This window comes from Dysgonomonas sp. 521, from assembly GCF_010501055.1.
GTDB lineage: Bacteria > Bacteroidota > Bacteroidia > Bacteroidales > Dysgonomonadaceae > Dysgonomonas.
Window position 1 is genome coordinate 1 of record NZ_QVMO01000021.1, and the last position, 57,671, is coordinate 57,671.

The 57,671-nt window shown below is 42.9% G+C and carries 29 protein-coding genes (1 of these 29 running past the window's edge); 9 read left to right on the top strand and 20 right to left on the bottom strand.

Annotated elements, in window-relative coordinates; genetic code table 11:
* Positions 1–304: 304 nt before the first annotated feature.
* Both D0T84_RS08110 and D0T84_RS08115 read right to left on the bottom strand, forming a co-directional pair.
* Positions 305–874: an RNA polymerase sigma factor gene (locus D0T84_RS08110; RefSeq protein WP_163307381.1), complete on the bottom strand. Its 570-nt coding sequence runs from the start codon at positions 872–874 to the stop codon at positions 305–307.
* Positions 871–1,281: a hypothetical protein gene (locus tag D0T84_RS08115; protein WP_163307382.1), complete on the bottom strand. Its 411-nt coding sequence runs from the start codon at positions 1,279–1,281 to the stop codon at positions 871–873. Before D0T84_RS08115 ends, D0T84_RS08110 begins: the two co-directional genes overlap by 4 nt.
* Positions 1,282–2,553: 1,272 nt before the next feature.
* Here D0T84_RS08115 and D0T84_RS08120 point away from each other — a divergent pair.
* A complete protein-coding gene (locus D0T84_RS08120) occupies positions 2,554–3,492 on the top strand; it encodes a hypothetical protein (protein ID WP_163307383.1) in 939 nt (312 codons plus the stop codon).
* A gap of 26 nt (positions 3,493–3,518) precedes the next feature.
* On the opposite strand, the gene ygiD is transcribed toward D0T84_RS08120, so the two are convergent.
* A complete protein-coding gene (ygiD, locus tag D0T84_RS08125) occupies positions 3,519–4,343 on the bottom strand; it encodes a 4,5-DOPA dioxygenase extradiol (protein WP_163307384.1) in 825 nt (274 codons plus the stop codon).
* A 47-nt stretch (positions 4,344–4,390) separates the two neighbouring features.
* Here ygiD and D0T84_RS08130 point away from each other — a divergent pair, with 47 nt between their 5' ends.
* Positions 4,391–4,687, top strand: a complete 297-nt coding sequence (locus D0T84_RS08130) for a hypothetical protein (RefSeq protein WP_163307385.1) — start codon at positions 4,391–4,393, stop codon at positions 4,685–4,687.
* 121 nt (positions 4,688–4,808) lie between these two features.
* Here D0T84_RS08130 and D0T84_RS08135 read toward each other — a convergent pair whose 3' ends face one another.
* A complete protein-coding gene (locus D0T84_RS08135) occupies positions 4,809–7,469 on the bottom strand; it encodes an AsmA-like C-terminal region-containing protein (protein WP_163307386.1) in 2,661 nt (886 codons plus the stop codon).
* A 690-nt stretch (positions 7,470–8,159) separates the two neighbouring features.
* On the opposite strand from D0T84_RS08135, the gene D0T84_RS08140 reads away from it, so the two are divergent.
* Positions 8,160–8,987: a carboxypeptidase-like regulatory domain-containing protein gene (locus tag D0T84_RS08140; RefSeq protein WP_163307387.1), complete on the top strand. Its 828-nt coding sequence runs from the start codon at positions 8,160–8,162 to the stop codon at positions 8,985–8,987.
* Between the two features lie 1,213 nt (positions 8,988–10,200).
* A complete protein-coding gene (aspA, locus tag D0T84_RS08145; RefSeq protein ID WP_163307388.1) occupies positions 10,201–11,586 on the top strand; it encodes an aspartate ammonia-lyase in 1,386 nt (461 codons plus the stop codon).
* 72 nt (positions 11,587–11,658) lie between these two features.
* On the opposite strand, the gene D0T84_RS08150 is transcribed toward aspA, so the two are convergent.
* Positions 11,659–13,818: a translation factor GTPase family protein gene (locus D0T84_RS08150; RefSeq protein WP_163307389.1), complete on the bottom strand. Its 2,160-nt coding sequence runs from the start codon at positions 13,816–13,818 to the stop codon at positions 11,659–11,661.
* Between the two features lie 324 nt (positions 13,819–14,142).
* On the opposite strand from D0T84_RS08150, the gene D0T84_RS08155 reads away from it, so the two are divergent.
* Entirely contained in the window at positions 14,143–17,649 is a 3,507-nt protein-coding gene (locus D0T84_RS08155; RefSeq protein ID WP_163307390.1) for a bifunctional proline dehydrogenase/L-glutamate gamma-semialdehyde dehydrogenase, read from the top strand.
* Positions 17,650–18,471: 822 nt separating this feature from the next.
* Here the strand turns inward: D0T84_RS08155 and D0T84_RS08160 are convergent.
* The 15 genes from D0T84_RS08160 to D0T84_RS08230 all read right to left on the bottom strand — a co-directional run bounded on the left by D0T84_RS08160 (position 18,472) and on the right by D0T84_RS08230 (position 46,921).
* Complete coding sequence (locus tag D0T84_RS08160) at positions 18,472–19,881, bottom strand: hypothetical protein (protein WP_163307391.1); 1,410 nt, start codon at positions 19,879–19,881, stop codon at positions 18,472–18,474.
* A gap of 98 nt (positions 19,882–19,979) precedes the next feature.
* Complete coding sequence (locus D0T84_RS08165; protein ID WP_163307392.1) at positions 19,980–21,404, bottom strand: hypothetical protein; 1,425 nt, start codon at positions 21,402–21,404, stop codon at positions 19,980–19,982.
* Positions 21,405–22,541: 1,137 nt separating this feature from the next.
* A complete protein-coding gene (locus D0T84_RS08170) occupies positions 22,542–22,730 on the bottom strand; it encodes a hypothetical protein (RefSeq protein ID WP_163307393.1) in 189 nt (62 codons plus the stop codon).
* Between the two features lie 253 nt (positions 22,731–22,983).
* On the bottom strand, positions 22,984–24,372 hold the full coding sequence (gene xylE / locus D0T84_RS08175; protein WP_163307394.1) for a D-xylose transporter XylE: 1,389 nt from the start codon (positions 24,370–24,372) through the stop codon (positions 22,984–22,986).
* 269 nt (positions 24,373–24,641) lie between these two features.
* Complete coding sequence (xylA, locus tag D0T84_RS08180; protein WP_163307395.1) at positions 24,642–25,970, bottom strand: xylose isomerase; 1,329 nt, start codon at positions 25,968–25,970, stop codon at positions 24,642–24,644.
* A gap of 135 nt (positions 25,971–26,105) precedes the next feature.
* Entirely contained in the window at positions 26,106–27,521 is a 1,416-nt protein-coding gene (locus D0T84_RS08185; protein ID WP_163307396.1) for a glycoside hydrolase family 30 beta sandwich domain-containing protein, read from the bottom strand.
* Between the two features lie 224 nt (positions 27,522–27,745).
* Complete coding sequence (locus D0T84_RS08190) at positions 27,746–29,224, bottom strand: xylulokinase (RefSeq protein WP_163307397.1); 1,479 nt, start codon at positions 29,222–29,224, stop codon at positions 27,746–27,748.
* A gap of 98 nt (positions 29,225–29,322) precedes the next feature.
* Positions 29,323–30,039 carry an NUDIX domain-containing protein gene (locus D0T84_RS08195; RefSeq protein WP_163307398.1) on the bottom strand — a complete coding sequence of 239 codons (717 nt, stop codon included), beginning with the start codon at positions 30,037–30,039 and terminating at the stop codon, positions 29,323–29,325.
* Between the two features lie 596 nt (positions 30,040–30,635).
* Positions 30,636–33,134, bottom strand: coding sequence for a sugar-binding domain-containing protein (locus D0T84_RS08200; RefSeq protein ID WP_163307399.1), 2,499 nt, complete (start codon positions 33,132–33,134; stop codon positions 30,636–30,638).
* A 207-nt stretch (positions 33,135–33,341) separates the two neighbouring features.
* Complete coding sequence (locus D0T84_RS08205; RefSeq protein WP_163307400.1) at positions 33,342–35,048, bottom strand: cellulase family glycosylhydrolase; 1,707 nt, start codon at positions 35,046–35,048, stop codon at positions 33,342–33,344.
* 12 nt (positions 35,049–35,060) lie between these two features.
* On the bottom strand, positions 35,061–37,151 hold the full coding sequence (locus D0T84_RS08210; protein WP_185155714.1) for a hypothetical protein: 2,091 nt from the start codon (positions 37,149–37,151) through the stop codon (positions 35,061–35,063).
* Positions 37,152–37,186: 35 nt separating this feature from the next.
* Entirely contained in the window at positions 37,187–38,953 is a 1,767-nt protein-coding gene (locus D0T84_RS08215; RefSeq protein WP_185155715.1) for a hypothetical protein, read from the bottom strand.
* 113 nt (positions 38,954–39,066) lie between these two features.
* A complete protein-coding gene (locus tag D0T84_RS08220) occupies positions 39,067–40,740 on the bottom strand; it encodes a RagB/SusD family nutrient uptake outer membrane protein (RefSeq protein WP_163307401.1) in 1,674 nt (557 codons plus the stop codon).
* A gap of 20 nt (positions 40,741–40,760) precedes the next feature.
* Positions 40,761–43,874 carry a SusC/RagA family TonB-linked outer membrane protein gene (locus D0T84_RS08225; protein ID WP_370525473.1) on the bottom strand — a complete coding sequence of 1,038 codons (3,114 nt, stop codon included), beginning with the start codon at positions 43,872–43,874 and terminating at the stop codon, positions 40,761–40,763.
* A 212-nt stretch (positions 43,875–44,086) separates the two neighbouring features.
* On the bottom strand, positions 44,087–46,921 hold the full coding sequence (locus tag D0T84_RS08230; protein ID WP_163307403.1) for a TIM-barrel domain-containing protein: 2,835 nt from the start codon (positions 46,919–46,921) through the stop codon (positions 44,087–44,089).
* A 205-nt stretch (positions 46,922–47,126) separates the two neighbouring features.
* Between D0T84_RS08230 and D0T84_RS08235 the strand changes: the two genes are divergently transcribed.
* From D0T84_RS08235 to D0T84_RS08250, 4 genes are all read left to right on the top strand, one after another.
* A complete protein-coding gene (locus D0T84_RS08235) occupies positions 47,127–51,227 on the top strand; it encodes a hybrid sensor histidine kinase/response regulator transcription factor (RefSeq protein ID WP_163307404.1) in 4,101 nt (1,366 codons plus the stop codon).
* 95 nt (positions 51,228–51,322) lie between these two features.
* Positions 51,323–53,506, top strand: a complete 2,184-nt coding sequence (locus D0T84_RS08240) for a glycoside hydrolase family 3 C-terminal domain-containing protein (protein WP_163307405.1) — start codon at positions 51,323–51,325, stop codon at positions 53,504–53,506.
* A gap of 14 nt (positions 53,507–53,520) precedes the next feature.
* On the top strand, positions 53,521–55,875 hold the full coding sequence (locus tag D0T84_RS08245; protein WP_163307406.1) for a TIM-barrel domain-containing protein: 2,355 nt from the start codon (positions 53,521–53,523) through the stop codon (positions 55,873–55,875).
* Positions 55,876–55,878: 3 nt separating this feature from the next.
* A protein-coding gene (locus tag D0T84_RS08250; RefSeq protein WP_163307407.1) for a glycoside hydrolase N-terminal domain-containing protein crosses the window boundary here: on the top strand, positions 55,879–57,671 show its 5' portion. Its footprint extends 574 nt past the window's final position; only the first 1,793 of its 2,367 coding nucleotides appear in the window; it begins with the start codon at positions 55,879–55,881; its stop codon lies off the right edge, out of view.

Below are 57,671 nucleotides of genomic sequence, written 5' to 3' on the forward strand. Positions count from 1 at the left end.
AAGGACACCCTTGCTCAAGGCTAGACACTTCCCGTTGTTAGGGCGTGTGAGGGACTTGCACCCATTAGAATACACCCATGCTGGGCGAACTAAAAAAAGCAGTAAGGTATCCTACTGCTTTAGAAACTGTTTAAATTTTATACGAATATTTTATTATACCTTTTTCTTCGTTCATTTTTAGTCTGTTTTCGGCTGTTTTTTCCTTTCTCTCAACTCAAATAGCCCGCTATTATCGTTTCGAGGAAGAAAAAAGCATCTCTAAAACATCTCTAAAAATTGGAACGAATAAAATTTAAACAGTTTCTTAATCTCCAAGTAATTCTTCGTACAGGCTCTGTAACCGTTCGCGCAAATGAAGTACGGCATAACGTTTTCGCGAAATAAGCGTATTTACCGTAATACCTGTAGCTTCGGCGATCTCCTTAAACGAGAACCCCTCCAGTTCGTTCAGTTCGAAAACCTCACGCTGTTCTTCAGGCAGTTCCGACAGAGCCACTTCCAGTTCATCCCAGATCAAAGTGCGGAGGTATTCTGTTTCGGGAGAAGAGTCTTTATCCAGCATCAGGCTCGACACTTCTTCCAGAAATATATCCTCGCCGTCCTGAGTGGTCACATAGGGCATTTCCACCTCCCTGTGTTTGCGGCTACGGTCTATTATCTGATTATTTGCAACAGAATACAACCAAGCGGAAACCTGCTCGATGGGTTTCTCTATCAGGTCAACTTTAGACAGCTGGTAAAAGACATTCTGCAAAATATCTTCGCTATCTTCTTTCGACAAGACCCGTTTAGTTATATAGTTTTTCAGCTGCGAACGGTATTTATTGAAAATATCGGTTACACTCTGCTGCTCTTTAGCTAAATCTTTAGTCATTTATTTGTGTCGTTATCCTCAGCTGTTCCAAAATCGGGCCTGCTGTTTCTTCTGTCAAAAAAGTTATCCTTAAAGTCCTTACTATCCTTCATGTGCTGGCGGATATACTCACGCCTTTCGCTCAACGGCATATCTTTCATTTTATCCCTTAGCGCATGCCAGTAACGAAAGTCCTTGTCCTGCTTGCGGTGTGAATGCCGCCCGAATTTACCGAACCGCCCAAAGCCGCCCAGCAGCAACCGGCTTAGCACCATCAAACCCGCGGCTTGCCAGTAGTTTATTGTAGTCCATCCTATTATCGATGGTATCAACGCGTTCCAAAGCAACATAACAATGGCTATACATGCCGCGAATACAGCAAGGAATATAAATACGCCTAAGAATTTTTTCGGTCTGAAATTTTTCATTTTATTTAATTTTTTGTTTTTCTTATCACGGGCAGGTAGAGCCTGCCCGTGCATTTTTTTACTTTTTATTTATCTTTTGATAGAAACTGTTCAAATTTAAACAGTTTCATAATATTACACTGAAATACAAGTGCAGTATGCTTACTGCTGCCAATATTAATGACGCGATTATTATTACTACAGGAGTAATTGTTTTACTAACATCTCTCTTTTCCATTTTCTTATTATTTATGCGGATCAGCAGATGGATTTGTTTAATATAGTCGTTCTTTTATTTTTTACATAAAGGCTATCCTAGGCTAAATACTTTAGTCGTAGCTCTCTACTGCCGCGCCCTCCCGGGCTTGCCCCTTCTTTTGGCATTGCCCAAAAGAAGGCAAAAGGCTAGTGCTTTGTCCCTCGGCGACCCACCAACGGCTGGCCGGCTAAACGGGACGAAACTCGCCTGCGGCTCGGACAACATCCCGTTTCACGCCGACTGCGCCGGGTGGGTGCCCCGCCTGCGGAACAGATGCACGGAGTCGCAACGCAACGTCAAGACAGAGGATAGACCCTGCAAATCAGGCGTCAGCCAGCGCCGTTAGCAAGCGTACGGGGCACCCACCCGGTGCAGGCGGCGTAGAATGAAGTGCGGGCGCTTTTAAACATCGTCTGCCAATTATCGCAATGATGAATCTTTCATCACTTCATTCAGCCGGCAAACCGATAGTGGGTCGTACGGCGAAGCGGGGCGCAATGCCTTTTTGCTTACTTTTGGAGCTTCGGCCAAAAGTAAGGTAAGCAATCTGTGATTGCGCGCAGATAGTAAATTAAAGAACGATTATATTAAACAAATTCAATTACTGATTAGTATTATTTATCTCTTTATACCCAGTGAAGTATACTTCTGTTATTTATGACGAATGAGCCGGAATTATATTTTAGAGCCTGTTTAAATTTTAGCGAAAATTTTTATTACAGGTTCGGGTCAATAGTTCTTAGCAATTTTTTTATGCTCTTTTTAGATGTATTTCACCCTTTTTACTCTTGGTTTAGCCCGCTAAACCGGCTAGCAAAAAGGATAAAATACATCTAAAAATAGCTATAAAAAAGATTTGCTATAAAATTTAAACAGACTCTTAAAATAACCTGTAATTTTGAACAAGAATATATACCGGACTGTTAATCAATAAAATAATTAAATAAACAATAAACTTTTGCAATAAGGCATATGTCATCAGTGATATATTCCAACCAATATAATTACTTTTGACGTCCAAAATATAATAAGGAATGAAAAAAATAGTATTAATATTCTCTGTGGTTTTACTCTCGGCCACAACCTTTGCTCAAAAAAAGAACAAACAGAATGTCAATATTTTACCCTACGACAGCCTGACAAATTTCCTGGGTAAAGATGTACAACAATATACAGGGCAGGAATTATTTCTGAAAGGCTTGGACAAGTCGTCCCAAAAATATGGCTACAGTGGGTTTATACTTAAATATAAAAAGGATGATGACATACTGAACGATGAGAAAAACATATACAAGCCGAATGACAATTATAACTCGCGATACGAAGATGTGGCAGGAAAATATTTTCAGGTACTGGAAGTAATCAGGCATCCCAAAGCAAAAACGAATGCCGGGGATTACGGAGATGAGTATTATCTGAAACTTCAGGAGAAAGCAAGCGGTGATATTTTATATTATAAATACAATGCCGATGCCGAATATACATTCCCGTTTATCGTCACAGGCTTTTTCGTGAAACAAAAACAATTGCAGGCTGGTAAAGAATATGTTATCTCTGACGACATACTCAAATTTTCCAGAAATCTGGCTACGGGAAAAGCGCTTACCTTCACAACCGGACAGACATGGAAGTGTACCGACCTGACAATGGATAATACAAACAACGAATTATCCCTGATCTTACAGAACAAAGGCGGTGTAAAAACAGCAATCCCCTACTCCCTGCTGGATAATAACGAAGGGATTAAGAAAATATATACAGCAGCGGAAGCCGCCACGCTGACAAAAAAATATAACGCTAACAACTTCCGCCGTATCCTGCAAAATAAAATCAGGGTAGGAATGACTAAAGATATGACCCTGCTGGCATGGGGAGAGCCTACCGAGAAAAAGCAAAACGGCAACACCGAACAATGGGTATACCCTGCCGGATTGTTAAACTTCAGAGGGGATAAAATAGTAAGTACAAAGTAAGCTTAAGAAGCTGTTTGAATTATATTTTATCCTATCACCAACGAAGTCATACTTAAAGAACCGGCTATGACCTTGTCATTGAAGAATTTTACCTCTTCATCTTTTCCCTGCAAAGCCAAGACATAAAGCAGCGGGATATAATGTTCGGGTGTAGGAATGGCTAAGCGTGCCGAATTGTGGATATGATTATAGTCAATCAAAGCGGAATGCTCCCGGTTCTGTATCCTTTCTTTAAACACATCATTCAGCTCAAAAGCCCAGTCATAACCGTATTCCGCGTTGAAGTCATCATTTTCGACCCGTACCATCCTGAGGTTATGAATCATATTGCCACTACCGATTATCAAAACGCCTTTAGTACGAAGGAAAGACAACTGGCGGGCAAGCTGGTAATGATACCGGGCATCCTTAGAATAGTCGATACTAAGCTGCACCACCGGAATATCGGCATAAGGATAAATATGCTTCAATACACTCCATGTTCCATGATCCAATCCCCAGTCGTAGTCGGGCTTAACATCCTGGACGCGCTCGGCTACCATATCCGACAATCCGGAAGATCCCGGGGCGGGGTATTGCTGGGCATACAGTTCTTTAGGGAATCCGTAAAAGTCATGGATCGTCTTTGGTTTTTCCATCGCGGTAACAAAAGTACCTTTGGTTTCCCAATGCGCCGAAACGCATAAAATAGCTTGTGGCCTTGGCAACCCTGCTCCCAAGGCACTCCATGCACGTACAAACTCATTGTTTTCTATCGCGTTCATGGGCGTACCATGTCCGGCAAATATTACCGGCATCGGAGGCGTATCGCTGAATGCCTTCGCCTGTTTATGTAAATCGTTTAATGTCATCGTTGTAATATATAGATATATTTAAATTTAAACAGACTCTTAAAACGTTGGATTATTTTCTATCTGCGCGCAATCACAGATTGTATGCCTTACTTTTGTCCGAAGCTCCAAAAGTAAGCAAAAAAACAACATATATCTTATTTATGCGAATCAGGGGTTTAAAGCAGTTCAACTCCTGCCTGAAAGGCAGAATCTTCATAACCGTATGCAAGCGTAGCGTAGCTTACGGAGCAAGGGGCAACTACACCCCCTGCCCGAAGCGGCAGGACACACAGTTTGTCCTGTCTTTCAGACAGCTGGTATTGCTCATCCTTTTTCCGCAGGTCGATGACCCGCGCTTATGAAGATTTGGCTTTTCAAGCCTTTTCTCAAATCCTGATTGGCATAATTATTTAAAAATCAAACCAATAACATTCTATTTTATATAATGTATAATATTTATGGCATGGAATACGACACTCTCTTTTATTCGTTACCGGTCCCTTCCAGCTTTTTAGCCTGTTCTTCGGCTTTATCTTTCAGGTTTTGTCCCTGTTTTTTGGCTTCATCCACCAATTTCTTTCCGGCTGCCTCTGCTGCTTTTTTGGCAAGCGGATTGCTTCCCGCTTTTTCAACCAGAGCCTGTGATTGTTTCTCGGCTTCCGCTACCAGTTTTGTTGCGGCAGCATCGGCTTCCGTACGTATTTTCTCTATCTGTTTCGCCTTTTCTTCCGATACTTTTGCAGAAACGTCCGCGCCTTTTTCGCCTCCCAGCAATTCGTTCACAACAGAAGCTGCAGCTCCTGACGCCAGAGCTTTGGTATCCACTCCTATCTTAGGGCTTGCAAATGTACCGCCGATAGTGATAGGTACGGCACTCACATAATTATTTGCCATAGATTTGGGAAGGGTTACAGTTCCTTTATAGTCGATACTTTGGTCTAGTCCGGTAGAGCCTTCCAACTTCATAACGCCACCATCGCCGAAGTTTACATTAAACGGTTTTGTATTCAGCTTACCATTATTGATAGAAAACGGTAAGTTCAGGTCTTTGGTAGAGAAAGACTTTAACGCATCTGTTTTCAGCGCAGAAGACAAAGATGTTAATGCCTCTACTCCTTCTATTTTTACATCGCTGGTCTGTAGTGCCCCGCTACCTGTCAGTCCGGCAAGTGTCTGCATGATCGTTTGGCCTAGCGAAGTATTGAATTTCAGGTTCATAGAGTATGTTCCTGCAAGTTTTTCGAAGATAGGAGCAAATTTTTGTATCGATTCTACAGACTTGAACGTCTCGGCAAAGGAGACTTTCGACAGAGCCAAATCAAAATCGACTTTCGCATGCTGCGGATCAGACGTATTATATGTCCCGCTCACTTTGCAAGAACCGCCCAGAGCGTTAGCCCCTACATTATTGAGGGTAAGTATACCGTTGCGCACGGTCATATTCCCTGCCATATTGGTTATATTCATTTTACCATATACAATCTGGTTAAGGGCTGCATTAAGGGTAAAATCAATGTTCTTCGGTATAATAATATCTTCCGAAGTAGTCGTCTCTGTCTCTTCCGTACCCGCGGTTTCACTACTGATAAAATCATTCGCGTTCAGGTAATTGGATTTTATATTCAACTGCCCTTTCAGGGTCTGGTCTTTCAGTGCGTAAGCAATAAAGTTTTCGAGGCGTCCGGTCGCCGAAAGGTCATTCTTTCCAATTTTTACATCCAATGACGAGAGGTTTACATAACGTGGCGAAAACTCAAGCCCTGCATTGTTGATGAGTACATCCTGCATATCCTGGGACTTGTAAACCATATTATTCAGATTAAGGCTCCCAGAGGCGGAAACATTCTCATACTGCTCTTTTTCGATGGCTGACATACGGGTAGCGATATTCAGATTGGCAGTAACCTTTCCGTTTAGTTCCGTACCTTTTTCCAACGGATATACTTCCTTAATCATACCCAAATCGATCGTTCCATTCGCATGGGCTTTCAGGTTAGGGTCACTCATCGGGCTGGTTACGTTCAGGCTTCCGGCAAAAGGATTTCCTCCCAGGTTGAAGCTGAATTTGCTTATATCTACAATCATATTGTCAAGCGAACCGCCCTTACTGTTGATAGCCATATCCACATTGATATTATTTACCGATTTTGGCAGCGATGGATATTGGAACATAGCGTCATTAACCGTAATCTTAACATCGAATGCCGGATAATTTTCGCCCTGCATCAGTCCTTTCACATAAGCATCGAGTTTGGCTGTACCCGAAGTTTTCACATCTTTAAAGTCGGCCGTGTACATCGCAGGCAGCAGCGATAATATATCTTTGAACTGTGTATCCGGCGCATTCAGTTTCAGGTCGAATTCGAGGTCTTCATAATTGTTGCCTATCATGGCAAAAGAACCGTCAACAGAGGCTTTTAGTTCGTTAAGCTGTAATTTACTTTCTTCAAAAACGAACTGCATCTTATCGAGGTTCGCATTAATAGAAGCATCAGCAATACCCTGTATTTTGGTCAGGTACGGTATACCATCCATTACAAATGTGATTTCACTGATCGTCGATTTCGTTTTCAACGTGGTTTCGCTTGCCGAAAAGTCTCCGGTCAACTCACCGTTCCATTTATTCAGCGTCACTTTCATATTCGTAGAATCGTTCTGGTAAACGATATTACAATCGTTTACAGAAATCTTATTCAGGTTCAGGTTAAATGCCGAACTGCCGCTTTCCGGTTCTGTCGTAGCAGTTGAATCGGCTTTCATTATGTCCCAGTTAGCACGCCCGTCGGCTAATACTTTAGCCAATACGGATGCCCTGTCCAGATTGATTTTTGATATCTCGTATTCACTACCGAAAAGGCTCATCAGGTTGATAGTCACACTGGCGGCTTTTGCCTGTAGAAGGGTATCTTTTTCAAAGTCGCCAACGCCCACTACAGAGGCATCATTGAGTGATAAAGTAGCATTGGGAAAATTGGAGAACAGATTCAATCCGAAGTCTTTGATATCAACAGTAGCATTCAGTTGCTCATTCGCCGCGTTCAGTACGGCAGTCTTAATTTTGTCTTTAAACAGAAACGGGATAGAAATCATAGCTACCAGAATAATAACCAGAATAAGTCCCAGGATAGTTAAAATCTTTTTCATACTTCTTACTTAGATTTTATAATTATGTGATGTAATTTGTGTTTATATAATATATAACAGACTCTTTGTTAATTTATTATAAGTTGTGTTATGATAATCGTGGGAAAGTTACTACTTTTTTCCATGATTTAACAAAAATCATTTAATTTATTAAGAGTCTGTTTAAATTTTATAGCAAATCTTTTTTATAGCTATTTTTAGATGGATTTTATCATTTTTGCTAGCAGGTTTAGCGGGCTAAACCAAGAGTAAAAAGGGGAAAAGACGCTAAAAGAGCATAAAAAAATTGCTAAGAACTATTGACCTGAACCTGTAATAAAAATTTTCGCTAAAATTTAAACAGGCTCTAAGAATCTTTCCGTTGAAAATTATGGGTCTATAACGTTTAGTGTGGGTTCGCCACGAAGTGGCAAGTTAGTTCAGCCCAATGCGAAGCGCTGGATCGTAGATATACAACCACGGAATTAGCGCGCTGAAAGCGCAAGTTAATGAATGAAATATGGTTATTTGAATTTAACCTGCACTTTCAGTACGCCTTTTTAAACGCTTACTTTCTTTTCTCCCAAGGCGACGCTTCGCTTGCCATTGGGCTGAAATAATAAAGGCTTTCAGCCCTTATAATTACCCACTCGAAACGTAATAGAACCAAAAATACCCTATATTTGCATAACACACAAATTATTATAAGACATGAGAATACTGTACACAACTCTTTTCCTCTCTCTTTTTATCCTGCAGTCCTTCGCGCAACAATATACCATTACTGGAAGGATAAGCCGTGAAAGCGATAATAAAGGGCTGAAAGGTGTACATATTGCAGTAAAGGACGACGAAATATATACAACATCCATATCGGATGAAAATGGCTTATACCAAATAGAGGTAAACAAAGGGGACACACTGACCTTCTGGGGGATGGGTTATAAGAAACAGGAAATAAAGGTAAAAAAGAAAAAGTATAATATAAAGCTGGAAGAAGATGAAGACTTTTTCGGAATCTTTGCAGAATTATCAGGCATGGTAACCAAGTTAAGAAAAGAAAACAGTGATATATATAGAAAACCTGTCTGCCCACCTTGCCCGGGCGAAAAAGAAATTGAAAAAAAGCCGGATTCTCTACATTCTCAGGCAAAACAAAAAATAGTTATTACAGGAAACATCACACACCAAGGAAGTGAAAAGAATCTGGCATTTGTGCAGGTAACTGTAAAAAATACTGAAAAGCAATACAATTTCTCACTTAGTAATAAAGATGGGAAGTATGGTATAATGGCAAATATAGGCGATACACTCATTTTCTCCCGGTTTCGTTATCATCCTGCCAGAATAGGAGTAACCGGAAACGAACACAATATATCCCTTATACCCAATAAGAAGAAATATACGCCTGACGAATTACAAGCGATTTTAGATGACCTGAATTTTCAGATAAACAGGCTGAGAGAGGAGAATAGCATACTTAGAAAACCTCGCCCATGTCCGCCATGTCCACCTGTAGAAGAAGATAATAATATATGATAACCGGTTAATATTTACGACTTTCGCGGGAATGTATTTTTTCTGTACAATATTATCTTATATAAGAGATTAAAACAAAAGCGGGTAAGAAAAAGGTAACAAATAGAAACATCTAAAAAAGTCACCTTTGTCACTTTTTTGCAGCAGCCTGTTGTTTCTGTTTTACTGTCAGGCTTCTAAGTCCGCGAAGCGGTCTAATATGCATAACCACGGGTAAAGCCCGTGGCAAAAGCTGAAAGGAATAGACCGTCTCCGTAGGAGGCGAACGGGATTGGTTTTCGTTATTTGCCTCCTACGGAGACATATTTTTCGGCCTGTCCTGCCACGGGTTTCACCCGTGGTTATCCATGTTTAGTCCCTTCGGGACATAAAGAGCTCTTTTGATATAGTGGAGGGAAAAGGTAACAAGTAAAAGTAATGAAAAAAGTGTCACCTTTGTCACTTTTTTGCAACAGCCTCCTATTCCTGCTTTACAGTCAGGCATCTAAGTCCGCGAAGCGGGCTAATACGGATAACCACGGGTAAAGCCCGTGGCAAAAGCAGAAAAGAATAGACCGTCTCCGTAGGAGGCGAACGGGATTGATTTTTGCTATTTGCCTCCTACGGAGACATGTTTTTCGGTCTGTCTAGCCACGGGTTTTACCCGTGGTTATCCATGTTTAGTCCCTTCGGGACATAAAACGTTCTTTGATATAGTTGGAGGAAAAAGGTGACAGGTAAAAGGAATGAAAAAGTGTCACTATTGACTACGCTTCGCTCCGTCGATTTTCAATTGTCACTTTTTTGCAGTAGCCTGCTATTTCTGTTTTTACAGTCAGGCTTCTAAGTCCGCGAAGCGGTCTAATATGGATAACCACGGGTAAAGCCCGTGGCAATAGCCGAAAGGAATAGACCGTCTCCGTAGGAGGCGAATGGGATTGATTTTCGCTATTTGCCTCCTACGGAGACATGTTTTTCAGTCTGTCCCTGCCACGGGTTTTACCCGTGGTTATCTATGTTTAGTCCCTTCGGGACAAGTTGTTTTTTGGGGGGTGGCTGTCACCTTTTGTCATGTACTATGGTATTTTTTTCATTATGCTGTCAAACTTAAAAAATCAAGATGGGTTTAATATATCATTTTAATACAAATATGTTTTTATATTAAAATAAATACCTACATTAGTTACCTGATTATTTTAATTATAACATTAATTAACTTCCAAATTATCACATCATGAGTAGAATAGAAAACGATCTGATTGGCTGCTTACCTGTTCCTGATGAAGCCTATTATGGGATACATACCCAAAGAGCTATTAATAATTTCCATATTTCGGGAATAGTGTTATCTCAATATCCGGAATTCATCAAAGCTCTGGCCTATGTAAAATGGGCTGCGGCAGATGCCAATTGTGAACTTGGGGCTTTAGATAATAGCATTCGTGATGCTATTGTGGCTGCATGCAAAAAAATAATAGGGGGAGAATACGATAGTCAGTTTCCCAGCGACATGTTGCAGGGAGGAGCCGGCACTTCTACAAATATGAACATAAATGAAGTGATAGCGAATATAGCGTTGGAAATAATGGGACATAAAAAAGGAGAATACCAATATTGCTCGCCCTATGACCATGTAAACCTTTCGCAATCGACAAACGATGCGTATCCGACCGGGGTTAAACTGGGTATCCTTTTTTATAATAAGATGGTAGAAAATGCACTTTCCGAACTTGTAGAATCACTGAAACGAAAAGGGCAGGAATTGAAGCATGTAATAACAATGGGGCGGACACATTTGCAGGATGCCATACCTATGACTTTGGGACAGGAGTTTGACGCTTATGCCGCCACATTAGAAAAGGAAATAGACTCATTAAGACAAAGCGCGGATGAATGCCTTGAAATAAATATGGGAGCTACAGCTGTAGGTACCGGATTGAATGCCATCCCCGGTTATGCTGCGTTATGTGCTCAGAATCTTTCGAATCTCACAAAGTTCAATTTCATACCTGCTCAAAACCTGGTAGAAGCAACGTCCAACACGGGGAGCTATGTGGCTTATTCTTCCGTATTAAAGAAACTGGCGACCAAGCTATCTAAGATATGCAACGACCTCAGGCTGCTTACTTCGGGGCCACGATGCGGAATACATGAGATCAATCTGCCTCCGATGCAGGCTGGGTCATCCATCATGCCCGGAAAAGTGAATCCCGTTATAGCCGAGGTTGTCTCGCAAACATGCTTCAAGGTGATAGCAAATGATTTTGCTGTAACAATGGCTTCAGAAGCCGGACAGCTGCAATTGAACGTGATGGAGCCTGTAATTGCATATTCTTTGCTGGAATCGCAGAACCTGATCCATAATGCGATGGTTTGCCTGAAGAAGAACTGCATTGAGGGCATTACAGCAAACGAAGAGCATTGCAAAGAACTTGTTATGAACAGCATAGGTATTGTTACGGCTCTAAATCCGTATATAGGCTACGAAAACAGTACAGCGATAGCAAAAGAAGCTCTGGAAACCGGGGCGAATGTATATGACCTTGTTCTGAAAAAGAATGTACTGTCTAAGGATGAATTGGACAGGATACTGAATCCCGAGAATATGACGGGGATATAATAATTTATCTTGAGTAAAAACGAAGAAAGGAGTGAACATTCACTCCTTTCTTTATTGAGATACAGATTCGTATTAATCTTCGTCCTTTTGGCTTTCTGCATATTCCTTCAACAGCTTATCCTGAACATCGGAAGGAACAAGTTCATAACTGGCAAACTTCATGGTAAACGAAGCGCGCCCTCCAGTCAAAGAACTAAGAGAGATGGAGTAATTCGACATTTCTTTCAAAGGTACTTTTGCATTCAGTATTTCAATTCCCCTGTCACTTTCCATTCCCATAATCATGGCACGGCGGCCTTGCAGGTCACTCATCACATCGCCCATCTTTTCAGAAGGCACAAAAACAGCCACATCATAAACAGGCTCGAGGATCTTTGGCCCTGCATTCCGGAAAGCCTCGCTAAACGCGTTACGTCCGGCAAGCATAAACGAAATTTCATTAGAGTCCACCGGGTGCATCTTTCCATCATATACAACTACACGTACATCACGGGCATAAGAACCTGTTAGAGGCCCCTGCTCGAGGCGTGACATAATCCCTTTCAGAATGGCAGGAAGGAAACGCGCGTCAATAGAACCACCAACAATACTATTTACAAATACCAGTTTTCCGCCCCAATCCAGGTCATACGTTTGCACGTCGCGAGCCTGAACTTTAAACTCCTGGCCATTAAACTTATACGTTTCAGGCATAGGCATACCATCGGTGTAAGGTTCTACGACCAAATGTACCTCTCCGAATTGTCCGGCACCACCTGATTGTTTTTTGTGGCGATAATCGGCACGTGCAGCTTTTGTTATCGTTTCCCTGTATGGAATCTTTGGTTCAGAATAAACAATCGGAATTTTATCATTATTCTCTATACGCCATTTTAATGTTTTCAGATGGAATTCTCCTTGTCCTGATACAATAAGTTGTTTCAGTTCCTTCGAGTTTTCAACTAACCATGTAGGGTCTTCCTCTCGCATACGCTGCAATATCTCATTCATCTTTTCGGTATCTTTCTCATTCTCAGCTTTAATAGCGCGGCGATATTTAGGATCCGGGTATTTTATAAAGTTAAACTTGTTATCAGCGCCTTTCGCGTTCAATGTATTCCCCGTACGCACATCTTTTAGTTTTACGGCAGCACCTATATCTCCGGCAAGCAGTTCCTCTACTTTTGAACGTTGCTGGCCGGCAGGAGCAAATATCTGCCCTATACGTTCTTTCGAACCTCTGTTTGCATTCAACAAGTCGTCCCCTTCGTGTACCTTCCCGCTCATTACTTTGAAGTATGATACTTCGCCAACATGAGGTTCAACAGTGGTCTTAAAGAAGAACAGGCTTGTAGGAGCATCCGATTCGGGTTTGATCTCAACACCTTCGGTATTCACAGGAGCAGGTAAATCGCGCACGTAAGGAACCACATTTCCTAAAAATTCCATTGTACGGCGCACACACATATCTTTTTCGGCCGACACGCAGAAAATCGGGTACAAGTCTCTGTTTACTAACCCCCAACGAATACCCATACGCATTTCATCTTCGGTAAGAGTTCCCTGATCGAAGAATTTCTCCATCAGCGATTCTTCATTTTCTGCGGCAGCTTCTACTAATTTCTGTTTCAATTCTTTTGCTTTTTCCCTTTCTTCATCAGGAATTTCAAGAACCTCAGGAGCACCGCCCTCAGGTTTCCATCTAAGCATCTTATATTTTAAGATATCAATTACAGCGTTAAATCCTTCGCCACAATTAATCGGATATTGTATTAGCACAGCTTTCTCGCCATACTCGGCTTTCAGCTGGGAAACTACATTATCAAAATCAGCTTTCGGATGATCGAGCTGGTTTACTATGAAAATAACTGGTTTTTGAAGTTTCTGAGTATATCTCAATTGGTTTATGGTACCTACCTCTATCCCATACTGGGCATTGAGCACCATAAGGGCAGTATCTGTCACATTCAATGATGTAACTACATTTCCTACAAAATCATCAGACCCCGGACAATCGATAAAATTCAATTTTCGGTTCATCCATTCCACAGAGAAAATGCTGGAAAAAACAGAATATCCATATTCTTTTTCCACAGGGAAATAGTCCGAGACAGTATTTCCATCTTTCACACTTCCTCTGCGTTTTATGACGCCAGCTTCATAGAGCATGGCTTCGGCGAGAGTGGTTTTGCCAGCTCCCGAACTACCAAGAATTGCAATGTTCTTGATTTCTTGTGTTTGGTAAGTTCTCATGGCTTAAAAAATTTTACATGGTTAATAATTGTACCTTTTACCAAATTATCGCTTTTTTTGAGCGATGTTTTCAAAATTAGTGAAATGTTCTGATGAAATAGCAAAAAAATATATGTTATTTAGTTATAAAAATTTAACAAGTAAAGAAAAGCGAAGCCTTTTGCCAAAGTAAGCGCTAAAAAATGCCCGGACTGGGCATTCTATCCCCATGATTCTTCCACTCTGGAATTATGATATTTTTTCGCCCCCATTATATTATTTTTTCAAGCTTTTAATATAACTTTAGCTTCATAAAATGAACCCCGTTAACAATATGTAAAACCTATGGAAAAAATCACGCACTCAGAAGTCCTCGAATGGGCGAAAGAATTCCTAAGAAAAGCGGAAAACGAATTAACGCCGGAGGAAGTAAAAGAACAGAAGAAATTTGCATCCCTGATCCAAACTCCGTCAAACAAAACCGTCTTATCCAAGATGCTGGATGAATCTTCTCAAATCAGAGACAAGGGGCTTGTTGTAAAACGAATGAAAGAACTTATAAATGAGTATGGTATCCCTGATTTTTTCAATTCATTTGATAGATTTCAACTGAAACTCTTTATGCACTTCGGTTTTCTTGCACCCGGTATCGCCGTTCCGCTATTTAACAAGAGATTACGTGAAGAGACGAATAAAATAATAATAGCCGAAGAACGCCCTGCGCTCACAGGCCACCTCCACGGCAGGTGGAATTCCCGCATAGGACAGAACGTTAACCTGCTGGGAGAGGTCGTATTAGGCGATGGGGAAGCCAAAAACCGCTATGAGCATTATCTGGAAGCACTGAAAGAGCCGGATATTAACTATATATCAATCAAACTGTCGGGTATTTATGCCCAGATACATTCCTTAAGCTACGAACAAAATAAGGAGGAGCTTTGCAAACTGGTAGCTTCCGTTTATCAGCAGGCAATCGATTACCCTTATACAGATCAGGATGGGGTAACAAAGCCCAAGTTCGTAAACCTGGATATGGAAGAGTACAAAGATACCGAACTCACCCTCGATGTATTTGAAGAGGTGCTGAGTATGCCTCAGTTCAAAAACTACACGGCAGGCATTGTGGTACAAGCATATCTTCCCGATGCAGGGCTATTTCAGGAACGTCTGTTAAAGTTCGCGAGGAAACGCGTAGCCGAGGGTGGCGCCCCGCTGAAAATGCGTTTGGTAAAAGGTGCAAACCTACAAATGGAAAGCATTATTTCATCCCTCAAAGGATGGGCAAATCCTGTGCTGCCTTCAAAGGTAGAGGTTGACGCCAATTATATGCATATTCTCGATATTGCTTTAGAGCCTGAGAATGCTAAGGCATTGCATGTAGGTGTAGCGTCGCACAACTTCTTCAGCATCGCATACGCTTATCTGCTGAGCGAGAAGAACGGAGTAGGTGAATACGTTACCTTCGAAATGCTCGAAGGGATGGCAAACAACCTTCCACGGGTGGTCAGAAACCTGAACAAGCAGATTATCCTCTATACTCCGGTGGTGAAGAAGGCGCACTTCCTGAATGCTATCTCCTATCTTGTCCGCCGTCTGGACGAAAATACCGGTAAGGACAACTTCCTCAGCTATTCATTCAACCTGAAACTGGACAGCCCGCAATGGAACTTCCTTACAAACCAGTTTCTGGAGGCATACAAGCTCAAAGACAGCGTTGTTCCGCAGTCGTTCCGTAAGCAGAACAGGAAAGAGAAGGCTGTACCCGTGAAAGACATTAACGTATTCGGCAACGAACCGGACACAGATCTCGACCTGCACGATAACCGAGAATGGGCTTTGGAATCACTCCGTAAATGGGGAACACTGGTCAATGATAAGAACTTCGTGATCCCTGTACAAATAGGCGACAAAGAAGTGCTTACCGAAAGCAAAAAGAAATACTACGACCGTAGCCGCAATGACCAGGTGTGCTTCTGCGAAGCGAACCTGTCTTCGCTCGACCAGATAAAGGAAATAATAGCCATTGCCGAAGAAGGCAGATCCGGCTGGAGAAACACAGATATCAACAAGCGGAATGAAATCCTGCATCGGGTAGCCGACAACCTCAGCGCCAAGCGTGGAGACCTTATCGGCTGTATGGCTGCGATTACAGGAAAAACCTTTACCGAAGGGGACGTAGAAGTTTCGGAAGCCATAGACTTCTGCCGCTTCTATCCTATCACTATGAAGCACTTTGCCGGACTGGAGACAGTTTCATATAAACCTAAAGGTATCATACTTGTTATTCCGCCGTGGAACTTCCCGCTGGCAATACCTGTAGGTGGCGTGGCATCATCCTTAGCGGGAGGCAATACCGTGATACTGAAGCCTGCTACTGTAGCCCTGCCTGTCGCATGGGAATTTGCCAAATGCTTCTGGGATGCAGGCGTTCCCAAAGACGCTTTACAGGTGGTTTGCAGCGCCGACCGTTCATCATTGAATTACCTGACTGCGCATCCGTCTGTCAAACATATAATACTTACCGGAGGTACCGATACGGCATTCAGGTTGCTGGAAAACAGTCCGCGAACACCACTGTCGGCCGAAACGGGCGGAAAGAACGCGATCATACTTACCGCCAACGGAGATCAAGACCATGCTATCCTGAACCTCGTATCATCGGCTTTCAGCAATGCAGGGCAGAAATGTTCGGCTTGTTCGCTGCTGTTGCTCGATAAGAAGACATACAATGATGAGAACTTCAAATCGAAGCTGAAAGACGCCGTCATCAGTATGCGTACAGGCAGTGTATGGGATACAATGAACATGGTAGGTCCAATGATTAGCAACGATAACGATAAACTGATGCATGCCATCAACAATCTGGAACCGGGCGAATCTTGGCTTGTAGCGCCGGAGTTTCTGGATGAAAAGAAATACATCCTGAAACCAACTGTGAAATGGGGCGTAAGACCAGGTAGTTTCACGTTTAAGAACGAGCTTTTCGCTCCGCTCCTGTCTGTAGTCTGCATCGATAACCTGAAACAGGGTATAGAGTACGCCAATTCATCTGAATATGGGCTCACCGCTGGATTACAAAGTCTGGACGAGGCAGAACACGAAATCTGGAAAAACAGCATCGAAGCCGGAAACCTGTATATCAACAGAGGTATTACCGGAGCCATTGTCAACCGCCAGCCATTTGGCGGAATGAAGCGTTCGGCATTCGGCGGAGGCATCAAAGCCGGAGGGCCTAACTATGTATCCTGCTTTGTAGAGTTTACAGAGAAAGAGCTTAATACACCTGCAAAGAGACAAGGTATCAGCGAACTGGCATCTGACGAAAAAGAAAAAAGCCGTATCAACTTCGCATACAACAGTTATGAAAAAGCATGGCTAGACGAATTCTCACAGGCAAGGGATGTAAACCATATCTATGGTGAAGAGAACGTCTTCCGCTATCTCCCATTGAAGAATATCGGGCTGCGTGTACAAGAGAGTGACAACATCGCCGATCTTCTGCTGATCCTGATGGCTGCAAGGAAAGCCAACACCCCTGTTGTGGTGAGTATCTCCGATGGGGACAACAAACTACAGGCGATAGAGAAAGCGGCAGGTATGCTGTCCGGCATCCAGATCAGGAAGCAGGATGAAAGCACGTTTATCGAAGAAATGGATTCCTACGAACGTGTACGTACTTGCTCTGCCGGCCTTTCTGATGCTATCTATCAGAAAGCGGCTAAGTTGGGCAAGCATATCGCTACTAACAAGCCTCTGGTTGAAGGACGCCTCGAATTGTTACATTATCTCAAAGAACAAAGCATTGCCTACGAATACCACCGTTACGGAAGTATCTTTGGAGAGGATAAATAGGAAAAAGCGCTATCTACTAATGGAATAAGGTAAGCTGATTATAAAAAAAGTGACAGCCACCCAATAAACAACCTGCCCCGAAGGGACTGAACATAGATAACCACGGGTAAAAACCCGTGGCAGGGACTGACTGAAAACATGTCTCCGTAGGAGGCAAATAGCGAAAACCAGTCCCGTTCGCCTCCTACGGAGACGGGCTCTTCCTTTCAGCTTTTGCCACGGGATTTACCCGTGGTTATCCGGATTAGCCCGCTTCGCGGACTTAGAAGCCTGACAGTAAAACAGAAACAACAGGCGGTTGCAAAAAAGTGACAAAGGTGACTCTTTTTTCATTACTATTACTTGTTACCTTTTTCCTCCGATTATATCAAAGAACGCATTATGTCCCGAAGGGACTGAACATGGATAACCACGGGTAAAGCCCGTGGCTAGACAGACCGAAAAACATGTCTCCGTAGGAGGCAAATAGCGAAAATCAATCCCATTCGCCTCCTGCGGAGACGGTCTATTCCTTTCGGCTTTTGCCACGGGCTTTACCCGTGGTTATCCATATTAGCCCGCTTCGCGGACTTAGAAGCTAACTGTAAAACAGGAATAGCAGGCTGCTGCAAAAAAGTGACAATAGTGACACTTTTTTCATTACTTTTTCCTGTTACCTTTTTTCCTCCGATTATACCAAAGAGCTCTTTATATAAGACAATTTTCTACGAAAAAATAACAGGCTGCTACAAAAAAAGTGACAGCCTGTTGTTTTTGATTATTGCCGGATTGCAAATCCTGACAGGAGGGGCTTCGGGATTGCAAACCCCGAAGGACGGAAGATCATTCTGCTACACAACGCACTGCGAATCCATTGACAGGATAAAAATAATGGTCTCCAGGAAAAATAGATTCCCACTGCCTAAAGCCAAAGGTACCGATAACATTATCTACGCGTCCCGGATGCTTCCAATTATTAGAAGACCAATAAGTCGTCGTCAGGTCTAATGGATTTAAGACTCCATTATGTCCACTTCGTATAAGAACAGACGGCAAATACAGTGCATCCCCTACCTTCATGCCATTTCCGTCCCATGTCCATTCGTTCGCTAATACCGGAGGAGTGGGCACAAGCGATATTACTACCCCTAAGCGTTCTTCAGGCCCTCTGATAATAGATTGCCACTGCATTAAACTCGGAACCTTCCAACCTTCGGGGCAAGGATCATTCTTTGCCTTAGGTACATCCATCAGAAGAGTTGCGTTGCCCCAGTTTAAGCGTATAGGACTAACTGCAGTTGTCCAACTTACAAAGTTTGTTCCGGCTATAAATTTCCCATATTTATCGCTTGTTATCTTTACCTGATTTTCACCGTCAAGGTCAGCGACTGTAGCTCTTTCGTCTACAACCAGGCTTGTCCGCTTCTCATGACCGTCGGCTTTGCGTCCCCACTGGTACAGGTCTCCCTTGATGTCGAAGCCTACGTCATCGCCATCCGACTTCCATGTGAAAGGATCGAGCGAAGGGTCGGCGCCCAGGTTATGGCACATAAAGACTAGCCAGCGGTCGTCGTAGGTTTTTGCCCCGCAGCCCCATACTATCTCTATTGTGTCAGACTCGGCACTGCAGCTGGGGTTGTCCGCCTCCGATGCAATGCACTTGTATTGGTAGAGCCCCAGTTTCTCAAATTCCACCTGATACGTATCGCTTGTAGCACCGTTTATGGGTAGAAAATCTTTCTCGGAGTTATAGTTGCGGTAATACCATTGGTAAGTAAGGCTTGTACCTGTGGCGCTGATGCTCAATGTAGGCGCTGGCGCAGGAACAACAGGCTTGGAAAGATCCATCGTGCCGGCAGGCATATGAGGATTCCATATCACGTAACGCTTTTCGGTATCTTCCAGCGGCTCTATCACGGGTGCGGTACAAGGTGGTTCGCAGGCAGAAATCCATTCGGTGCCGCTCCAGAATTCAATGCAATTATTCGTTGTATTGTAGATCGTCAGCCCCTTAGCTTCAGCCTTAGCCTTGAAGGCGGGGGTGGTGATATCGTTACGCTGAATGGTGGTCAGGTGTGGCATGCGCAGGCCGGCTTTATCGTTGGAAATCAATTCGAGCACCGAAAAGGTTTCGGGCTCTTTGTTGCTGCCTACGGTTACCTGGGCATATACGCCCGGGGTAAGTACAAGGAAGGCGAGAACGGCAATTGCCTGCCGCCACCGTTTTTTTGTTCGTGTTTCAGTTGTTTTCATAAAAGCAGTTTATAATTTAAAAATTTAGAGTTTAATAGAAAGAACCACCCCTCCTCGGTTAGGCATAGGCGGAGTCTACGCCAAACGGAGGTCACTTTTTACTCTTGGATGCAGCGAATGGGGAATCCATTGACAGGATAATAGTAATGATCTGCAGGGTAAATAGATGCCAATGAGATAAAGCCAAAAGTACCGAAAACGTTAGCAGCACGTCCTGGGTACTTCCAGTTATTTGATGACCAATACGTAGAACCATAACCGCCCGTCGAGAATTTTCCATTATTGCCACTGCGTGTAGTGGCTGCCGGTAAATACAGTGCATCTCCGATCTCCACTCCATTCCCTGTCCATGTCCATTTATTCACTAATACCGGAGGAGTGGGGATGAGCGAAATAATAGTCCCAAACGCAGTCTCAGGCCCTCTGACAATAGATTGCCACTGCAATAAACTCGGGACCTTCCAACCTTCGGGACAAGGATCGTTCTTTGCCTTAGGTACATCCATCAGAATAGTTCCGTCACCCCAATTTAATAGTATCGGATCAAATCCGACAGTCCAAGAGGAAAAATTTGTTCCGGCTATAAATTTTCCATATTTATCGCTTGTTACCTTTACCTGATTTTCACCGTCAAGGTCGGCGACCGAAGCAATTTCGTCTACAACCGGGCTTGTCCGTTTCTCATGCCCATCGGCTTTGCGCCCCCACTGGTACAGGTCTCCCTTGATGTCGAAGCCTACCTCATCGCCATCCGACTTCCAGGTGAAAGGGTCAAGCGAAGGGTCAGCGCCCAGATTATGGCACATAAAGACAAGCCAGCGGTCGTCGTAGGTCTTTGCTCCACAACCCCATACGACCTCTATTGTGTCAGACTCGGCACTGCAGCTGGGGTTGTCCGCCTCCGACACAACGCACTTGTATTGGTAGAGCCCCAGCTTCTCAAACTTCACCTGATAGGTATCGCTGGTGGCACCATATACGGGCAGAAATTTTTTCTCGGAGTTATAGTTGCGGTAATACCACTGGTAAGTAAGGCTTGTACCTGTGGCGCTGATGCTCAATGTAGGCGCTGGCGCAGGAACAACAGGCTTGGAAAGATCCATTGTGCCGGCAGGCATATAAGGGTTCCATATCACATAGCGCTTTTCGGTATCTTCCAGCGGCTCTATCACGGGTGCGGTACAGGATGGTTCGCAGGCAGAAATCCATTCGGTGCCGTTCCAGAACTCAAGACAGCCTATCGTTGTATTGTAGATCGTCAGTCCCTTGGCTTCAGCCTTAGCCTTGAAGGCGGGGGTGGTGATATCGTTGCGCTGAATGGTGGTCAGGTGTGGCATACGCAGTCCGGTTTCTTTGTTGGAAATCAATTCGAGCACCGAGAAGGATTCAGGCTCTTTGTCGCTGCCTATGGTTACCTGGGCATATATGCCCGGGGTAAGTACAAGGAAGGCGAGAAAGGCAATTGCCTGCCGCCATAAGGGCTTACTACGTGCCAGCTTGTTTTGTGTCTTGGTTGTTTTCATAAAAGTAGTTTATAAGCCACCCCCTCCCGGCCTCCCCCAAAAGGGGAGGAGACCGGAGAGATGGAAAGATGAATAATACCCTCAGAAGCAGAGGTTTTGTTTATTATAATTAGGTTTATATTTGTATTGACCCATTGCCACTCCTCCCTTTTGGGGAGGCCGGGTGGGGTGGTTTTACCGCCTCGCGCTACCTCCCCTATTGGGGGAGGCAGGAGGGGGTGTATTACGGGGAGGTATTCTTTTACGACTTTCACAAGCGGTAAAAGACCGATTGAAGACAAATAAGATAACGTTGAAGACAAACAAGACAATACGGATGTTCCCTCCCCGAATGTTAGATTTTTAATTATATTTGCAGAATATAGGATGCGCCTCGGCAATCTCAAGCAAGCTTGATTGCGTTCGGCTTTCACTATATTTGCAATAAAAAGGCAAATACCCAGTCCCGGACATATACCGGATGGGGACGATATATGACCTCTGTGTATATAGCGATATACTATATTCCTATAGAAATGTAGTTGTGAATACATTTGTTATTTGCTTCGTTTCTACCGTCTTTATATGCCTTCTTGCCAAAAAACAAGAAGTGTCTCCTAATAGGTTTTCGAGTCTGTCTCTTTATAAGTGACAGACAGCAGAAAATGCGCTATGCAATTGACTGTATATCAGATAGCTACAAGAGTGAAAAATGAAACGAAAAAGCTTTGTGCAACATTTGTCAAACAAAAAAGTAGTGATTTGCCGCCATCGACACCGGATAACAATCTGTATATCAACAAAATAAAAGCAGATTTAAGGAGAAAAATCCGACTTTCCGTTAAGCCATTTGTAAAACATTTGTAAAACACCTGTAAATAAGCAGTTTACAAGAAAAAAGTTGTAAGAAAAATGAGTATTTGCAGCTACTAAAAAAAGCTTAAAAAACGGGCATTTAGGCGTGATTGGATAATAATTGTGCGGAAATAAGCAACAAATTAAAGGGTGAGATGCCCTATATTTGCAGTCATAAGTTCAACAGGTTGTCCGTCACTTATAAAGAGACGGACTCTTTATTTGCCACTATATCAATATAAAGGACAAAGATAAGGATAATCTTTTTGGCCATGTGCTGGCTATCCGGAGGAGTAAGTTCTATCAATTTGTCTTCTTATAACTGACAACAGCCCAGATATTGAAAAACAGGGCAAATCCTAGCAAGGCGAGCCTGTTTGCATAAGCGACTGATTGGGGTCTGTGGCATCTGCGATAAGCTGTATGGATGCTTCGCCTGTCGCGGAATATATGGTAGAATTCTTTTTTGACGAAAGAAAGAAACTGTTTCATTTTATATAGTTGATAATTGACAGTGGATATTTGTTTCCATACATCTTGATTGTTCAGAATTAATAAAACTTCTCATAAGCATTGTTAAAACAACAAAAAGCAGACTCAGAAACTGTTTAAATTTTATTCAATTAGATCAGACCAGACTATAATGGGCATAAAGACAATCAGGGGTTTGTTATCTCAACAAACCCCTGATTTTTAATTAACCTTTTTTTAACCTATTTTCAATAAATCAATAATGATGTTTTTTTTATTTTTTCCACAGTTTTTCCATATCTTCCAACGTCTTGCCTTTGGTTTCCGGTACCATTTTCCACACGAACAGAGCGGATAAAACAGCCATCAACCCATAGAAACCATAGGTCAGACCTCCACTAAACTCCATCATAGGAGGATAGGTAGAAGAAATCAGATAATTAGCGAACCATTGTGCTGCCACTGCAATGGCTACAGCCTGCCCCCTTATCTTATTCGGGAATATCTCTGCTATCAATACCCAACAGATAGGCCCCCACGACATCATAAATGACGCGGTATAAATGATAATAAAGACGAGTGTGCTAACTCCGATTATATTATTGAAAGCCAGTCCCGATATGGCAAACATACCGATAGCCATACCAATAGAGCCCGTAATAAGAAGAGGCTTACGTCCCCATTTGTCTACCGTAAGAATGGCAACAACAGTGAATATAACATTTACCAGCCCCATTATTATTGTTTGCAGCATCGATGCATCTTTAGCAGCTCCCATGCTTTCAAAAATGCGAGGTGCATAGTACAAAGCCACATTTATACCTACAAATTGTTGAAAAACGGACAGGAGTATCCCTATTATAATAACTTTCGTTCCATACGAAAAAAGCTTTGCTTTCACATTTCCGGATACGGTTGATTTTATATCATTCAATATAGATTGAGCCTTTTCTTCCGATCCGTTAATTTTTTTCAAAACAACTAAAGCCTTCTCGTTCTGCCCTGTCATAGACAAATAGCGAGGAGTTTCGGGAACTAACAGCAAAAGCAGTCCGAACAAAGCAGCAGGGATAGCTTCAGAAGCAAACATATAGCGCCAACCAATAGAATTTATCCACTCGAGAGTTTGTCCGTTGGCAATACCCCAGTTTACAAAATATACGACAAGCATACCAAAAATAATGGCAAACTGATTGAATGAAACCAAGCGCCCTCTGATATCTGCCGGAGCAATCTCACCTATATACATCGGACAGACGGCAGATGCGAGTCCAACACCGATACCTCCTATAATCCGATAAAAATTAAATGTGAATAGGAGTGCCATCGTAGGCTCACCCTTTGTGAAGAAAAGGGTTTCCGGGAAACCGGAACCCAATGCTGAAATAAAAAACAAAATTGCAGCCAGCAAAAGTGATTTCTTCCTCCCCAGACGGGAAGATATAAGACCCGATAGTGCTCCTCCGATAATGCACCCGATAAGCGCACTCGATACTGTCGCTCCATGAGCAAAGGCACTCAGCCCAAGCGGGTCGATCAAATATGATTGTATAGACTTTTCGGCACCTGAGATAACCGCTGTATCGTACCCAAAGAGCAACCCTCCCAAAGTAGCGACAAGTGTAATACCAAAAATATAAAACTTATTCAGTTCGTTTTTCATTGGTCAAGATTTTAAGAGTTATGAATTATAAATTGAAGTCGTCTAGACTTTTCGACTTTGGTAATATTTTGAAATAAATACCCTCTTTTTCATTTTGAACGGAGTGAAACACCGTTCGGCGTTAGCCAATTGCAAACCGGCAGAGCGAAGCGGAGCCAAATGTCTCTTGAGAAACGAGATGCGTCCTGTCGTCAGCATGACAAAATGAAAGAAGAATAAAAAGTCTAGATAACTTCATTATGAGTTATAATTCATAACTCATAGTTATATTAGATATACATATTCACAATAGCTTCATAAAGCTCTTGCTTACCACTTATTTGTTTTGGTTCACCTACTTTATGTGCAATCGTACGTAAATCTTCAAGAGTCAGTTTGCCATCTTCGAACGCTTTACCATCGCCACCGTCGAATGAAGCATAACGAGCCTGACGCAATTTCTTATAATCTGAGTTTTCAAGGATATCGGCAGCAACTAACAGGCCGCGTGCAAATACATCCATACCCGAAATATGAGCAATGAACAAGTCGTCCATATCTGTTGAGTTACGACGGATTTTAGCATCAAAGTTCACACCACCGTTGCCAAGACCACCTGCCGGAAGCATTACCAACCATGCGTGAGCGAAGTCATAAATATCAAGAGGGAACTGGTCTGTATCCCAACCGTTCTGATAGTCGCCACGGTTAGCATCGATACTACCTAATAGACCTGCGTCTACAGCAGCTTGTAATTCGTGCTCGAATGTATGTCCTGCCAGTGTAGCGTGGTTTACTTCGATATTTACTTTAAAGTCTTTATCCAGACCGTAATTGCGAAGGAATCCGACTACAGTTTCAGTATCAAAGTCATACTGATGTTTGGTTGGTTCCATTGGCTTAGGCTCTATCAGGAATGTACCTGTAAATCCTTGTTTACGTGCATAGTCGCGCGCCATAGCTAAGAAACGTCCCAGATGGTCTTTTTCACGCTTCATATCTGTGTTCAACAGGCTCATATAACCTTCGCGTCCACCCCAGAATACATAGTTGGAACCACCAAGAGCAATAGTTGCATCTATGGCGTTTTTCACCTGAGTACCTGCACATGCAACCACATCAAAATCAGGGTTTGTAGAAGCACCGTTCATATAACGTTCGTGGCTGAAAACATTGGCTGTACCCCAAAGAAGTTTCACGCCCGAAGCAGCTTGTTTTTCTTTTGCGTAATCTACGATTGTTTGCAGGTTCTTTTCGTATTCAGTCCACGAATTACCCGAACTAACCAAGTCAACGTCATGGAAACAATAGAATGGAATCCCCATTTTAGTCATAAACTCAAATGCCGCATCCATTTTATATTTAGCCTGGCTGATAGCATCGTTGCCGATGTTCCACGGATGATGAATAGTAGCGCCACCAAACGGGTCGCCTCCGTCGGCACACAATGTATGCCAGTAAGCCATAGCAAAGCGAGTCCAGTCTTTCATGGTTTTACCCATTACTACACGGTTTTCGTCATAAAAACGATATGCTAAAGGATTTTTGCTTTCTTTTCCTTCAAATTTTATTTTTCCTATGCCCGGAAAAAATTCCTTTGTTCCTTTTAAAATTTCCATGATTTGATTTTTTACTTAATTGTTTACTTAAAGAATTATATTATAACTAAGGTCACAGACCTATTTATTATTTTTATATCTATAACAGCGAACATTCGTAGAATTAGGTATTACTGTATTAAATACTTCCATTACTTATTTACTTGCATTTATGGTGAAAGTATTTATCGACTGAGCTTTCATTTCTACCGAAAGCATCTGCTCTTTTATTTTCACTTTCAGGCTCTTAGGCGATTCGCTTTCGTTGGTTGCGATAACAACAACCGAATTATCCGAGTTGCAGAATGCCAGTATATTATCATATGTGCCCTCTGTAGCCAAGCGTTTAGCACCCGGTTTTACAAAGTGGCTGAATTGTTTCATCAGGTAATACTCAGGATTGTATTTGTACGTTTTATTTTCCTGATCTACTGATATCAGCGAGTTTTGAGGCCATTTCCAACGGTTGTTAGCCGGGTCTTTATCCAGCGAGATATTCCAGTACATATAAGCTGATATCCCGTTGTTGAAATAATGCTTCATCAGGTTCCAGATATAGAAGCAATATTGCCATGAATTTTGCCCGTCGCCACACTCGCTCTCGGTTTGTATGAGCTTCATATCCGGGTAAGTTTCGTGTATTTTGGCAATTGACTCTTTTCCTGCCCACTGGAAACCGATTTCGGAAATATACTGCCCACTCTTATTTTGCATAATGGTATCCACCAGCAAATGATTACCGCGTTCCATTGTACCCAACATAACCTGTACACCCATTTCTTTCATCTGAGGGCCAAGATAATCACCGATAAAGGTGCTTAATCCGGCAGCCGTCCATGTGCATGAAGGGAATATCTGGCAGGAGTTAAACTCATTCTGAGGGGCAACCATACCGATATTTATATTTTCAGCTTTATATGCTTCTATGAATTTTGCGAAATACAACGCGTAAGCCTTAAAATATTCGGGTTCCTGGATAAACATATTCGTGCCTTCCAAGTCCTGTGTAGGGCTACCTTTCAGGTCGTTTACATTCGGGTTGGGCTTGCAGGCATAATGTTTGCTATATTTCATCCATGTAGGAGGTGACCACGGTGAAGCCCATATCTTTATATCGGGATTAATCTTCTGGGCAGCCTTGATAAAAGGAATCAGCGTTTCCTTATCATTTGCCACCGAGAAGTTTTTCATATCAAAATCTTTATCTGTCTCATTGTATGAATACCAATCGCGGGAGAAATCATTTGCCCCGACAGGCATACGTCCCAACGTAAAATTCATTCCTTCCGGACTGAACAGGTCTTTGATAATCTTATCACGGTCAGCTTCATCCAGAGCATTCAACGTTGTCCAGCCCAGTTCATTGAAACAGCCTCCAAATCCGTCTACTGTCTGCAATGTTTTATCCGTCAGCACAGTTATATCGGCCGTGCCTTCTACTCCAGACATGGTAATAGCAGGATTTTCGACAAAACATGAGTCAGGCGTGGTACTTACCCACTTTACTGCTTGTGGTTGCGAGCACGACAACAGTAAAGAACCACATAAAACTGAAAACAGTAGCTTTTTCATACGATTCGGTTTTATTTAGAAATAAGTATATATATCATAAATTCAATTTATTATATTTCATCTAACCCTTCCCCCTTCGGGGACTTCCCTTTATCAAAAGGGAAGAGTGTCTGACGGGCAATCCTCGCTTTGCGACTCTCCCCTCACTTCTCCCTCTCCTTTTGGGGAGGGCTGGGGTGGGGTCGGGAGTGCCTAAAGGGCGAGGGGTTGAAATAAATATTCAATTATTTTACAACCATATTCCTCCAACGTTCGTAAGCTTCCCTGTATTGCGCTTTCTTATCTTTCTCCGGTTCTATAACCGCCAGTTTCTCTAGTGAGGCAAAGGCTTCCTGCGGAGTAGAATAGATACCGATACCGATACCCGCTCCCTTTGCTGCTCCTGCTGCTCCGTCGGTATTATAAAGTTCGATAGTGACATCGCTTACACTGGCTAATGTCTGAGAGAAAACAGGGCTCAGGAACATATTGGCATATCCGGCTTTTACTGTCGAGATATTCATTCCCATTTCGCGCATTATCTCCATACCGTATTCATATGAAAAAACAATGCCTTCCTGTGCAGCACGCAGGATATCCCTCTTGTCGTGTATATTGAAGTTGATACCATGTATGGAGCAGTTTACATCCTGATTTTCCAGAACACGCTCTGCGCCGTTACCGAATGGAATGATACTAATGCCTTTTGCACCTATAGGCGATTGTGCTGCCAACTCATTCATATCACTGTACGAAAGCCCTTCTACAGCCAGATTGCGTTTCAGCCACGAGTTGAGAATACCTGTACCATTGATACAGAGCAAAACGCCAAGCCGTGTTTGTTCAGGTGTATAATTTACGTGTGCAAATGTATTTACACGTGATAGCTTATCATAATTCAACTGGTCGAGCACACCATAAACGACACCCGAAGTACCTGCTGTGGAAGCGATTTCTCCCGGCTCGAATACATTCAGGGACAATGCGTTGTTTGGCTGGTCGCCCGCACGGTAAGAAACCGGAGTGCCTTCTTTCAGCCCTAGTTCCTTCGCTGCCTCTGATGAAACATAGCCCTGTACTCCAAAGATAGGTTTGATCTCAGGGAAGAAACTTTTAGGGATACCATAATAGTTCAGTACATCTTCCGACAATGCATTTGTTTTGAAATCCCAGAATATACCTTCCGACATACCTTCTATGGTGACAACAATATCGTTCGTCAGCTTCATTCCGATATAATCGCCCGGAAGCATCAGTTTGTCTATTTTCTCATAGATATGCGGTTCATTTTCCTTTACCCATGCCAGCTTAGATGCCGTAAAATTACCCGGAGAATTAAGCAGGTGACTCAGGCATTTTTCTTCGCCTATCGCCTTAAATGCTTTTTCGCCATAAGGCACGGCACGGCTATCGCACCAGATGATGGAAGGGCGAAGCACTTTCTTATCCTTATCTACAAGAACCAGCCCGTGCATTTGCCAGGTAATACCGATAGCCTGTATATCTTCCCCTTTGGCTCCGGCTTTCTGCATCACTGACTGATGCGCCAGTTTGAGGTTTGCCCACCAATCGGAAGGGTCTTGTTCTGCCCAGCCCGATTTTACAGCGGTTATTTTCATTTCTTCCTTCGGGAAGAAGTCAGAAGCTACGATTTTACCTGTTGCGGCATTTACCAAACAAGCCTTTACGGAAGAGCTACCTATGTCGTATCCTAGTAAATACATGTTTCTTTGAATTATAAGTTATAAATGATGAATTATAAATTTAAAATTACGAGTTATGAGTTTTACTTATAATTTATAACTCATAATTCATAATTCCTTTAAATACTCGTTTTCAGTTTATTATACGCTTTTTTGTCAAATTTGAAATAACGTGCTGCCCTGTGCGATACATCTTTCTGTTTTTCTTCGAGAGGCAAAACATAGGACATGGCAGCTACTTTCTTATGAAAATTGCGTATATCTATTTGCTTATTGTAAATAGCCTCGTACAACTTATGTAGCTGGCTAATCGTAAATTTCTGCGGAAGTAATTCGAATACGATAGCCGGATTGAGTTCAATCCATGTGCGTATCTCGGTCAATGATTCTTTTACTATCTGATTGTGATCGAATGGCATTTGCGGCAATTTATTTACAGGGCACCATTCGGTCAGTTTATATTTGGATACATTATTCAGTTTCCTGTCCACCTTGCACAGAGCCAGATACGCTACGGTTATCAACCTGTTGATATTCGGCTTGTAGGCCATATCCAGCCATTTCATATCATCGGGATCATTTGCCCTGTTGGGAGAAGCAAAGCAACGGAATTGTTTCAGGGTCATTCTCTTGATGCCGGTAAGTTCAAACAACACCCTGTTCGCTGCATCGTCCACGTCTTCCTCATTGTAAATAAGGCTTCCCGGCAACTTCAAATCCTTAGCGCCTTTCTTATCCACATTGCGCTGAACGAGTAAGATATTGAGCTGGCCTTCGTCAAAACCGAAGACAACGCAATCGACCGAAACGTATGTATGAATGAAGTTCGCTTTCATGGTAAAGATTAAAATACTTATTGTATCAAGTACAAATATAAAACTTCATTTTGAAAACCAATCACACAAAAGCAATTATTTTTAGTTAAATAATTGTACTACAATACATTACATATAGTATTATATACAATAAGGAAAGTTTGGATATTGTACAAACAACATGAAGCATCCCGCATCCACAAAGGATTTGAAAACAAAAAAATTAACATACCATAGACTATTATGATATGTTAATTTTTACAATAAGAGGGTGTATTCAGTTAACAGTTAGCAGTTAGCAGTTAGCAGCCTCGTTCTTTCGGATTTGTAATCAGTCGTGACTGGAAGTTTTTTCATCAATTAACATACTGTATGTTAGTTATTTGCGATAATATTTTCTTCCTGTCAATTGCCTCCTGCTTTAGCTGGAGGATAAGATGGATGAAAGAAAAGGGGCTTTAGTCACAATATCACAGAATAAACAGGTTTGGCTAAAGCCTTTGCTATCCTGTTATTCGTAACCCACGACTTAAAAGTCGTGGCAATTGATTAAAATACATCTATTAAAAATCTTTCGACCAACTATGATTTGTAGTCCGATGAGACAAGAGAATACATTACCGTGTTTTTATATTTATTACAGCTTCTTTCAGATTGTCTGACTGCGCCCTCAATGTTATTGTCCCCGCTTCTTTTTGCGACTGAACAACAACCAGTGCTTTCCCGTTAAACAGCTTACGGGCAGGCTTCTTCAATGAATCAGGGTCGGTGGGGTCACCATTATCCGTTCCTGCAATAAAGCCATTACCTTCTACCGAGAAGTTAATCAGATTATCAGCTACGGGGACAGGATTACCTCCGGCATCGAGAGCCTCAACCGTGATAAAGGATAAATCCTTGCCATCGGCTTTGAGCGCTGTTCTGTCGGCAGTCAGACGGAGGGATACAGGTTCGCCTGTTGTTTTTATTTCTTTGGTCAGCACTTCTTTCCCATTTTTATAAGAAATGGCTTTTAATGTTCCTTTCTTATATGGAACACGCCAGAATACATGGTAGATATCTTTTTCTTTTGCCTTCTTCCCCAACGATTCACCATTCAAAAACAATTCCACTTCGTCAGCATTATTGTAATAAGCCCATACATCCACTGTTTGCCCTTCTGCCCAGTTCCAATGTGGGAAAATATGCAGGACATCCTTATCCGACCATTCGCTCTGATACATATAATAGACATCTTTAGGAAAGCCTGCAAGGTCTATCACACCGAAATAAGAGCTACGGGATGGCCACCAGAAAGGTGTAGGCTCGCCCAGATAATCGAAACCTGTCCACAGATAGACACCTGAGATATGGTCATAATTTTTCACCAGACGCCATGTATCTTCGTGGGTGCTGCCCCAAGGCACATGACAGTTGTCGTATGACGAACAATGATGCACCGGGCGGTCGAATGGTTTATCCCATCTTTCGGGCCAGATATTCATGCTGTCGGATGGCATTTCGTAGTATCCGCGCGACATCAGTGCAGATGTAGACTCTGTGATTATCAGTTTTTGATTTGGAAACTTCTCGTGAAAATTAACCCAATTGTTTTCATGGTAATTGAAACCGATAATATCCATTGCTCCCGATCGGAAAACATGATTCGACGGCTCGGTTTCGTTATTCCCTGTAGTAACCGGGCGTGTAGGATCCAGTTTTTTCGCAATATCTGCCAGCTTGATAGCAAGCAAGGAGTTTACATGCAACTCTTTAGCGTTTACATCTTTCTTATTTAGTGTATTGGCAAAGTTTAGTATCATATTTGCCTGTTGCAGATTCATTGTATCGGCATCTATATGCGACCATTGCTCCAGCACTTCGTTACCCATACTCCACATAAAGATAGACGGATGGTTGCGATCACGTACAATCAGGTCGGTAAGGTCACGCTCGTGCCATTCGGGGAAATACTGTGAATAATCGTATGGTGATTTTTTCTTACGCCACATATCGAATGCTTCATCCATCACAATAAAGCCCATCTTGTCGCACAAATCCAACAATTCGGGTGCAGGCGGGTTGTGAGCCGTGCGGATACCGTTACAACCCATCTCTTTCAGAATCTCCAGCTGGCGCTCCATCGCCCTGACATTTGCCACTGCGCCAAGACAACCCAGGTCATGGTGCTGGCACACTCCTTTTATCTTTACGGATTCCCCATTCAGGAAGAAACCTTTATCCGGGTCAAATGAGAAGTAACGAAGACCTACAGGTGTTTCGTATTCGTCTACAATATCGCCATTTTGCTCTATACGGGTTATCACCTTGTACATGTAAGGATTTTCTACAGACCAAAGGTTGGGTGTAGCCAAACTCAGCGACTGCGTCATATTCACAGTTTCACCCGCTCCGACACCATTCGAGTTATTTGTTTTTACGACTTCTTTTCCGTCCTTATCTACGAGGATAGAATATAATTCAAACCTTTGACCTGAGTCCGAAGAATTTTTTATTTTTGTTTCTATACTTATCTCTGCACTCTCCTTTGTTACATACGGAGTTGTAACATAAGTACCCCAATGGTCTACATGCAACGGATTAACCGTTACCAGCCATACATTGCGGTAAATACCCGAACCGGAATACCAGCGTGAATTTGGCTGCTGTGAGTTATCCACCCTGACAGCAATTACATTCTTTCCCCCTACCTTTATATATGGGGTAAGGTCGTAACGGAACGAGATATATCCATTCGGACGTTCGCCCAACAGATGTCCGTTTACCCAGACTTTACTGTTCCAGTAAACACCATCGAAATCTATATATATATTTTTATTTTCGCTTTCTTTTTCAATTGTAAATTCTTTACGATACCAGCCTATGCCGCCCGGTAACGCTCCACTACCCGGTGTAGCCGGGTTGTCAATGGAGAAATCAGCCTCGATGCTCCAGTCGTGAGGTAAGTTCAGTGCTCTCCACTCAGAATCGTCATATCGGACATTATAAGCAGTGGAGTCATCGCCCGGATAGAATTTCCAGTTTTCTGTAAAATCTGCATTCTCTCGTGTTTCCTTTGAAGAAGAACACGAAAACAGAACTGTACAAACAAGAAGAAACAGATAGGATTTTTTCATACAGTAAAATTGTTAGTGGATAATTGACAGTGGATAATTATCAATTGTCAACTGTAACTATCAACTATTCATTGTCAAACCTTAAATTTAGAAAATAAAAGCCGGAAAATCACATCCGGCTTTCATCATTTTCAACCTTAATCTCCATAAAAACCTGTGAACAAGAATTCACAATCTATTTTCATATCTTTATGCGTTCAGTTTACCTTAAAAAGGATAGCTTCCTGCTTTCGCTCCTTTCAGTATACCATCCATAGCATAACTGTCTTTTATATCACCTGTACTACGATTCACCACTAAACCTGTATCCCAGTAGAAAGGAACCAATCCGTGATTCTTAGCTTCACGGGTTACTGTTTCGTCATAAATATTGCGTGATTTGTCATGAGCTTCCTGATTTACGCCGAGGCCTGTGTGGTGCGTGATGGCGCCATACTCTCCCAGTATAACCGGAATACCTTTATCAACAAACTGCGTCTTCATCTTGGCAAAAAGAGACTTCATCTCAGCTACATCGCCCGAAGTTGCATTACGATCTGAACCCGCAACCATGTAGTCGCCCCAGAAATAAGCCATCTTACCCCAGGATTCATCTTGTGTCAAGCCACAGAATGTCCACGGATTGTAGTAGTGCACCTCCATCATCAAACGATTGGAAACGACATCGGCCGGCATACTACCAAACAAATCACTCGTTTTGTCAATATCTGTATTCGGACCTTGAACAATCAGGTTGCGTACAGCATTATTCCCACCCGTAGCACGCACGGCATCCACAAACGTTTGCTCATAGGTAGCCAATACCGCCATCTTTTCGGCTGTATCTGCGTTAGGTTCGTTGCACCCGGCAAAAAGCAGATGTTCATCGTAATGGTTTAGTTTGTTGGCAATCTGTGTCCACAGGGCATGCTGTTTCTTGTTGTTCTCATCCTGTTTGTCAGGTGTACAGTTATTTTCGAGCCAGCCACCGTCCCAGTGAATGTTTACAATAGCATACATATCATTGGCTACACAGTAACCGACCACCTCGTTTACGCGATCCAGCCAGCTATCCTGAAGCTTATAGGTAGCAGCATCTTCTATATACTGATCCCATGCACAAGGAATACGGATAGCATTAAACCCAAGCGCTTTTATTTTCTTCACATAGAGATCGGTCACCTTAGGGTTACCCCAAGCGGTTTCGCTACCAATGGCTTCGAGTGTATTCCCAATGTTCCAGCCTGCATACATTTTGGAAGCCAATGCTAAGGCATCGCTCTCCATTCCTATGCCGGAAAGGTTTATAGCAAGCTGGTTTATGGTTACTGTTTCGGTAAGTTCACCCAGTGTGAAGGTTATAGTTCCCGAACGGGCAGCATTATAATTGGTTGCCACCTTGAATGTCAGGGTCTGTTCTACCATCGCTTTGGTAGCTGCTTCGGTAATCCAGCTATCGTTACAAGTTATGGTAACATTTCCATTCGTAGTCAGTTTCACCTGAATATTGGCTCCTTCGCCCGGTACGTCATTAAATGTAGTTTGCGCTACAATTAAACCATCCGCAGCAGATTGAGTTACATTGACAGATTCCGTTATACTTCCGGCTTTTACGGTTAATGTAGTCGAACGGTCTTCTGTAGTTGTATTCGGATCTACGGTAACGGTAAACTTATACACTGTTGCCGAAGTAGATGTGGCTGGCACCACATGGCACCAGCTTACATCGTTACTTATCACCTCTAATGCTACATTCGACTGAATGGATAGAGTTTCGGCCCCTCCAGCTTTAGCAAAAGGCATGTTCGGATTGGCAATGGTGATTTCGGGTGATACCGGATCATCATCACTGCTCGAACAGGCTGTTGCTGTAAAGATGAAGAATAGTATGACTATCCAACTCCATCGGGTAAATGGTTTTATCATCATCTTCATGTATTTTATATTTTATTTTTTTCCAGGTGTAATCACCTTATTTATTGTCACATTTACTTTGGATGCATCTACCAAATCTTTCCAAAGATCATATAGCTCGACTGTCCAAACCACTGCGCCTGCACAATCTCCTTTGAGATATGTGTACACCTGGTAAGTTCCATCACCGGTAACCGTAGCGCTGCCATAATTTGCGCCTCCCCAGTAGCTAGGATCCCAACTTGCGGCTGCATAGCTCAGTTCCGTCTTGTAACTGCCGGAAGCTCCGCTCGCCAAATTGCCGGTAATACCGCCGATAGTGAAATCAACTAGCATCAACCCATTAAACAACAGGCTGTTGTTGTAATAGCCCTGAGCCGCAGCTCCTGAAGTACTGTATTCATTATAAATCTCAATACGGCCGTCTGTTCCGTTTCCATCTTTATTATTGAAGCTAACGATGGATTGATTAACAGCCTGCTCTACATCAGCATCCAGTTTAATAGAGCTAACCTCTACTCCTACCTTAGACGTATCGGCAATATCAGCCCACAAATCCTTGATATCGATACAGAATACGACTGCACCATTTGCCTGAGCTGTTACTTCCATCCATACAGTGTAAGTACCATCGCCATTAACCATTGCTTCGTACTTGCCCATATTGAGTTCTGACCAGTAGCTTACACCCCAGGTAGGATCTGAATATTCAAGGCCTGCCACATAAGAACCTGCCGCACCACTCTTCAAATTATCTGTAATTCCAGTAAGAGCGAAAGTTACAACCATATTCTTAGAAAACTTGATAGAAGTAGGGTCGATTGGAGAATTTCCATTTGTAGCGCCGTATTCATTATAAATTTCGATACGCAAACGGCCATTGCTTTCCAAATCGCCAAAGACTAATTTACCAGAGTCCGGATTCACCACCGCATATGCACGGACAGAACGGAGACTAAGCCCGAGGCTACGTCTTGAGAAACCGGTTTTAGCTGATGAACTATCGAAAGTCAATGTATTTGAGTAATCATTGTTGACAGAATATGCAGTACCGCTCCAGTAATAACCCGCAGCATCTGCAACGGCTGTTTCGCCCTCGCGATATCCGGCAGCCGGAAGGAATATGCTATTTCCATTATTTGCAGTAAACCGCATACCTTGCACACCCTCAACGGTTTCCCACGTCTGTGTGGTATTATTCACCAATTCAGCTATCTGTGCTTTTGTAGGCATCTGGCTCTTCATTGGTGAGTCTCCATCGAGGTTCAGGTTGAATATAATATCTTCGGTTGTACCGGCAATATCTGTAGAGAGATAATCCTCCAGTTTGTTCGAAGTCAGCATTGCCGTTTGATCTCCATAGCCAAAAAGTGTTCCGGCATCACTCTCCGTATCGGCACCAATATTAGATGAAGCCCACATCACACTCAGTCCCAAGTCAACATATTCCATCGCCTGTGTAGCTGTAGTCAGTTTCTTAGTTTCACCGTAAACATAACCTTCGCCTACTTTTGCATAAGCTGCATAATAATAGGTAGTACCCGGCAGTAATCCACCAACAGTAGTCAACTCGCGATTGATACCTGAGGTAACACCATTAGCCGAAAGAGCTAGTTTTACACCTGTTTCAATTGTTCCAAGTCCTTCTGTTCCGGTTATATTTGCAGAGAAAGTGGCCTTGCTGAACGTAACATCTGTTGCGTCATTTGTAGTAACTACCGCATTGGTAGCTACAAACGACTTGACATCGCCAAAATAAGTAACTTTATTCTGAAGCGTAACATATGTTGCATAGTAATAGGTAGTACCTGTTGTCAACCCGCTTAAACTGGTTGTTACATTGCCACTCTTGTCAGCCGTACCGCTTTTCTTCGTACCCGAGGTAGTGGGGTCGGCATTTGTACTATAGTAAGCACCCACTTCGTAAGAAGCAGACGATACCAGATTAAGGTCTTTTACTGTACCCTGAACTTCGGCAGAAACAGCAGTTACTGTTGCTGAACCTGTGGTAATTTCAGAGATAATTTCACCAGCCCGGATGCTATAATCATCATCTTCGTCGCACGATGTGGCAAACAGAGTCACCATCAACAAAAGAATTCCTGATAAATATTTTAATTTCATGTTCTTTTTCTTTTTAAAGATTATCATCTAAATGGTTATTCTTCGATAAAAGGAGTACCGTTATCCATATTAACTGTTATCGTAACCGCTATGCTTGAACTGAACACATAATTAGGTGCAGTACCAGCAGTAGCCCCCCACGGATTAATGATATAACGGCGGGCAGTGGTTTCGGCATCCCCAAGTCCACGCTCAATAGCAGAATCGTCGAAGCTGATGCTCTTACCGTCAACCTTAATATCTTTAATCGCCACATCCATATTCGGATTGTCTTTCAATATCTTCTCAATATCCAGATACATGCCATAAGGCTCGCTGCTTGCTCCCAAAACCGACAATGTATAATCTCCGTTTCCTGAGATGAAAACAGCATCGCTATAAATGAAAGTCCAACCTGTATCAAAATAGTTAAGAGTAGACTTATAGGTTGCCGCAGCACCTTCTACCTGAGGTACTAACTGATAACCCATGTACTGATACAGATTTCCCTGGTCGTCAAGCTCCTGACTTCCCACCCACAGGCTTGTAACGGCTCCGGTGTAATCACTTGTTTCGTAAGACATGATACGCAACGTCCTGTCGGCATTTGTTTTGAATACAGCCTGACCATCGGTAGAGAGAACTATTTGAGGAAGTGCATCGCTGAAAGTATAGATACCATCATTGCTCAAGGTATATTTACCTTTATACTCCTTGCCTTCCATATCAGTAAATGTATACTCACCTGTTCCGCTGTTCAGTACCAGTGTGATTTCTTCGATGCCACTTAGCGCAGATACCGAAGTGATTTTTTTCAGCGAACCATCCAGATTGCACCAGTCAAATGCAGGATCGCCGGAAAGTTTATAGGTGATTACCAGATTTGTCTTAGGCTCTACATAGTCTCTCCAGCCATCAGGCAATGTAGGGTAAACCTCTTGTGCCGGTGCTTCATAATTATCAGCATAATCTTTGCTCACAAAATTCCAGATAATCCACCAAGGATCTTCTCCTGAAGTTGCTTTCTCGCGCAGGATACCTACCCTCAACTGGTTTTCTGTCAGGTTCAGTATTTTCAGGTTTCTCTTCCAGTCGCTTGTCATATTGTCCCATCCTGCTGTATGCAATAACTCAGCATCTGTGAAGGTGATAGTGTGTCCATCTGTATCCAGCATAAATGTCCCTGTTGTTAGGCCTGAACCGCCAGACGACTGATCGTCAACCGTTACATTCGCACCATTAATCAGGTCGAAAGTCATAGAACTGTTCCATATCGCATCGTCTGCTGTTTGGCCTGCAGCCGGATCCCAGTTAGAAGTCCAGTTGTTCCATTCTACTGTTCCGCCCGGATCGGCATACGAAATTTCACCGGAAGCCAGACCATACTTACCATTATCAGGAATCCATGTTTTAGACGCACCAACGCCACCGGTCAACATTGTCCAAAGTTCGTGGGTTACAAAGCCGGCATAGAAATCATCAACAGTAAATGTAACCGGTTCTCCGTAAACTACGCCACTGCGGGTTTGAACACCGAATGTAACCGTATAAGTTCCCGGAAACGGCATTTTCAGAGTCATCTCTTGTTTCTGGCTACGCCCCTGTGGAGTTTCCCAAAGGGAGGTATAACCACTTCCCATCAAACTTTTCAGATGAATGATATTCGGATTGCTTGCATCATGAGTAACGGTATAAGCAATACCCTCTACCAAATCATCCGGAGTTACATCAACCGCTCCCAAACTATGATCATCGGGCGAACAAGCGGAGAGAAGCACAACTATGCTTGCTATAAATGAATATATATAAGATTTCAATTTCATACTATATTATTTTTAAAGGTGGTATGGAAACTCGCATAACAAAATCATCATGGTCTTTAGAGAGTTGCTATTTATGCTCGTTTTCATAATCTTTTAGTATTAGTTATTATACATTACCATCCGGCATTTTGGTTCAACATACCGTCAGCCAATGTAATCTGGTTATAAGGAATCTGGCTAAGCCCCTTTGTAGCACGAAGACGATCGGCATTAATCGTAACCACGTCCGGAGTACCACCGCTGTAGACAGAAGTTGTCGTTGCCAGTTTGCTTGCAGCATAATCTACTCCCTGACGGAGCAAGTCCCAGTAATTGATACTTTCGAAAGCAAATTCTAAAGCACGCTCCTGCATGATATTGGTTTGTGTTGCAGGAAGAGTCGCATAGTTTGAAGACAACACCCCATCTGAGGTATAAGCCCGCTTGCGTACCTGATCGAAATAACTTTGTGCGTTAGAACTTCCCAGTTCGGCAGCCATCAGCAATACGTCCGCATAGCGAATGAGTACATAATCCTGATGATTGGCTATCTGGAAGTCACCGGAGCCATCCTCTTTGGATGCAGAAGTACCATCAGCAAAACAGAGCGGAGAATATTTCTTCACGGCATAACCTGTATATTCGCGTTGATCTTTGTAACTGGCATCAAAGTCGGCAAGTGTGGTAATCCCTTCGCCTACCAAGTCGATGATGGAAGCTGTGCGGCGTGTATCTCCTGTTTTAAACTGGTTCACAAATGCCGGATTGACAGTCAGTCCTCCCCAACCTTTTCCATAAGGAGCAGCATTGAGCGAACGCATACCTACCATTACCTGCCAACGGTTACCGTCGTTGTTTCCATTATAGTCCTGCGAACTGGTAAACTTCATGGCAAGAACAGTTTCACTGTTGCCATCGCCGGCATAAGAACCCAGCAACGTAGTCATATCGCCAACCTCAGCAACACCGGCAGAAGCGGCAGGCCATAGATTTTTAAATTCGCTTACCAAGCTAAATTCGTTGGAACTGATTACATCTTCTACTGCAGCCAGAGCTTCCGCTTTGGTAGCATTTGCCGGTTCCGCTCCATAATATCCTGTGTAGAACAAGTATGCGCGTGCGAAAAGTGCTTCGGCTGCATACTTTGTGATGTGTCCATCATTACTTGCCGCGTTTACTTTTGGGTAAGCATCAGCAGGAATATTTTGCATAGCATACTTTAAATCGTCAAAAATGAGAGTGAATACTTCTGACGGGTCTGCCTGCGGACGGTTTTCATTCACCGGAGCCTCAAATAAAGGAATATTTCCCCAGAGACGTACCATATCAAAATAGAGGAATGCTCGAATTGCGCGACATTCTCCCATATAGGTTCCGCGCTTGCTGTTATTCTCGTTCCAAGAAACTTGCTCTTCGCGCGATATCAATTCATTGCAACGGTAAACGGCTGCGTAATAATTCTTCCAATCGGTTTCGTATAGATTCAAATCGGCCGGCGATTGCGAAATATCGAAACGATCGATAGCCTGATAGCCGCGTCCATCGGCATTACCTGTTGCGCCGAAGCACTCGTAACTCATGGTTTCAGCTCCCAGATAAAAACCTGTACCCATAGCCGAAGATGTCTGACGCCATCCATCGTAACAGCCAATCAGAGCGCGCCAAACATCGCTCTCATTCTTATAAGAAGTACCTGTAGTAGACTCAGTCTTAGATTCTACATCCAGGAAACTGTCGGAGCAGGAATTTAACCCCAAAGTTAAACAGAGGGCTCCCGCTACTAATATATTGTATTTTATTTTATTCATTTTTCTTGTGCTTTAGTTCGTTAGAATTTAAGATTTACACCAAAAAGGAATGTACGCGGACGAGGATAATAACCTACGTCAACACCTGACACCCAACCATCTGTACCATAACCGATTTCCGGATCCATGCCATCATATTTGGTAAATGTAAAGGCATTCTGTACCTGAGCATAAAGACGCGCCTGGCTGATAAACTTGAGATTGATCAACCGGGCTAAGTCGTAACCAACAGTAATGTTACTGATACGCAGGTAGTCGGCATCCTGCACATAGAGGTCGGAGAACTGCCAGTTGATATTCTGTTGTGTCACACGAGGAATCTTGTTGCTTGTACCTTCACCTGTCCAACGATCGAGAATAGCCGTTGTGTAGTTTGCATATACATTGGTGTGTCCGCGGTAAGACTGTACAATTTGCTGGCCTGCCGCACCATTTGCTACGAGTGAAAAATCGAAACCTTTGTACTCGAAACCGAGATTGAATCCGAATGTAAAGTCAGGCATACCATTGCCTAGATTTACCTTATCTTTATCATCAATCACACCATCGTGGTTTACGTCAACGTATCTTACATCTCCCGGCTGCACGTCGCTCTGAAGCACGCCGTTACCCGCAGCAATCCAGTCACTGATTTCCTGTGTATTCTGGAACAGTCCGGCAGTTTTGTATCCCCAGAAGTAACCGATAGGCTTCCCGTTCTCAGCACGGTAAAACTCAGGCGTATTATCATACAATTGGTTGGTCTGGCCATGTATGGTACCATCGTCTGTAGGGATACTACCTACCTTATTTTTATTATAGGCACCGTTCAATCCAATATTATAATGAAAATCATTGCCAATGCGGTCGTTCCATGTCAAAGCTAACTCCACTCCGGTATTCTTTACGCTACCACCGTTAATAAAAGGCGCTCCCGCACCCACCGTAGCCAGAATAGGGGCTTGCACCAGCCAGTCTTTAGTGTTTTTGATATAAAAATCGAAGTTCGCACCTAAACGGCCATTCAGCATGCGGGCATCGAAACCGATATTTGTTTGTTCGGAAGTTTCCCATGTTATGTTTTCATTCGCCAAACGGCTTGGATAAGCACCCCAGTTGTTTGCCAGGTTTTGAGCCGAGCCGGCGTCATTATACCCATTTGTACCAAACAGGTAGTGCGTATTGGAGCTACTCATCGGAGCCAAGTATTGGTAATTATCAATATTCTGATTACCCACCTGTCCCCAACTTGCACGCAGTTTCAGGAAGTCAAGCCATGATCTGCTGCTCTCCATAAATGCTTCGTTGGTAATTGTCCAACCGGCCGAAACAGAAGGGAAATAACCGAAACGGTTGCCACTGGCAAAACGGGAAGAACCGTCTGCACGCAAGGTAGCATTCAGCATATAGGTCTCTTTCCAGTTCCAACCCAAGCGAGCGAAATAAGAAACACTACGCGCTTCATCATGCGGTTTACCCTCTGCGCTTAAGCCGTCTGTAGTAGAGGTTGCAGTACCGTTATTAATATAAGCATAATTCCATGTATCAAAACCTTCTTTGAGTATCCCATTGTTGGCTCCCAGATACGTTCCCGAATAACGGTAAGATTCCATACCTAACAGGGCGTTGAAAGAGTGGTCGTTCATCTGCCAGTCGTAAGTCGCAGTATTTGTCCAGGTCATACTCAAACCATGATTCATGTTCTGCGCTACTTTAGTGCTGGTATCGTTATAGCTATAAATGCTGAAATGATAGAGCGGCGTAAAACTGCGGTACTCACTCGAATTATAAACAGCGCCAAATACGGTGCGTATCTTCAGGTTCTTATAGGGTTCTATCTCAGCATAAACATTGCCGCTGAATGTGGCTGCCTTGTTTTCGTTGTTGGTATTGGTCATCATCGAGCCGTAAGGATTGCCTTCGCCATTGTACCAATCGCTATTGCTTGTATCGTTGTACGGAGAATCATAAATGTTATTATCACTATAAATAGGCGCTAAAGGTGATGTTCCAAAAGCACTTCTCAACGTATTGTTATATTGATTACCTACGTTGACACCATTGTTTTTCCTATATATAAAGCTTATTTGTTCACCTACTTTCAGGAAGTTATTGAACAGTTTGTGTTCAGAGTTGAAACGGAAGTTGTAGCGTTCGTAGTTAGATACGTCAGAGCCTCCTACAATACCTTCCTGATTCATATAACCCAACGAAAGAGCGTAAGTCGAAGTTGCCGACCCGCCAGTAACACCCAGCGTGTAGCTCTCTGTGGTAGCATCGTCTTTAAACATCGCATCAACCCAATTGGTATTGTAAACATTTCCATTGGCATCATAAATAGACTGGTAGCCGCTCCAGTTATATGCCGCGTTTCCACTGTTGAGAGCCTGCTCATCCATGATTGTCATGTATTGGCTTGCATTCAGCATCTTCGCCTTGCGGGCTACATTCTGAATGCCATAATAAGCGTCAAAGCTGACTTGCGCTTTACCCTCTTTCCCTTTTTTAGTGGTAACCAGTACTACACCATTGGCGGCCTGAGCACCATAGATGGCTGCCGAAGCTGCATCTTTCAATATGTCGATGCTCTCGATATCGGCAGGGTTGAGGGTAGAAATATCGCCGCCCACACCATCAATCAAATAGAGCGGACCGGCATTTCCAACAGTACCTAAACCGCGGATACTTACCTTCATGTCACTGCCCGGCTGTCCGGAAGTAGAAGTGATACTCACACCGGGAGTCTGTCCTTGCATAGCCTGTAGTGGATTAGTCGTATTCAATTTGGCTATGTCGTCGCCTTTCACCTGCACGGTAGCACCCGTATTCAGTTTTTTCTTCTGCACACCATAACCGATAGCTACTACCTCGTTCAATATATTGGCTTCTTCGTCCAATTCGATATTGAATACAGTTTGTTGTCCTACAGGCATCGACTTAGAAGTAAACCCAATATAAGAAATCTCAATTGTCGCATTTTCTTTTACTGTTAAAGTAAATTTCCCATCAATATCAGTCATTGTACCATTTGTTGTACCTTTTTCTGCTACAGATGCACCTATTAAGGGTTCTCCGGCAGAAGAAACGGTTCCTGATATTTCACGTACCGACTGTGCATACAGCCCAGCCGCAGAGAGCAAACCGATAATCATCATCAGATATACTCTCCGCAAACAAAGGCAACTTGTTTGCTGAAATAATCTTCTCATTTTTTCATTCATGGTTTTTAGTAGTATTAGTGAATGTGAATTAAAAGTGATTTTATGTAGTTATAATAATTCCATTTTTCATGATATTGAACATTCAATGGTTTAAGGATTTAAGATTATTTTTTACACCATCAAACCCTTAAACCTTCGAATTTTATTTATTCAGATATCTTTACAGTAACTTTCTTTCCATTGTACTTCACTTCCGAAGCAGTGTTTTTCTTTCCTTTTACAATCCATTCTATATTGAATGTCCTGTCTTTCGGCATTCCGTTGTATTCTCCTTTTATATCGTCTATTGTTAGTACTTTCGATGCTTCATCGTAAGAGAATTTTATAGTGGAATATGCATCTTTTTCATAGTTATAGTTGACTCCTTCGTCTTCGTACAATGTAAATTCTCCGTCCTTACCTGTGTATACTTTCACTGTAAGGTCAGCCTGGACTTCTTTGGTTGACTGGATGTCTGTACCCATCGGTAATATGGCGCCTTCTTTTACAAACAATGGTATGCGTTCGTAAGGGGCTGATACTTTCATTGTTTTACCGCCTGTGATATATTCTCCTGTCTCGTAGTTATACCAGTTGGTATTGGCTGGGAAATAAACATCACGTGAAGTGGATTTATATGTATATACCGGACATACCATCAGGCTCGGGCCAAACATATACTGGTCGCTGATATTGTGAGTAATAGCATCGCCGCCGAAGTCCATTACCATAGCGCGCATAATGGTATAGTCGTTGAACCATGTCATACCTGCCAGTGAGTAGATATATGGCATCATCCGGTAACGAAGCTTGGTATAGTAAACCATGCTGTTGTATGCAGGGTGTCCTTCCGGTGCTATATTATATATCTCACGGTAAGGGTATTGTCCGTGGCTGCGGAACAGAGGGCAGAATGCGCCGAACTGGAACCAACGGGCGTTCAGCTCCCGCCATTCTTTCAGGTCTTCGGAACCCTCCTTAGCCTGTTCGTAACGCTTCTCTACACAGAAACCGCCGATATCCATTGTCCAGTACGGGATACCCGACATCGCAAAGTTCAGTCCGGCTGAAATCTGTGCTTTCATATCTTCCCAGCGTGTACCTATATCGCCGCTCCATGTAGCTGTGGAATAGCGTTGAAGTCCGGCAAAGCCTGAACGGGTAAGCAGGAATACGCGATCGTTCGGATTAACGGAGCGTTGTCCGTCATAGATAGCTTCGGCATTCACCAAGGCATAGGCATTGAAGTATTCTGTTGAAGGGCCTAAGGCTGTAGGGGTCATCAGGTCTTTGCGGTACTGTATGCTTGCATTGGACAAGATATCCGGTTCGGAGGCGTCCATCCACCAAGCATCTATACCTTTAGAGTATAGTTTATCATTCATCTGGTTCCAGAACATCTTACGAGCACCCTCGCTGTATGCGTCATAGAAGCCTGCTATATAACCCGTACCAATCCAGTCGCGGATACTGTCTTTAACTGCACGGTTAAACATCCAGCCTTTTTCATCAAATGCTTTGTAGTTGTCTGTCGTATAATAGAACTTAGGCCATACCGATATCATAATACGTGTATCCATAGCGTGTACGCTATCAATCATTGCTTTAGGGTCTGGGAAACGTGCCGCATCGAAGTCATGGCTGCCCCAGGCATCCTGTGGCCAGTACGACCAGTCCAGTACGATATTATCAATAGGGATTTTTCTGTCGCGATACTCTTTCAATGCGCCGAGTAGTTCATCGGATGTCTTATAACGCTCGCGGCTCTGCCAGAAGCCCATCGCCCATTTTGGCATAATCTGGGATTTTCCTGTAACGGTACGGTAGCCTTTGATGACTTCATCGGCATTGTTTCCACGGATGAAGTAATAATCAATCTCATCACCCATTTCTGACCACAGGGATAGTTTGTTTTGCTCTTCAGCCGGTCTTGGGCTTAACGCTTTCAAGCCTATATAAGAGATACCACCGTCTGGTTTCCAGTCCAGCTTGATTTTGCGTTTTTCGCCGGCTTTCATATCCACAGTGAATTTGTAGCTGTTAGGATTCCAGGCGGTACGCCATCTTTCGGGCACGATTACCTGTCCGTCCATATATATAGTGGTGTAACCTGCGTAGTAGAGGATAAAATGATATTTGCCTGTTTCATTTGCTTCTATTTCCCCGTCCCAGGTAATGCGGGAATTGTAGAACGGGAAATCCTGTGGGAATTTTTTTACGGTTTCCAGATTTTCGTAGTCAATTTGTTTTTCTGTTCTTTCTACGAATACATTATTGGGGTCGGCATTGACCATATAGGTAGCAGTCAATCCGCCTTCTTTGCCTGTTTTATCATATAGCTTGAACTGGTCGAGGTCGAGGTAATCGCGGGAATCTCCGAATTTGGTCAGGGAGTAGTTGTCCCAAAGTATTCCATAGTTTTTATTAGAAAGCACAAATGGAACGGACACCTTTGTATTATACTGGAAAAGCACTTCGTTCTTTCCTTTATAATTAAATTCGTCAGCCTGATGCTGGCCCAGTCCGTAAAAGGCTTCGTCAGCCGGAGATTCGAACACCTGCTGCAAAGTATAGGCTTTCTTGCCTTCTACCTCTATATCGGAAAAGTGTTTGCCGCCGCCTTTGTTTTCTGCCAGAAGAACATTGCCTTCTGTATCTGAGAAAGTAACTTCTCCGGTGGTAAGGGAAACGGAGGCGATAGTTGTTGCCGTTTTCAGTACGATGTTTCCATTTTCTTCTATTGCATCCCAGCCTGTGGTTTGTCCTTTGTCGAATACGGTGACAAGGCTTTTCTTATCTGAGAATTTTCCGTCAGGGGTTGCCGATACTCGGATAATATCATCATTGATAACCTGTAGCCTGACATTTTTAGTAGTGTGAGCGCTATCTGACTTCAATGTCACTATTACCCCATCGCTTGTTTTCTGATAAGGCCCGCTTTTGCAACCAATGAATAGAGACATTGATAGTAAGCCAACCCAAAGCAGTTGTTGTTTTCTCATGGTAATTATAATTATGGTTTTAATTTCATTGATACAAAATTATCCAGGAGCAGCCAGAAGAGCTTTCTTGAATGTTTTTAATACGAGTGTTAAAGATTTTAAACAGGGGGTTAAATGTTTCCATTCAGGGATTAAAATGCTAACAGCACACGGTCAATCCCTTTTATTTAGGTAATTTTGTATTGAACAAACCTGAATCATTCCAATGAAAAAGTTATCTCTCTTATTTTTGCTCTCATTATTCATATTATTTATCCATGCTCAACAATTCGAGTTTTCTCATCTGGACAATTCCAACGGGCTATCGAACAATCAGGTGGAATGCATATTCAAGGACAGCCGGGGATTTCTATGGTTTGGCACTAATATGGGGCTGAACAGGTATGATGGCATCAACTTCAAAACATACAAACATCTAAAAAAAGACGGCAAAAGCCCTTCCTTCGACAAATTCACGAAAATACAGGAAGATATCAACGGGAATCTGTGGCTACGTTCAAGCGCCTATATAATTTACGACTGGAAATCCGAAACTTTTATTAACAATATAGATTCCGTCCTGAACAAGATAGGGCTACCTCCTACTCCGGACATAATAGAGATAGACAAAAATAAGAATCTCTACATCACCTATTCAGGGATAGGAATATATAAATATGAAACAGCTTCCCATAAAAGCACATTATACAAGCATTCTGATGACACCAACCACCTGCATTCTTCAGAGATATCCGACATTAAGGTAAAAGATGGCTATGTGTGGATTCTTCACAAAGATGGCGTCTTGGAACGGTTAAACACACAAAGTGGAAAGATAGACATACACAATACTTTTTTTAAAGAAAACAACCTGAATGCGACAATCGTAAAGTCGCTGTTTATAGATTCGGATAACGATGTATGGCTCTATCCCGGCATAGCAGACAGGGGTACGGCTTACTTCAACAGCCAGAAAGGACAATGGACGTTGTTCGATTCCGATAAGGAGATGACCTTATCCAGTAGTTTTATAAGATGTGTAGGGCAGGACAATACCGGGCTTATATGGATAGGGACAGACCACGGAGGGATTAATATTTTTAATAAAAAGAATAAAAATATCACCATCCTCAAAAACGATATATACAACAATGCCTCCCTTGCGCAAAACTCGGCAATCAGTATCTACTGCGAAGATGACGGAACCATCTGGGTGGGAACATACAAAAATGGTGTGTCTTACTATCACCCCAATTTGTTTAAATTCAAGAAATCCCCGCTGTTTCATATTTTCCAGCGGAATGCAGAAATTTTCGATTGCAACAGGCTGTACAAAGACAGCAAAAATAATCTGTGGATAGGAACAAACGGACAAGGCCTGATAAAATATAATGCAGAGACAAATAATATACAACGGTTCTTTAACAACCCAAAAGACCCAGCCAGTATATCAGCCGATATAATAACAGCCATCGAGGAAGACAGTAAGCAAACATTGTGGATAGGAACATTTTTCGGAGGGCTAAATTCATACGACGGAAGAAGTTTCAAAAGATACCAGATAGATGAAAACAACCCCAATTCGCTTTCCAGTAAAAGCGTATACGGGCTTGCGGAAGATAAGGACAACAACTTATGGATAGCAACTCTGGGAGGAGGAATCGACCGGTTGAACCCCGAAAGAAATACATTTACACACCACAACGCGAACAACAGTAAACTGAGGACAAATTATGTTGTATCAACCTTTGCCGACTCCCTGAAAAACATCTATTTCGGGACTGATATAGGCATATACCACCTGAATAATAATAAAGAAATTACACCTTACTTCACCGAACAACTCTTATCGGATTCGCTGACTACAGAATCGGTCAATTACCTGATGACAGACTCTAGAGGGCTTCTTTGGGTAGCAACCGAAAAGGGAATCAATGTTTACAATCCTTCTACAAACAAGTTCACATATGTCACCACAGCCAATGGCCTGCCGAGCGACGAAGTTGTTTCCCTGATAGAAGATAACGACAGGAATATCTGGGCCGGGACACGCAATGGGTTGGCATTTATCCATTGCAACTATGCCAATAATGATTTGGAATATACCATCTCTGTTTTTGATGTCAACGATGGCCTGCCAAGCTCGGTATTTAACCAAAATGCAATCTATAAAGACAAGGAAGGTATAATATACATAGGTGGCATCGGTGGATATGTAGCATTCGACCCGAAGGAAATTGTATTTAATCAAAATCCACCAAAACCACGGTTCACCGATTTATTAATAACAAATCAGGTGATAGAACCAAATGCAGAATACAATGGAAGGGTTATAATAGAGAGGTCGATATCTGACCTTGACGAAATAGTCCTGCACCACGGGGAAACGAACTTTACAGTACAATTCTCTGCACTTAATTTTATCCATCCGGAGAAAAGCAAGTACAGATATATGCTGGAAGGACTGGATAATAAATGGACAGAAACCAACAATGGAATAGGCGCCGCTTCTTATTCCAACCTGAATGCAGGCACATATAAACTAATCGTTTATGCAAGCAATGACGACAATGTATGGACCAGTGAGCCAATCACTCTAAAAATAATAGTGCAACCACCGTTCTGGTTATCATGGTGGGCATACATCATTTATATAATCACTTTTGCTGCTTTAATAAGACTATTCATCAAATATAAACTGAACAAGCAGAAAGAAGAATACGAGCAAGCGCAAAAGATAATGGAAGCACAGAAAGTGCACGAAGTAGACGAACTTAAATTCAAGTTTTTCACCAACATAAGCCACGAGTTCAAAACTCCACTGACACTGATACTTACTCCACTGGAAAAACTCATGAAGGCACCTGCATCCGAAGAGCAGAAATCAACAATGAATATCATGCACAAGAATGCGATGAACCTGTTGAATATGGTGAATGAAATACTCGATTTCCGCAAATTCGACCTGAATAAGATGGCACTCAATATTTCAAGGGGAAATATTATCGAATTCGCAAAAGATATCTGCCAGTCGTTCTCGTCCCTGGCCGCCGAGAAATCTATTAAACTGACGTTTACGACCTACTTGCAGGAGTTGCAAATGGAGTTTGACCGGGAAAAGATGAACAAAGTCATCTCTAATCTGATTTCCAACGCATTCAAATATACGGAAGACGGGCAAATAGATGTAAGCATTGCCATTACCGAATTATTACAAGGGGATAGTCCTGCCAGACAACTATGCCTTAAGGTATCGGATACGGGCATCGGCATAGAAAAAGAATATCTGGAAAAAATCTTCGAACGCTTCTTCCGGATAGAGAAAACGGAGAAAAACACACAGTCGGGAACAGGTGTAGGACTGCATCTGGCCAGCGAGTATATCAAATTGCACGGAGGCGAGATTCTGGTTGACAGCACTGTTGGTAAAGGTTCTACTTTTACGGTACTCTTACCAATACTGAATTCAACATATAAAGAACTAAGCAGCCAGGATATTATCCATTCGGGCGATTCATCGGCAAATGAAGTTGCAAAACCGGATATAAAATCCGCCCAGCGGGCAAACCTGCCTCTGCTGCTGATAGTTGATGACAACGAGGATTTCTGTGAATTCATTACCAGCCTGTTTATAGAAGACTATCGTGTAGTAACAGCCAACGACGGAGAAGAAGGATACACGATTGTACTCGACCAGTTGCCGGACATTATATTATGTGACGTAATGATGCCTAAAATGGATGGATATGAGTTCTGCCGCCAGGTAAAAGGCGATATTCGCACATCACATATTCCTATTATCCTGCTTACCGCCAAATCGTCGGAAGAAAACAAGTATTCGGGGATTGAGGCCGGTGCGGATGACTACATACCTAAGCCCTTCAACATAGATATGCTCAAGCTGAAAATTGCCAAGATTATCGAAAAGCAAAAGATGCTTCAAAGCAACTTCAAGAAGAAAATAGACATTTCTCCCAGCGAGATTGAAATAACATCTATGGATGAAAAGTTTGTGCAAAAAGCAGTATCCATCGTAGAAGAGAATATCGGGAATCCTGATTTTCTGGTCGAAGACCTCTGTAAGGAAATGGGTATGAGCCGTGTCTATTTCTACAAAAAGGTGCTCGCGCTCACAGACAAAACCCCTTCCGAGTTTATCCGGTTCATCCGCCTGAAACGAGCCGCCGACCTTTTGGAAAAAAGCCAGATGTTTGTTAACGAAATCGCATTTCAGGTTGGATTTAACGACCCTAAATATTTCCGCAAATACTTTAAAGAAGAATTCGGAGTAACACCGAATGAATATAAAAAGAATGTATCAAAATGATGCGGTAAACATTTTAGCCCCCATTAGGAAACATCAGTAACAGATTAAATGCCCAAGATGTAATATTTTTGCATTACTGGTAAAAAATCTATTCCATGAAAAAACTGTTATCTGTTTTCTTTTGTGTTCTATGCTTAAATACAGGCCTGAAAGCCCAGCATACTTATCCGTTTCAGAACACGGCATTGAGCGACGACAAACGGCTCGACAATCTTTTGTCACTGATGACAATTGATGAAAAAATAAACGCCTTGTCTACAAATCTGGGTGTGCCCCGCTTAGGCATTCGCAATACAGGACATTCCGAAGGGCTGCACGGCATGGCACTGGGAGGCCCCGGCAACTGGGGAGGCTTCAAGATGGTAAACTATCAGCGCGTACCCGACACGTATCCCACAACGACCTTCCCTCAGGCATACGGGCTGGGAGAGACATGGGACACCGCATTAATACACAAGGTAGCAGATATAGAAGCTACCGAAATCAGATTCTATACACAAAACGGTAAATACGCAAAAGGAGGTTTGGTTATGAGAGCCCCGAATGCCGACCTGGCACGCGACCCGCGATGGGGACGCACAGAGGAGAGCTTCGGGGAAGACCCGTTTCTGGTATCGGAGATGACGGCGGCCTTTATAAAAGGGCTGCAAGGAGATAATCCCCGGTACTGGAAATCGGCGTCACTGATGAAACACTTTCTGGCCAACAGCAATGAAGACGGACGCGACTCCACTTCATCCAATTTTGACAACCGGTTATTCCACGAATATTACTCCTACCCTTTCCGCAAAGGTGTTGAAAAAGGAGGTTCACAAGCCTTTATGGCAGCATACAACAGCTGGAACGGTACGGCTATGACCATTCATCCGGTTCTGGAAAGAATCCGTAAAGAATGGAACATGAGAGGCATCATCTGCACCGATGGCGGGGCTTTAGACCTGCTCATCAAGGCTCACAAAGCATTCCCTACCCATACCGAAGGCAGCGCAGCAGTAGTAAAAGCAGGTATAGGCCAGTTCCTCGACAATTACAAACCTTATATTTATGACGCTTTAGAAAAAGGGATGCTCACAGAACCCGATATAGACAAAGCCATCCGGGGCAATTTCTATATAGCACTGAAACTGGGATTGCTGGATGCCGACCAAACAAAACTTCCCTATGCGCATATTGGGGTTACTGACACGGTTTCGGTATGGAGGAACAAAGATGTGCAGGATTTTGTACGTCTGGTAACAGCTAAATCTGCCGTCCTGCTAAAGAATGAGAACAAACTACTGCCCCTAAATAAGAGCCAAGTAAAATCTATAGCAGTCATAGGCTCACGAGCCGATGAAGTATTACTCGACTGGTATAGCGGAACGCCGCCATATACAGTAAGCATACTTCAAGGCATTAAGAATGCAGTTGGTAATAACGTTAAAGTTATATACGAACCTTCAAATGAAACAGATAAAGCCTATCTTGCTGCACAAAAAGCAGATATCGCCATTGTCTGCGTCGGCAACCATGTATATGGCACCGACCCTAAATGGAAATATTCGCCTGTTCCGAGCGACGGGCGCGAGGCGGTCGATCGCAAAGCCTTGTCCCTCGAACAGGAAGATTTGGTAAAAATAGTACACAAAGCCAACCCGAATACAGTGATGGTATTGGTCAGCAGTTTCCCTTTTGCTATAAACTGGTCGCAAGAAAATATTCCGGCAATATTACATATTACCAACAATAGTCAGGAACTGGGGAATGGCCTTGCGGATGTTATCTTCGGAGACTTCAACCCGGCGGGCAGGACAAACCAGACCTGGGTAAAATCGATTGCCGACCTGCCGCCAATGATGGATTATGACATCCGCAACGGCAGAACCTATATGTACGCAAAAGAAAAACCACTTTATCCGTTCGGGTATGGATTAAGCTATACAAACTTCAAATATTCGGATATAACAGTATCATCTTCTACCCTGTCAAAAGGTAAGGAAATCAAGGTATCTGTAAATATCAGCAATACAGGCGATAGAGACGGGGAAGAAGTAGTGCAGCTATATGTATCTCATCCACAATCTAAAGAGGTAAGACCAATAAAGCAACTGAAAGGATTCCAACGCATTATGATACCTACAGGTGAGACTAAAATGGTTTCCTTCACTTTGAACGCTGACGAACTTGCATATTGGGATAACGATAAAGACGCATATGTGATAGAGCCGGGAGAAGTGAATATCATGATAGGCGCTTCTTCGGAAGATATCAGGCAAACAAAAGAAATACAACTAAAATAATAAATCTCAGCTTCATGAAAACACGGATTATCCTATGCCTTGTTCTATGCCTCAGCATACAACTGGCAGCACAACAAAAACGTATCTTAGGCGAACCCATAGATATGAGCCTCGATTTCAAAGATTTCCACAATACATTTTTTTTTGCCGACAAGCTGGCATCGTTTAATGCAGCAGATGGGAAAGGTAAAATCGCATGGAAACGCACATCGTTATATACCCGTCAGGCATTTAATGTAACTACGATATTGCCGCAGGATTTAAAGATGCTCGATTTTCCGGGCGAAGCCTATGTACAAGACCCCGAACTGGATTTTTCAGTAGACTTCATCACCCCGCGCACACTAAGGATACGGATGCTGACAACACCTGTGCAGCCTAAATCGTTCGATTCGCCAATGCTGGCAAAAGAGCCGGGAAAGGATAGCTCATGGAAGTACTCTAAATCGGGTAATGCACATGTTTATAAAAGTAACTACGGAAGCATAGAGATTGAAGAAAACCCATTCCGTATCACCCTGCGGGACGAAAAAGGAAAACAACTGACCGATACATGGCGCTGGTGCGACAACGACTCATCACAGGTAAAGGTTATACCTTTCAACTTTATCAAACGGGGAGTGGATAACAGCCGTGCCGTGAATCCGGTATTTTCATTATCTCCGGGCGAAAAGATATTCGGCTGTGGCGAGTCTGTGAGTAAACTCGATAAACGGGGGCAAAAAGTAAACCTGTTCGTTACCGACCCTCAAGGCCCCGAAAGCGACCAGATGTACAAGCCTGTACCGTTCTTTATGAGCAACCGTGGCTATGGTATGTTTATGCACACATCGGCTCCGGTTACCTGTGATTTTGGCAATACCTATGTAGGCGCTAATAAGCTTTTTATGGGGGATGAAGCCCTCGATTTGTTTGTGTTTATAGGTGAACCGAAAGATATACTGGATGAATATACCGAAATTGTAGGCAAACCTTCCATGCCTCCGTTATGGTCGTTTGGCACATGGATGAGCCGTATCACCTATTTCGAGCAAAGCGAAGGCTATGATGTGGCTTCAAAGCTACGTTCATACAAGATTCCGTCCGATGTTATCCACTTCGATACAGGATGGTTCGAAACAGACTGGCAATGCGATTATAAGTTTGCTCCATCCCGCTTCTCCAATCCTCAGAAAATGATAGACGACCTGAAAAAAGACGGATTCCACATTTCATTGTGGCAATTGACCTATTTCACTCCAAAAAACAAATATTTCAATGAAATAATAGAAAAGAACCTGCATGTAAAGAATTCGAAAGGAGAAATGCCTTACGAAGATGCAGTGCTGGACTTCTCCAATCCCGAAACCGTAAGATGGTATCAGGACAAACTGGCAGGATTGCTGAAAATGGGCGTAGGTGCCATAAAAGTCGATTTCGGCGAAGCTGCGCCAATGGAAGGCTTTTATGCATCTGGTCGTGGCGGCTGGTATGAGCATAACCTCTACCCGCTACGCTACAATAAAGCCGTTGCGGACATTACAAAGGAAGTAAACAACGAGAACATTATCTGGGCGCGTAGTGCCTGGGCGGGAAGCCAACGTTATCCGCTACACTGGGGTGGAGACGCAGCCAATACAGACATCGGCATGGATGCTACATTACGTGGAGGGCTTTCGTTCGGATTGAGCGGATTCTCTTTCTGGAGCCACGATATAGGAGGTTTCGTAGTAGCAGCTCCCGAAGACTTATACCGGCGTTGGCTACCTTTCGGATTCCTTACTTCGCACAGCCGCGCGCATGGTGCCCCTCCGAAAGAACCGTGGCTATACAATGACGACTTTGTAAAAGCATTCCGCCTTTCTGCCGAAATGAAATACAAACTGATGCCTTATATATATGCTCAGGCAAAACAATGCACAGAGAAAGGTTTACCGATGGTTCGCGCACTTTTCGTAGAATATCCTGACGATCCGGGAGCATGGCTGGTGGAAGACCAATACCTTTTTGGTTCTGATATCTTAGTGGCTCCTATGATGGAAACCGGAAACAGCCGCAGTGTGTATCTTCCTAAAGGAAGCTGGGTAGATTACCAGAACGGGAAAGTATATCAACAAGGATGGAATACAATAGCAACCGGTGAAATACCCGCCGTCATACTCGTACGCGAAGGCGCTGTTATTCCACATGCCGGACTGGCACAGTCTACAGACAAGATCGATTGGTCGGATATTGAGTTGAAAGTTTACGGAAACAAAGAAAAAACAACCGGATTAATTTGTCTACCTTCGGATAACAAATTAACGGATATTGTTCTTACCAAATCGGGAAATGATTACCAGGTAGAAAAAGGACAAATTGAAGGTGTAAACTATAAGATTAACAAATAAATTATGAAGCTTAACAAATTTTTTCCTTTTGTATTTATTTTCTCAGTAATAAATCTTTTTGCACAGGAAAAACAAAACGAATGGCAATACTACTTCGATAAGCCTGCTACCATTTGGGAAGAATCTGTCCCTTTGGGAAACGGACGCATTGGTATGATGCCCTGGGGCGGCGTTGAAAGGGAAAGGATTGTTCTGAATGAAATATCCATGTGGTCGGGAAACAAGCAGGACGCCGACAATCCCGATGCATACAAACATTTAGGCGAAATAAGGAAACTTCTGTTTGAAAAAAGAAATAAAGAAGCACAGGAACTAATGTACAAAACCTTTACCTGCAAGGGAAAAGGAAGCGGAGGCGCAGACTACGGAAAATTCCAGAATTTTGCCAACCTGTACATTGACTTCATCTATCCAGAAACAGCAGAAGCAACAGAATATAAAAGGATACTGGATATGAACGATGCCTTATCCAGAGTTTCTTTTATAAAAAATAATATTGAATATAAACGTGAATATTTTACATCCTTTACTGATGATATAGGAGTAATCAGATACACGGCTAATAAATCAAAAGCCCTCAATCTTAAAGTTTCGCTTCAACGTGACGAAAACTTTGAGACTTATGCCAGTGGAAACGTTCTCTATATTTTCGGACAACTGGAAGCCGGAGAAGGACATGCCGGAATGAAATATATGGGAATGGTAAAGGTTGCCAACAAAGGCGGCAAACTATCTGCGGCAAATAAGGAAATAAATATAGAGAATGCCGATGAAGTAACTTTATTCGTTTCTATGGTTACAGATTACAACAATGCAAATTACGAAAGGCAGGTATCCGATTTGATGAATAATGCCGGTAATAATTATGAGAAACTAAAGAAAAGTCATATCGAATCATATCAAAAACTTTTCAATCGCACAGATCTCACGTTAGACAAAAACAAAAATTCCGCTTTACCTATCGACAAACGACTGGAGGCCTTTGTAACAGACAAAACCGATTACGACCTGGCTGCACTGTATATGCAATATGGGCGTTACCTGCTGATATCATCCACCCGTCAGGGAAACCTACCACCTAACCTGCAAGGACTGTGGGCTCCGCAGATAAATACACCTTGGAACGGAGATTATCATATGAATATCAATCTGCAAATGAATCTGTGGGGTGCTGAGATGTTTAATCTATCGGAACTGCATCTACCCACTATTGAGTATGTAAAATCATTGGCAAAGCCGGGTAGTAAAACAGCGAAGATATATTACAACAGCCGTGGATGGGTCACACATATCCTCGGCAATGTGTGGGGATTTACCTCACCGGGTGAACATCCGTCATGGGGTGCGACCAATACGGCAGGAGCATGGATGTGCCAGCACCTGTGGGAGCATTACGTCTATACGCAGGATATTGAATACCTGAAATCCGTATATCCTACGATGAAGGGTGCAGCCCAGTTTTTCGAGGATATGCTGATAGAAGACCCAAATAATGGTTATCTGGTAACAGCGCCAACTACTTCTCCGGAGAACGCTTATATTACGCCTACAGGCGATGTGGTAAGCATCTGTGCAGGCTCGGCGATGGATAACCAGATTATCAGGGAACTTTTTTCGAATGTAGAACAGGCCGCAAATCTGTTGGATACAGATACAGAGTGGGTAAAAAGCCTCTCAGAGAAAAAACAACGCCTTGCCCCTACCACAATCGGTAAATACGGGCAGGTAATGGAATGGCTCGAAGACTATGAAGAAAACGAACCCCATCACCGCCATGTGTCGCAACTATATGGCCT

What these genes read in the sequence shown, in the direction of transcription:
- D0T84_RS08170 (WP_163307393.1), bottom strand. Translation starts at nt 22,730, where the DNA reads ATGAAACAGTTTCTTTCTTTCGTCAAAAAAGAATTCTACCATATATTC.
- D0T84_RS08225 (WP_370525473.1), bottom strand. Translation starts at nt 43,874, where the DNA reads ATGATGATTATCGGTTTGCTCTCTGCGGCTGGGCTGTATGCACAGTCG.
- D0T84_RS08200 (WP_163307399.1), bottom strand. Translation starts at nt 33,134, where the DNA reads ATGAAAAAATCCTATCTGTTTCTTCTTGTTTGTACAGTTCTGTTTTCG.
- D0T84_RS08230 (WP_163307403.1), bottom strand. Translation starts at nt 46,921, where the DNA reads ATGAGAAAACAACAACTGCTTTGGGTTGGCTTACTATCAATGTCTCTA.
- D0T84_RS08210 (WP_185155714.1), bottom strand. Translation starts at nt 37,151, where the DNA reads ATGAAATTAAAATATTTATCAGGAATTCTTTTGTTGATGGTGACTCTG.
- D0T84_RS08165 (WP_163307392.1), bottom strand. Translation starts at nt 21,404, where the DNA reads ATGAAAACAACCAAGACACAAAACAAGCTGGCACGTAGTAAGCCCTTA.
- D0T84_RS08115 (WP_163307382.1), bottom strand. Translation starts at nt 1,281, where the DNA reads ATGAAAAATTTCAGACCGAAAAAATTCTTAGGCGTATTTATATTCCTT.
- xylA (WP_163307395.1), bottom strand. Translation starts at nt 25,970, where the DNA reads ATGGAAATTTTAAAAGGAACAAAGGAATTTTTTCCGGGCATAGGAAAA.
- D0T84_RS08205 (WP_163307400.1), bottom strand. Translation starts at nt 35,048, where the DNA reads ATGAAGATGATGATAAAACCATTTACCCGATGGAGTTGGATAGTCATA.
- D0T84_RS08150 (WP_163307389.1), bottom strand. Translation starts at nt 13,818, where the DNA reads ATGAGAACTTACCAAACACAAGAAATCAAGAACATTGCAATTCTTGGT.
- D0T84_RS08155 (WP_163307390.1), top strand. Translation starts at nt 14,143, where the DNA reads ATGGAAAAAATCACGCACTCAGAAGTCCTCGAATGGGCGAAAGAATTC.
- aspA (WP_163307388.1), top strand. Translation starts at nt 10,201, where the DNA reads ATGAGTAGAATAGAAAACGATCTGATTGGCTGCTTACCTGTTCCTGAT.
- D0T84_RS08190 (WP_163307397.1), bottom strand. Translation starts at nt 29,224, where the DNA reads ATGTATTTACTAGGATACGACATAGGTAGCTCTTCCGTAAAGGCTTGT.
- D0T84_RS08195 (WP_163307398.1), bottom strand. Translation starts at nt 30,039, where the DNA reads ATGAAAGCGAACTTCATTCATACATACGTTTCGGTCGATTGCGTTGTC.
- D0T84_RS08140 (WP_163307387.1), top strand. Translation starts at nt 8,160, where the DNA reads ATGAGAATACTGTACACAACTCTTTTCCTCTCTCTTTTTATCCTGCAG.
- D0T84_RS08235 (WP_163307404.1), top strand. Translation starts at nt 47,127, where the DNA reads ATGAAAAAGTTATCTCTCTTATTTTTGCTCTCATTATTCATATTATTT.
- D0T84_RS08245 (WP_163307406.1), top strand. Translation starts at nt 53,521, where the DNA reads ATGAAAACACGGATTATCCTATGCCTTGTTCTATGCCTCAGCATACAA.
- D0T84_RS08120 (WP_163307383.1), top strand. Translation starts at nt 2,554, where the DNA reads ATGAAAAAAATAGTATTAATATTCTCTGTGGTTTTACTCTCGGCCACA.
- D0T84_RS08240 (WP_163307405.1), top strand. Translation starts at nt 51,323, where the DNA reads ATGAAAAAACTGTTATCTGTTTTCTTTTGTGTTCTATGCTTAAATACA.
- D0T84_RS08135 (WP_163307386.1), bottom strand. Translation starts at nt 7,469, where the DNA reads ATGAAAAAGATTTTAACTATCCTGGGACTTATTCTGGTTATTATTCTG.
- ygiD (WP_163307384.1), bottom strand. Translation starts at nt 4,343, where the DNA reads ATGACATTAAACGATTTACATAAACAGGCGAAGGCATTCAGCGATACG.
- D0T84_RS08185 (WP_163307396.1), bottom strand. Translation starts at nt 27,521, where the DNA reads ATGAAAAAGCTACTGTTTTCAGTTTTATGTGGTTCTTTACTGTTGTCG.
- D0T84_RS08160 (WP_163307391.1), bottom strand. Translation starts at nt 19,881, where the DNA reads ATGAAAACAACTGAAACACGAACAAAAAAACGGTGGCGGCAGGCAATT.
- D0T84_RS08220 (WP_163307401.1), bottom strand. Translation starts at nt 40,740, where the DNA reads ATGAATAAAATAAAATACAATATATTAGTAGCGGGAGCCCTCTGTTTA.
- D0T84_RS08110 (WP_163307381.1), bottom strand. Translation starts at nt 874, where the DNA reads ATGACTAAAGATTTAGCTAAAGAGCAGCAGAGTGTAACCGATATTTTC.
- D0T84_RS08215 (WP_185155715.1), bottom strand. Translation starts at nt 38,953, where the DNA reads ATGAAATTGAAATCTTATATATATTCATTTATAGCAAGCATAGTTGTG.
- xylE (WP_163307394.1), bottom strand. Translation starts at nt 24,372, where the DNA reads ATGAAAAACGAACTGAATAAGTTTTATATTTTTGGTATTACACTTGTC.